The 57671-nt window shown below is 50.3% G+C and carries 49 protein-coding genes (1 of these 49 only partly in view); 38 read left to right on the top strand and 11 right to left on the bottom strand.

Annotated features, from left to right (window positions below; genetic code table 11):
* Positions 1-29: 29 nt before the first annotated feature.
* Positions 30-758 (top strand): DUF421 domain-containing protein, encoded by a 729-nt coding sequence (locus tag JSQ97_RS00510; RefSeq protein ID WP_205074225.1) that lies wholly within the window; start codon positions 30-32, stop codon positions 756-758.
* A gap of 100 nt (positions 759-858) precedes the next feature.
* Here JSQ97_RS00510 and JSQ97_RS00505 read toward each other — a convergent pair whose 3' ends face one another.
* Positions 859-1794 (bottom strand): alpha/beta hydrolase, encoded by a 936-nt coding sequence (locus JSQ97_RS00505; RefSeq protein WP_205074224.1) that lies wholly within the window; start codon positions 1792-1794, stop codon positions 859-861.
* Positions 1795-2037: 243 nt separating this feature from the next.
* Here JSQ97_RS00505 and JSQ97_RS00500 point away from each other — a divergent pair, with 243 nt between their 5' ends.
* The 5 genes from JSQ97_RS00500 to JSQ97_RS00480 all read left to right on the top strand — a co-directional run bounded on the left by JSQ97_RS00500 (position 2038) and on the right by JSQ97_RS00480 (position 8235).
* On the top strand, positions 2038-2607 hold the full coding sequence (locus JSQ97_RS00500; protein WP_205074223.1) for a TetR/AcrR family transcriptional regulator: 570 nt from the start codon (positions 2038-2040) through the stop codon (positions 2605-2607).
* Positions 2608-2705: 98 nt separating this feature from the next.
* On the top strand, positions 2706-4517 hold the full coding sequence (locus JSQ97_RS00495; protein WP_486389574.1) for an ABC transporter ATP-binding protein: 1812 nt from the start codon (positions 2706-2708) through the stop codon (positions 4515-4517).
* Positions 4514-6238 (top strand): ABC transporter ATP-binding protein, encoded by a 1725-nt coding sequence (locus JSQ97_RS00490; RefSeq protein ID WP_205074222.1) that lies wholly within the window; start codon positions 4514-4516, stop codon positions 6236-6238. Before JSQ97_RS00495 ends, JSQ97_RS00490 begins: the two co-directional genes overlap by 4 nt.
* Before the next feature lie 557 nt (positions 6239-6795).
* Positions 6796-7515 (top strand): flagellar filament outer layer protein FlaA, encoded by a 720-nt coding sequence (locus JSQ97_RS00485; protein WP_205074221.1) that lies wholly within the window; start codon positions 6796-6798, stop codon positions 7513-7515.
* Positions 7516-8235 (top strand): flagellar filament outer layer protein FlaA, encoded by a 720-nt coding sequence (locus JSQ97_RS00480; protein ID WP_187384586.1) that lies wholly within the window; start codon positions 7516-7518, stop codon positions 8233-8235.
* A gap of 447 nt (positions 8236-8682) precedes the next feature.
* Here the strand turns inward: JSQ97_RS00480 and JSQ97_RS00475 are convergent, their stop codons facing one another.
* A complete protein-coding gene (locus JSQ97_RS00475; protein WP_205074220.1) occupies positions 8683-9402 on the bottom strand; it encodes a DUF8091 domain-containing protein in 720 nt (239 codons plus the stop codon).
* Positions 9403-9556: 154 nt separating this feature from the next.
* Here JSQ97_RS00475 and mraZ point away from each other — a divergent pair, with 154 nt between their 5' ends.
* The 18 genes from mraZ to fliE all read left to right on the top strand — a co-directional run bounded on the left by mraZ (position 9557) and on the right by fliE (position 27559).
* The gene (mraZ, locus tag JSQ97_RS00470; RefSeq protein WP_205074219.1) at positions 9557-10000 is read left to right on the top strand and encodes a division/cell wall cluster transcriptional repressor MraZ; all 444 of its coding nucleotides are present in this window, start codon (positions 9557-9559) and stop codon (positions 9998-10000) included.
* Positions 10001-10018: 18 nt separating this feature from the next.
* Positions 10019-10990: a 16S rRNA (cytosine(1402)-N(4))-methyltransferase RsmH gene (gene rsmH / locus JSQ97_RS00465; protein ID WP_205074218.1), complete on the top strand. Its 972-nt coding sequence runs from the start codon at positions 10019-10021 to the stop codon at positions 10988-10990.
* A 91-nt stretch (positions 10991-11081) separates the two neighbouring features.
* On the top strand, positions 11082-11405 hold the full coding sequence (locus tag JSQ97_RS00460) for an FtsB family cell division protein (protein ID WP_187384583.1): 324 nt from the start codon (positions 11082-11084) through the stop codon (positions 11403-11405).
* Entirely contained in the window at positions 11392-12834 is a 1443-nt protein-coding gene (locus JSQ97_RS00455) for a UDP-N-acetylmuramoyl-tripeptide--D-alanyl-D-alanine ligase (protein ID WP_205074217.1), read from the top strand. The genes JSQ97_RS00460 and JSQ97_RS00455 overlap by 14 nt, the downstream gene beginning before the upstream one ends.
* Positions 12827-14008: an FtsW/RodA/SpoVE family cell cycle protein gene (locus JSQ97_RS00450; protein ID WP_205074216.1), complete on the top strand. Its 1182-nt coding sequence runs from the start codon at positions 12827-12829 to the stop codon at positions 14006-14008. Before JSQ97_RS00455 ends, JSQ97_RS00450 begins: the two co-directional genes overlap by 8 nt.
* Positions 14001-14804 carry a cell division protein FtsQ/DivIB gene (locus JSQ97_RS00445; RefSeq protein WP_205074215.1) on the top strand — a complete coding sequence of 268 codons (804 nt, stop codon included), beginning with the start codon at positions 14001-14003 and terminating at the stop codon, positions 14802-14804. The genes JSQ97_RS00450 and JSQ97_RS00445 overlap by 8 nt, the downstream gene beginning before the upstream one ends.
* Before the next feature lie 17 nt (positions 14805-14821).
* The gene (ftsA, locus tag JSQ97_RS00440) at positions 14822-16063 is read left to right on the top strand and encodes a cell division protein FtsA (protein WP_187384579.1); all 1242 of its coding nucleotides are present in this window, start codon (positions 14822-14824) and stop codon (positions 16061-16063) included.
* 25 nt (positions 16064-16088) lie between these two features.
* Positions 16089-17468, top strand: coding sequence for a cell division protein FtsZ (gene ftsZ, locus JSQ97_RS00435; protein WP_205074214.1), 1380 nt, complete (start codon positions 16089-16091; stop codon positions 17466-17468).
* A gap of 12 nt (positions 17469-17480) precedes the next feature.
* Positions 17481-18404, top strand: coding sequence for a tyrosine recombinase (locus JSQ97_RS00430; RefSeq protein WP_205074213.1), 924 nt, complete (start codon positions 17481-17483; stop codon positions 18402-18404).
* A gap of 147 nt (positions 18405-18551) precedes the next feature.
* Complete coding sequence (locus JSQ97_RS00425; RefSeq protein WP_205074212.1) at positions 18552-19280, top strand: tetratricopeptide repeat protein; 729 nt, start codon at positions 18552-18554, stop codon at positions 19278-19280.
* The gene (dprA, locus tag JSQ97_RS00420) at positions 19270-20298 is read left to right on the top strand and encodes a DNA-processing protein DprA (protein ID WP_205074211.1); all 1029 of its coding nucleotides are present in this window, start codon (positions 19270-19272) and stop codon (positions 20296-20298) included. The genes JSQ97_RS00425 and dprA overlap by 11 nt, the downstream gene beginning before the upstream one ends.
* Positions 20299-20458: 160 nt before the next feature.
* Entirely contained in the window at positions 20459-22618 is a 2160-nt protein-coding gene (gene topA / locus JSQ97_RS00415) for a type I DNA topoisomerase (protein ID WP_205074210.1), read from the top strand.
* Positions 22619-22632: 14 nt separating this feature from the next.
* On the top strand, positions 22633-23538 hold the full coding sequence (locus tag JSQ97_RS00410; protein WP_205074209.1) for a tyrosine-type recombinase/integrase: 906 nt from the start codon (positions 22633-22635) through the stop codon (positions 23536-23538).
* A gap of 134 nt (positions 23539-23672) precedes the next feature.
* Positions 23673-24212, top strand: a complete 540-nt coding sequence (hslV, locus tag JSQ97_RS00405) for an ATP-dependent protease subunit HslV (protein ID WP_021331371.1) — start codon at positions 23673-23675, stop codon at positions 24210-24212.
* A 4-nt stretch (positions 24213-24216) separates the two neighbouring features.
* Positions 24217-25803: an ATP-dependent protease ATPase subunit HslU gene (gene hslU, locus JSQ97_RS00400; protein ID WP_205074208.1), complete on the top strand. Its 1587-nt coding sequence runs from the start codon at positions 24217-24219 to the stop codon at positions 25801-25803.
* A gap of 118 nt (positions 25804-25921) precedes the next feature.
* A complete protein-coding gene (flgB, locus tag JSQ97_RS00395; protein ID WP_016520259.1) occupies positions 25922-26341 on the top strand; it encodes a flagellar basal body rod protein FlgB in 420 nt (139 codons plus the stop codon).
* A 338-nt stretch (positions 26342-26679) separates the two neighbouring features.
* Positions 26680-27141: a flagellar basal body rod protein FlgC gene (flgC, locus tag JSQ97_RS00390; protein WP_021331366.1), complete on the top strand. Its 462-nt coding sequence runs from the start codon at positions 26680-26682 to the stop codon at positions 27139-27141.
* Positions 27142-27199: 58 nt separating this feature from the next.
* The gene (gene fliE, locus JSQ97_RS00385) at positions 27200-27559 is read left to right on the top strand and encodes a flagellar hook-basal body complex protein FliE (protein WP_180486475.1); all 360 of its coding nucleotides are present in this window, start codon (positions 27200-27202) and stop codon (positions 27557-27559) included.
* A 12-nt stretch (positions 27560-27571) separates the two neighbouring features.
* Here fliE and JSQ97_RS00380 read toward each other — a convergent pair whose 3' ends face one another.
* Genes JSQ97_RS00380 through JSQ97_RS00370 form a run of 3 tightly spaced genes read right to left on the bottom strand, consistent with a single transcriptional unit; the run spans position 27572 to position 29415 of the window.
* The gene (locus tag JSQ97_RS00380) at positions 27572-28009 is read right to left on the bottom strand and encodes a DUF2141 domain-containing protein (protein ID WP_205074207.1); all 438 of its coding nucleotides are present in this window, start codon (positions 28007-28009) and stop codon (positions 27572-27574) included.
* Positions 28010-28020: 11 nt separating this feature from the next.
* Positions 28021-28785: an EFR1 family ferrodoxin gene (locus JSQ97_RS00375; protein WP_205074206.1), complete on the bottom strand. Its 765-nt coding sequence runs from the start codon at positions 28783-28785 to the stop codon at positions 28021-28023.
* Positions 28786-28812: 27 nt separating this feature from the next.
* Positions 28813-29415, bottom strand: a complete 603-nt coding sequence (locus tag JSQ97_RS00370; RefSeq protein ID WP_205074205.1) for a TetR/AcrR family transcriptional regulator — start codon at positions 29413-29415, stop codon at positions 28813-28815.
* A 126-nt stretch (positions 29416-29541) separates the two neighbouring features.
* On the opposite strand from JSQ97_RS00370, the gene JSQ97_RS00365 reads away from it, so the two are divergent.
* The 4 genes from JSQ97_RS00365 to JSQ97_RS00350 all read left to right on the top strand — a co-directional run bounded on the left by JSQ97_RS00365 (position 29542) and on the right by JSQ97_RS00350 (position 37650).
* Entirely contained in the window at positions 29542-31227 is a 1686-nt protein-coding gene (locus JSQ97_RS00365) for a formate--tetrahydrofolate ligase (RefSeq protein ID WP_205074204.1), read from the top strand.
* Between the two features lie 698 nt (positions 31228-31925).
* Positions 31926-32339, top strand: a complete 414-nt coding sequence (locus JSQ97_RS00360) for a hypothetical protein (RefSeq protein ID WP_205074203.1) — start codon at positions 31926-31928, stop codon at positions 32337-32339.
* A gap of 141 nt (positions 32340-32480) precedes the next feature.
* On the top strand, positions 32481-33164 hold the full coding sequence (locus tag JSQ97_RS00355; protein ID WP_205074202.1) for an HAD family hydrolase: 684 nt from the start codon (positions 32481-32483) through the stop codon (positions 33162-33164).
* 49 nt (positions 33165-33213) lie between these two features.
* Positions 33214-37650 (top strand): SpiroCoCo family coiled-coil protein, encoded by a 4437-nt coding sequence (locus JSQ97_RS00350; protein ID WP_205074201.1) that lies wholly within the window; start codon positions 33214-33216, stop codon positions 37648-37650.
* A 91-nt stretch (positions 37651-37741) separates the two neighbouring features.
* Here the strand turns inward: JSQ97_RS00350 and ispD are convergent, their stop codons facing one another.
* Together ispD and JSQ97_RS13095 are read right to left on the bottom strand one after the other, a co-directional pair.
* Entirely contained in the window at positions 37742-38920 is a 1179-nt protein-coding gene (ispD, locus tag JSQ97_RS00345) for a 2-C-methyl-D-erythritol 4-phosphate cytidylyltransferase (RefSeq protein ID WP_205074200.1), read from the bottom strand.
* A gap of 105 nt (positions 38921-39025) precedes the next feature.
* The gene (locus tag JSQ97_RS13095; RefSeq protein ID WP_205074199.1) at positions 39026-40072 is read right to left on the bottom strand and encodes a CarD family transcriptional regulator; all 1047 of its coding nucleotides are present in this window, start codon (positions 40070-40072) and stop codon (positions 39026-39028) included.
* A gap of 103 nt (positions 40073-40175) precedes the next feature.
* Here JSQ97_RS13095 and JSQ97_RS00335 point away from each other — a divergent pair, with 103 nt between their 5' ends.
* The 5 genes from JSQ97_RS00335 to flgE all read left to right on the top strand — a co-directional run bounded on the left by JSQ97_RS00335 (position 40176) and on the right by flgE (position 45714).
* The gene (locus JSQ97_RS00335; RefSeq protein ID WP_205074198.1) at positions 40176-41471 is read left to right on the top strand and encodes a hexokinase family protein; all 1296 of its coding nucleotides are present in this window, start codon (positions 40176-40178) and stop codon (positions 41469-41471) included.
* A 72-nt stretch (positions 41472-41543) separates the two neighbouring features.
* Positions 41544-42167, top strand: coding sequence for a periplasmic-type flagellar collar protein FlbB (locus JSQ97_RS00330; protein WP_205074197.1), 624 nt, complete (start codon positions 41544-41546; stop codon positions 42165-42167).
* 44 nt (positions 42168-42211) lie between these two features.
* Positions 42212-43810, top strand: a complete 1599-nt coding sequence (locus JSQ97_RS00325) for a flagellar hook-length control protein FliK (protein ID WP_205074196.1) — start codon at positions 42212-42214, stop codon at positions 43808-43810.
* 54 nt (positions 43811-43864) lie between these two features.
* Entirely contained in the window at positions 43865-44308 is a 444-nt protein-coding gene (gene flgD / locus JSQ97_RS00320; protein ID WP_038080615.1) for a flagellar hook assembly protein FlgD, read from the top strand.
* 14 nt (positions 44309-44322) lie between these two features.
* A complete protein-coding gene (gene flgE / locus JSQ97_RS00315) occupies positions 44323-45714 on the top strand; it encodes a flagellar hook protein FlgE (RefSeq protein ID WP_187384558.1) in 1392 nt (463 codons plus the stop codon).
* A gap of 148 nt (positions 45715-45862) precedes the next feature.
* On the opposite strand, the gene priA is transcribed toward flgE, so the two are convergent.
* Entirely contained in the window at positions 45863-47857 is a 1995-nt protein-coding gene (priA, locus tag JSQ97_RS00310; RefSeq protein WP_205074195.1) for a replication restart helicase PriA, read from the bottom strand.
* A complete protein-coding gene (locus tag JSQ97_RS00305) occupies positions 47854-48678 on the bottom strand; it encodes a uracil-DNA glycosylase (protein ID WP_205074255.1) in 825 nt (274 codons plus the stop codon). The genes priA and JSQ97_RS00305 overlap by 4 nt, the downstream gene beginning before the upstream one ends.
* 63 nt (positions 48679-48741) lie before the next feature.
* Here JSQ97_RS00305 and JSQ97_RS00300 point away from each other — a divergent pair, with 63 nt between their 5' ends.
* The gene (locus tag JSQ97_RS00300) at positions 48742-50418 is read left to right on the top strand and encodes a hypothetical protein (RefSeq protein ID WP_205074194.1); all 1677 of its coding nucleotides are present in this window, start codon (positions 48742-48744) and stop codon (positions 50416-50418) included.
* A 10-nt stretch (positions 50419-50428) separates the two neighbouring features.
* Positions 50429-51562 carry an MGDG synthase family glycosyltransferase gene (locus tag JSQ97_RS00295; RefSeq protein ID WP_205074193.1) on the top strand — a complete coding sequence of 378 codons (1134 nt, stop codon included), beginning with the start codon at positions 50429-50431 and terminating at the stop codon, positions 51560-51562.
* 101 nt (positions 51563-51663) lie between these two features.
* Here the strand turns inward: JSQ97_RS00295 and thiI are convergent, their stop codons facing one another.
* Positions 51664-52812, bottom strand: coding sequence for a tRNA uracil 4-sulfurtransferase ThiI (gene thiI / locus JSQ97_RS00290; RefSeq protein WP_239446790.1), 1149 nt, complete (start codon positions 52810-52812; stop codon positions 51664-51666).
* A gap of 909 nt (positions 52813-53721) precedes the next feature.
* Here thiI and JSQ97_RS00285 point away from each other — a divergent pair.
* Entirely contained in the window at positions 53722-54564 is an 843-nt protein-coding gene (locus JSQ97_RS00285) for an Rpn family recombination-promoting nuclease/putative transposase (RefSeq protein WP_205074192.1), read from the top strand.
* Here JSQ97_RS00285 and JSQ97_RS13090 read toward each other — a convergent pair.
* On the bottom strand, positions 54487-54762 hold the full coding sequence (locus JSQ97_RS13090; protein WP_304941080.1) for a type II toxin-antitoxin system RelE/ParE family toxin: 276 nt from the start codon (positions 54760-54762) through the stop codon (positions 54487-54489). The two genes, JSQ97_RS00285 and JSQ97_RS13090, sit on opposite strands and share 78 nt — an antisense overlap.
* Before the next feature lie 198 nt (positions 54763-54960).
* Here JSQ97_RS13090 and JSQ97_RS00275 point away from each other — a divergent pair, with 198 nt between their 5' ends.
* Both JSQ97_RS00275 and JSQ97_RS00270 read left to right on the top strand, forming a co-directional pair.
* Entirely contained in the window at positions 54961-57453 is a 2493-nt protein-coding gene (locus tag JSQ97_RS00275) for a hypothetical protein (RefSeq protein ID WP_205074191.1), read from the top strand.
* Between the two features lie 8 nt (positions 57454-57461).
* A protein-coding gene (locus tag JSQ97_RS00270) for a glycosyltransferase family 2 protein (protein ID WP_205074190.1) crosses the window boundary here: on the top strand, positions 57462-57671 show its 5' end (the start). 828 nt of this gene lie beyond the right edge of the window; 210 of the gene's 1038 nt are visible here — the first part of the coding sequence; the start codon lies at positions 57462-57464; its stop codon lies beyond the right edge, outside the window.

Below are 57671 nucleotides of genomic sequence, written 5' to 3'. Positions count from 1 at the left end.
GAGAAAAATACGGATACCGCGGGGAAATTATGAACGGATTTGTTTTAGTGGCAATAAAATTATTAATCGGTTTTTTTGCTTTGATAATGATAATAAATATTTCGGGAAAGGGAAATTTGGCACCTTCATCTGCCAGTGATCAAGTGCAGAATTACGTGCTCGGCGGTATTATCGGCGGCGTGATTTATAATAATAATATTCGATTATTGGATTATATAGGCGTTTTATGTATTTGGTGTGTGCTTATATTGACTTTGAAATGGATCAAAACGCATAATGTAAAAGCGAAACAGGTCATAGACGGGAAAGCATTAATAATTATCGATGACGGTAAAATCAATATTGAAAATTGTGAAAAGGCGGGTTTATCCGCTCATGATATTTCTTTTAAGCTGCGAACAAAAAATGTTTATTCGACAAAAGACGTAAAAAGAGCTTTTGTGGAGCAAAACGGTCAATTGATCGTTATACATCACGGAGAAGCCAACCCGAAGTTCCCGCTGATAACAGACGGGCAGCTGCAAGAGGATATTCTGGACGTGATAGGCAAGGATGAAGAATGGCTGATTGAAGAAATTAAAAAACAGGGATTGGAAAAATACAGCGATGTGTTTTTGGGAGAATATGTGAACGGCAATCTCATACTGACGGCATATCCGCCTGAGCATGACAAATTACAGAAGTATAAAAAACCGTTGAATCAAGCCCGCGATTCCGCATCTCATCGCTTTTTTTCGTTTATAAAACCGCGGAACTGAAGGGCAGGGCGAAAGCTTTGCCCGCACCAAATCCGCAGCCGCACGATTTGCGTAAACGGTGATATCGCAAGCGAGTTGGAAAAGCTCGGGCAAATATGATTCAGTTTTCTTTTACATAAGAATAGATGATCTTGCGCGCTTCTTTCGCTTCGGGAAGCCAGGGCGCGGCAGCCCACGTGTGCATCATGCCTTTTCCGATATGGGTTTCGAGTGCAACGCCGTCCGCTTCGCATTTTTGCTTAAAGGCGTCGAGTTCGGCATAATAGATTTCGTCCGTTCCGTAAAACGCCGCTATGCGCGGAAATCCTCTCCAGCTGTATGCGACGGAATTCCCTAAAAAACCGAGCGCGCCGCAGAGCGACATCATCTTTGATGCGGCCTCAACATATTCTGCAGTAAACATCGCATCTTTTTTTGCGATGCGCTTCATATCGTCAAGCTGCGCACTTGTCGGCGGCATTTGGATCGTAGCCGAAAACGGAATGAGTTTGCCCGGAAGCGGAAGGGCGATTTTTTGCTCGGTAATGTACGCGCAAATGTCGAGGCACAAAGAGCCGCCGGACGACAGACCGAAAAAGGCGATGTCCTTGGCCTCGTATAAGCCGAGCGCTTCTTTATAAACGCCGATAATCGATTCGATAAGCTCTTTGCCCGTCGTTTCGGGGAAAAGTTTGTACCATACGATCCACACGTCGGCTCCCGTTTGATCGGCCATATCCTGCGCAAAATCGAAATCGCCGGCATCGCCTGACATGACAAAGCCGCCGCCGAAAAAGTACAGCACGAGCTTTTTTTGCGCGCCGGTACCGCAGCAATTTTTATCGCGGCTGTGTACGGCGTAATACGGGATTCCGCCTGCCGTCTTTTCATCGAAGTCGTATTTTTTGTGAAGATCCGAAAGCGCGAGTTTCTTTTTTTGCCGTGCTTTATACTGTTCTTGAAGAAATTTTTCAGGGTCGGCGGCGGCTTTTTTCATCATCGGGCGCACAAGACTCTTAAATAAAAATTTTGTAAGTTTATATTGAATGCTTGCCATATCGAATGCTCCTTGCCGGACTGTGCCGTTAATCAGCATCGTCTGTCGTATTGTACCGCGCTGCGGCTTTTCGTTCAAGAATTTTGCGACGGTTTTATTAGGGTAAAGGACATCTCGAAGAACTATCTTTAGCGATTTTCATACTGAAGCTGTGAATTCTATGCGATAAGCTCTTGACAGTATCTGGAAAAAAGTGTAATTTAATACTGAATATTAATTCTGTTTTGAACGGAGCGCTTTACAATGCCGCAAGTTCTAAAAGAAGAAATCTACGACCGCATTTTTCACGCCGGAATTGAAGTTTTCTACGAAAAAGACTTCCGCAGCGCAAAAATGCAGGACATTGCGGAAAAAGCGGACATCCCTGTGGGCCTTATTTATACTTATTTTAAAAATAAAAAAGAGTTGTTTGAAAAAATCGCCGCATCCGTTCCTGTCGATTTTCAGCGGATCATTAAGGAAGAAGAAGCGGCAAGGGGTTTACCCTCCGAACGATATGAAAATATTGCCGAGGGCTATCTGCTGGAGCTGTTGAAACACCACAAGGTTTTTGTCATCTTGATGGATAAAAGCTGCGGGACAAAATACGAAAACGCAAAAGGGGAAATGATTGCTTCCCTCGGCGCCCATATAAAGCGTGAGCTTTCCAAAAAAACGAAGCGTGTTTATCATAATATGCTCATTCATATTCTTGCGTCCAATTTTACCGAGAGTCTTTTGGAAGTTGCGCGCCATTACAAAACGCAGGAAAGAGCAAAAGAACTGCTGCGCCTCGTAACGCAATGCTATTATGAAGGGGTAAACTCGCTCTGAAAAACGGTATTTTTTTTAACCGTTTTTTTATTTTGTTTAAAACTGAATATATATTCGGTATTTAAAATACAATGAATGAAAAATTATGGAGGATGAATATGTTGGAGCAAAAAAAACTTGTCCGTCAAGTAAAAGCAAAAAACAGGATTTCCAATATTGCGCTCTGTTTTAAAATTGCGCTCGATCTTATTCCGCAGGCGCTGATTATTCATTTGATCGCTTCGGCGTTTTCGGAACGGCTTTCGCTTTTGCTTATTGCGTTCGATGCGGGTGCAATGCTGGCATGTTTTGTTTTAAAAGCTGCATGCGGATATCTTGCTGTATGGAAGGCGCACGAGGCCGCATACAATGCGCTGACGGATTTGCGGATGCGGATTATCGAACACTTGAAAAAGCTGCCCTTGGGATTTTTTCAAGAGCGCAAAACCGGCGACCTTACAAATATCGTTGAACACGATGTAGAGCAGGTAGAAGTGTATCTGGCGCACGGCTTACCGGAAATTACGGCGGCGCTGCTGCTGCCTGCACTGATTTTTGCCGTTATGCTTTTTATCGAATGGCGCCTTGCGCTTTTAATGATTGCGGGCATTCCTCTTATGGGATTTGTGCAACTCGTGTCCGCTCCGTTGTGGAAAAAAAACTTTAAAATTTTTGCGCAAAGCACAAAGGAAATGCAGGAAAACCTCATGGAATATGTTTCGAATATTTCCGTGATAAAGGCGTTCGGCAAAGAGGAGCGCAAAACCGAAAAAACAATCCGCTCGGCGAAAGACTATGTGTATTGGGTAAAAAAATCGATGACGGGGATAAGCGTACCGATGGGGTTGATAGATCTTTTTATGGAATCCGGCGTTGTCCTCGTCATAATTTTCGGAATATGGCTGTCGGCTTCAGGTTCACTGTCTGCTGCGCGTTTTATTCTCTGCGTTATTTTTGGGGCAGCCTTTACTTCTTCCGTTGCAAAAACGGCAACCTTCCAGCACTACGGCGTGGTATTTAATCAGGCAATGGCGGGGATCGGCTCTATCCTCAATGTCGCTCCTCTCGAAAAAAAATCCGCATCGGATGCGCACGTAAAGTTTCCGGCAGCAGAGAAAAAAAATCCGGCAGCATCCGAGTCGAATACCGTTTCCGATGCAAGTGTGCCAAACGGCGATATAGAAATAAATGCGGTAGATTTTTCATACAAGGGCACACAAAAAACTTTAAAGCACATCTGTCTGACGTTCAAAAAAGGAAGTAAAAATGCGCTGGTCGGTTCTTCGGGCTGCGGCAAAACGACGCTTGCAAATCTTTTGATGGGCTTTTGGCAGCCGGACAGCGGGAGCATTCGAATCGGCGGGACGGATATGCAAAGCCTTTCGGACAAACAGGTCAATTCGCTTTTTTCTATCGTGCAGCAAGAAACGTTTTTGTTCAATTTGAACATAGAAGAAAATATTCGCATCGGAAAACCGTGCGCATCGAAAGATGAAATTATCGAAGCTGCAAAAAAAGCGCGCATTCACGATTTTATCGTGTCGTTGCCGAAAGGCTACGATACGGCTGCAGGGGAAGCGGGCGTAAAGTTTTCCGGCGGAGAAAAACAGCGCATTTCGATTGCCCGGATGATTTTGAAGGATGCACCGATCATCATTTTGGACGAAGCGACAGCCGCCGTTGATGCCGAAAATGAAGCGGCAATACAGGACGCGATTGAAACATTAAGCCGCGATAAAACCGTCATTACAATTGCACATCATTTGAATACGATTCAAAATGCGGATCAAATTATCGTAATGGACGCGGGCGCGGTCATCGACAGCGGAACGCACAGAGAATTGATGCGTCGCTGCGCGCTCTATCAAAAAATGGTGAGCGAGCAAAATAGAGTGGATCACTGGAATATAAAAGAAGGGGTACCGCTATGATCAAAGAAATATGGAATACGCTTACCGGCAAGGGGAAGCGCTCACTTTTGTTCAGCATTGTATGTTTTACCGTGTATGCGTTGTCGGGGACGGCGATGATGCTTTTAACGCTGCGTGCGATGGAAGCGATTTTTACGGGAAATGCAAGATTGTACGGCTATTGGCTGCTGCTTACGCTGTGTCTTTTCATTAAGGGAGGCAGCAATATGATTGCGGATATGCAAAAACATTTTGCGGGCTTTGACCTTGTGTACGAAATCAGGACGAAAATCATTTACCGCTTAAAAACGTTTTCGCTCGGTTTTTATACGAACGAACGGCTCGGAGAAATCGGTACGATTATCCATAGGGATGTAGACAATATGGAAATGATTGTCGCGCATGTATGGACACGGATGTGCGCCGATTTTATTGTGTCACTGCTTTTGCTTGTCTTTCTTTTTTCCGTAAATGCGGCTATGACGCTGATTATGCTCGGCATTCTTCCGTTTGCGCTTTTGTTTCTTTCACATGCATTAAAAAAAGCCGATATGCTTGAAGAAAAAACAGGCAACAGTCTTGCCGATATGGTGAGCCTCTTTGTAGAATATGTAAAGGGTATTCCGCTTTTAAAAGCCTTTTCCGAAAGCAAGCAATTCGATGAAAGACTTGCCGCGGCAACGAAGGACTTCGGCGCGCACAGCAAAAATGCTTCTAAAAACAAGGCGGCTGTGTTGTCCGTATACGGCTTTTTTATCGATTTTGCTTTTTGGCTCACGGCTTTGGCAGGCATTATCTTTACTGTACGCAAATCGTTGTCGATAGCGGAATATTTGATTTTTATCGTTTTAAGCAGAGAATTTTATAAGCCTTTTGTCGCAATGGAAATGCACTGGGCGAATTACTTAAAAGCGGCGGACAGCTTTCGGCGTATCAAAAAAATCACGGAAGCGCCTGCGGTAATCGAAATTGCCGAGCCTGAAAAACCGGACGGATTTTCCGTTACCTTTGATAAGGTCGGCTTTGCATACGAAGCGGACGGCTTTGCACTGAAAGATATTTCTTTTCATACGCCGGAACATACGCTCACCGCGCTGGTAGGAGAATCCGGTTCGGGGAAAACAACGGTAACCAATCTGCTGCTTCGTTTTTGGGATGCAGCTACGGGTACCGTCAAAATCGGAAATACCGATATTCGCAATATGAGCTATGACGAACTGCTTTCTTCCGTCAGTATTGTGATGCAAAACACACAGCTTTTTGCGGACACTATCGAAGGAAATATCCGGCTCGGAAAGGCCGATGCAACGGAAGCGGAGGTTGTTGCGGCGGCAAAAAAAGCGCGCATTCACGATTTTATCATGTCGCTGAGCGACGGTTATAGGACGCGTATCGGCGAAAGCGGCGCAGGTCTTTCGGGCGGACAAAAACAGCGGATTTCCATCGCACGCGCTTTTCTAAAGGACAGTCCCATTTTGCTCCTCGATGAAATGACGAGCAATGTCGATCCTGTCAACGAAGCGCTGATACAGGAAGCGATTTCAGAACTTGCCGCACACAGAACGGTGCTCGTTATTGCACATCATTTAAGCACGATACGCTCCGCCGATCGGATATTGGTATTTAAAAACGGTGAGATCATACAAGCGGGTACACACGATGCGCTGCTTGCCGACACAAACGGCAGTTACTATCGGCTGTGGAGTCAAGGAACACATCATCGGACTGTAAGCTTACCGTGATGGAAAAGTAGAACGCAGTTGCATTGAGTTCCCTTTTATCTACGAGGTAAGCGACTGCGGAAAAACTTCAATTGTCCATGACGGTTGTCCGCAACGCTTGCCCGCGAGCGATTTGACAAAGCGCGTATCTCAAAATATAATATCTTTCGGTATAATCAAATTTACAAAATCGTCCGATAATAGAGTATGGTAGTCTGTAAAATCAGACAATTTTCGATGGGATGAGTTGTTACGAAACGCCGGCTGAAATAGCGCCGTCGTTTCGTATTTCGAGTTTGCGTTGCAAACTCGTTTATCTAACGTGTGCGCTCCGCTCGAAACTTCGCGCTGACGCGCTTGTTGCGAGTACGCGCACGACTAAAAACTTTTTCGAAAGCTGATGCTTTCTGCAAAAGTTTTTATAGGAGTTGTTACGAAGCGCCGGCTGAAATAGCGCCGTCGTTTCGTATTTCGAGTTTGCGTTGCAAACTCGTTTATATAACTGTGCGCTCTCGCGCACGACTAAAAACTTTTTCGAAAGCCGATGCTTTCTGCAAAAGTTTTTATAGGAGTTTTGCATGAAAAAGGGCTTGGTAGTCTTTATGTGTTTCGGACTGCTTTTAGTGTTTGCGTCTCCGGCTTTCAGCCAAGATACGTTGCAGACACAAAAAAGCACCGAATCGTTTATGATCGACAACTTCAACAGCGAAGGTGAAAACGGATGGACGTGGGACGTCAGTGCGAGCCGCTATGTCGCCGACGGTTATCCGAAAAAGGGGTACTTCGACGGTATCCCGAATTCGCTCAAATACTTGCTGAAAGACGGCAAGGACAATCAAAAAGTGCTCGGCGTGCAGATCGCGTTTAAGCGAAAAGGCGACAACTGGTTTGAAGTATATCCGGTAAAAGACGGAAAAGCGTATGAAATCCCCTTTGTCGGATCGGTGACGCAGATCGATTTTTGGGTGTGGGGAGCGCATTATATGTATTTCCTCGATGTCATTGTCAGAGATGCCGACGGACGCGTTCACGTACTCCCTGCGGGCAATCTCGCATTCGACGGATGGAGAAACGTCGTCGTGTCGGTGCCGGGCTGGATACGCCAGCATTCGCGGTCGAGCAGCGGTCGGGATGCGATGTCGTTTATCGGTTTTAGGATCCGCACGAGTCCCGAAGAGTTCGTCGATTCGTATACGATTTTCTTCGATCAGATGAAATACGTTACGAGGGCGCTCGCTAATATCTTTGACGGTTACGAACTGAAAGAAGCGGACTTCGGCAATTCGGAGGGTAAATAAATGAAGAAAATTATACTGACGATTTGTGTCGTACTTGCAGGCAGTTTTGTTTTTGCCCAGAATTCGAGCCTCTTGGAACCGACTCCCGAAACGATCGGAGCCGATTCCGCCGCGATGGCGCTCCGCGAAATAAACGTCGATAAATTTGAACGCGAAGGTTCGTGGGACGTCAAGATTTCTTCGGATTACGGTTTTATCACGTCGCGTCTTTTTGACGGAAATCCCGCGATGAAAGATACGCTTGAAGAGGATAAGGGCAAAGAAGACGAAGACTCTTTCGTTTTCGGCGTAAAAGTCGAATTTTTCCGCCGAGGCGTCAATTCCTTTTACATCACGTCGGTGCGCCCGTTGCCGGTCGAAGGCATTGCAAAGACGATCAGCGTGTGGGTGTGCGGTCGAAATCAGGATCATAATCTGTGGGTACTCGTACAGGATATGTTCGGCCGTAATTATGAGTTGTACATGGGTACGCTCGGTTTCGGCGGCTGGAAAAAGATGACGGCGGTCGTTCCGCCTTCTCCGGACGGGGAGCACGGCATCGTACAGCAGAGCGCGTTTTACAACAGCCGCCCGGGCTTACGCATCGTCGGTTTCAGAATCGACTGCAATCCGGTGCTTGCGCGCGGTTCGTACTATGTGTACTTCGATGCGCTCCGTGTCGTCACCGACTTGTACGATTTGCAGTACCGCGACGAAGACGATATGTCCGATAACTGGTAAGCGCTTTCGCGTGCAATAATTCCGATTTTTATACGGCGGCATCTTGCGGGGTGCCGCTTTTTTTATTAGGTTGAATATCGAGTTTGGAAAGTATCAGCTAATCAAGCTGTGCTTCCGGCGAGAATGACCGACGTACAACCTTTGTAGACGTAGCGGCTCTCACAGCGGAAGCGGCACGTAAAACGAACAACCGTTCCGTAGACACCGCGAGTTTGCGTCGCAAACTCGTCAGTGAGGCGAAGCCGAACGCCCTTCCGCAAGCTGAACGCACAAAGTCGCACGCGTGTCTCCCGCTGCTACGCCGCATCGCGCACACGTCAAGCGGTTTCGAAACGCGGTCGGAATCTCGCCGTGAGCATAATTTTATTTACTTTCCAAACTCACCCTTCAATCGATGCACGAAACGGTTGGAAGATTTCGAGTTTTGAAAACTCGAAATCTATTTATTTATCTGATCCTATAATATCTTGGGCGGGAAAAGTCGTTTTCGGCTTCGATGAGGTTCATGTGTGAAAGCACCCACAGCATGAGATTTGCTTGCGCTTTTGCGGAAGCGGGAAGAGCCTTGTTTTCGGCGAGGGAAGATGCGATGTCTCGGGCGCAAAAACGAGGCAGGCATGATTCGGGGATGAGCGAAAGGTAGTCGGCCGCTTTTGTAAACCTGTGCGTTTCGAATATCGTTTCGAGCCGCTTATCGGTTTTGTTCCAATTTTTTAAAAAGCGACGCCGGCCGTTCGGCGACTGTACCGGCGTTTCGCTTTGCGTGCGGATTTCGCTCATCGCGATTTCGACTACGTCGAGCGAAAATCGTCTTTTTAAAAGCACGGGATAGAGTCCGGTGAGTTCGCGAAATACGCTGTAGATCGAAGCGCGGACGGGACTTTTTCGCTTCGAAAGAAGTACTCCTTTTTGGTCATAAACTTCGATGTATTTGGCTCTCGCGACGGGATAGACGATCTTGACGTATCTCCCGCTTTTCAACGCGCCGAGCGTTTTTACGAGCAACGACGAAAGATTCCGTGTCTGTATTTCGGTGATATTTCCGTGAGCGTCGACGACGTCGTAAATTTTTCCTGCGATATTGACTTCCGTCATGCATCCTTTTTCGAGCGCATAGAGCGATTTTAAAGAGCGGTGGAGAGAGCTTTCGTTGAGCGTATTTATCATTGTTTTTCGAATTCCACGATACAATTATATAGATAATCGGAGTATATTGCAAATTTCTTTGGCGAAAAGGCCGTTTTATCCGTTGACATTCGGTATTTTTATTATAAAATAGTTGCTAAGTGGGAATTACTGGGGAAAAGTGGTAGGCAGTGGCATGAGTATGCTGACAGGAGAATTTCGGAATACGCTTGACGAAAAGGGGAGGATCCTCTTTCCCGCCAAACTGCGTTCCGAACTTGCCGGAAATGTGCTCATCGTGACGCAGGCTCTTGACCGCTGCCTATGGCTTTTTACTCCGGAAGAATGGAAAACCGTTTCTTCGAAACTCATGGAAGCCGCGTCTCCGTTCAGCGAAAAAAACCGCCTCGTGCTCAGGAGGTTTATCGCGCCGGCGCAGGAACTTGAGTTCGATAAATCGGGGCGGCTTTCGATCCCCCAAAGTCTGCGCGAATATGCCGCGCTTTCCAAAGACTGCGTTTTGCTCGGCGTCAGCAAATACATCGAGCTGTGGGACGCGGAAAGTTATCGGCACTATATCGAGGAAAGCGAAGCGTCGTTCCGCGGAGCTGCGGAAGAGCTCGGCTCGATCTTTTTTTAGCGCAGGGGAGGAAAGCGCATGGAAGCGATTCATACGCCTGTTTTACTGCAGGAATGTCTTGAACTGCTTGCCCCGTGCGGCGCCGAAGCGGTCATGTGCGACTCGACGCTCGGCGAAGGCGGTCATTCGTTTGCATTTCTTTCACGATTCCCGAATATCAGTGTGATCGGCATCGACGCCGATGCGGGCATTTTAGCGCGTGCAAAAGAGCGGCTCGAATGCTTTGCCGAACGGACGATGTTTTACAACGGTTGGTTCGACGATTTTTACGCGTCCTACCCTGCGGATTTTCCGAAGCCCGATATCATACTGTTCGATTTGGGCATATCGATGTACCACTACGAACTGTCGGGCAGGGGATTTTCGTTTCGACACGACGAAGCGCTCGATATGCGCCTTGCGCCGTCGGGAGGAAAAAGCGCCGCCGATATCGTAAACGGTACGGAAGAAGGAGCGCTTGCCGATTTGATATACCGCTGGGGTGAAGAAAAACTGAGCCGCAGTATAGCGAGGGCTATCGTGAAGGCGAGGGCGAGCGGAGAAATCCGTTCGTCGAAAGCGCTCGCCGATATCATTTACGATGCAGTGCCTTCGCAGTACCGGCACGGAGCGATACACCCCGCGACACGTACGTTTCAAGCGCTGCGCATCGCGGTAAACGGAGAGCTTGCGCGGCTTCCGCGCTCGCTGCACGATGCGTTCAACGATTTGAATGCGGGCGGAAAGATGGGCGTGATCACGTTCCATTCGCTTGAAGACCGCATCGTAAAAAATTATTTCCGAAACCTCGGAAAGTCCTGCATTTGTCCGCCCGAGGTTCCGGCTTGCCGCTGCGGAGGGAGGGCGTGTGCCGAAGTGCTTACGAAAAAGCCCGTAAGTCCCTCGGCGGAAGAGGTTTCCGGCAATTCGCCGTCGCGGAGCGCGAAGCTTCGCGTCGTGCGCAAACTGTGCGATGCCGAAGATGCACGGCGCTTAAGCATCGCAGTATGATCGGGAGCCGTTGAATATGTGCGCACTTGCGCACGATGCGAAAACTTTTTCGGAAATTCCAATTTTCTGCAAAAGTTTTATGGGAGTGGGTATGAAACGAAAATACGCTCGCGTGCGCGAAACGCTTGTCGTCTGCATTATCGCTCTTTCGATTCCGCTTTTGCTGATCGCGGGCGGCATACAGTCAAGAAAATACGAAGATCTGTCGGACGAAGTCGCGGCTCTTGAAAAAAAACAGGAAGCGCTCGTCGAAGAAAATAAAAATCTCGTTACGGATATCAGTCTTTTGGCGAGTACGGAGCGCATCGAAAAGATTGCGGAAAACGAACTCGGCATGCATAAGGCGCAGACGGACGATATCGTCCGCGTCGAAATGAAGGGGAAGGGCAGTGCAAAGTCTGATGGAGCGAAATGAGCTCGTCGCTGCCGTCCGCGGTAAAGGTGTCGGACACAGTGCAGCCGAAAACCGATTTTGTTTTTCTTCAGTTACGACCGACAGCCGCTTCGTCGTTCCGGGCAGCCTCTTCGTACCGCTCGTCGGCACCGTGCAAAACGGCCACGCCTATATTCCCGAAGCCCTTGAAAAGGGAGCGTCATGCGTTTTTGTCAACGAAAGCGAATATTCAGGCGATGAGAGAGCGTATTCGCTTTTGGCGAAAAAATATCCTCTCGCCTTTTTCGTGATCGTCTCCGATACGCTGTACGCGCTGCAGGATGCGGCCGCCGCCTACGTCGCAAAATTTCCGCGCTTAAAAAAAATCGGTATCACGGGGTCGAGCGGAAAGACGACGACAAAGGAACTCGTCGCTGCGGTTTTAAAACAAAAATATAGAGTCGTTTCGAGCGACGGCAATTTCAATTCCGAAACCGGGCTGCCGCTTTCCGTTTTTAAAATCAGGGATACGGATGAAATCGGCGTATTCGAAATGGGCATGAATCGGCCGAACGAAATCGGGGAAATCGCCGGCGTTTTAAAACCCGAATACGCCCTCATTACGAATATCGGAAGCGCTCACGTCGGCATACTCGGCAGCAAAAAAAATATCGCCGCCGAAAAGCGGAAAATATTCGATTATATTCCCGAAAGCGGTGCGGCCTTTGTTCCCGCGTCGGACGCCTTCGCACCGTTTTTAATCGAAAAATGCAAAGGACAAATCGTCTATTTCGGAAACGATGTCGCCCCAAAAAGCGGCGTCTCTCTCTTGTCCGACGACGGTCTTGCAGGGACGGTTTTTTCTATCGGCGATGAGCGCGTACGTTTTACGCTTCCGGGTATGTACAATTATGAAAACGCGCTCGCAGCCGTCGCCGTCGGAAAGTATTTCGGTATAAGCGATGCGGAAATCAAAACGGCTCTTTCGGCTTTCGGCGGCGTTTCGGGAAGGAGCGAAAGCGGACATATCGCATTGAAAAACGGCAAGCGCGTCACGCTCGTAAAAGACTGCTACAACGCGAACGCCGAATCGACTGCGAGCGTTCTCTCGTTTTGCGCGTCCGCAAAAGACGTCGAGCGGAGGATATACGTACTCGGCGATATGCTCGAACTCGGAGAAGCATCCCGGGGCGTGCACGAAACAGCGGGCAAACAAGCGTGCAAAGCGAACGCGTATAAAATCGTATTTATCGGTACGGAGATGAAATACGCTTACGATGCCGCCCTCGCTTCGGGCTTTACGGGCGCGCTGTATATACCGGGCGCTTCTGTGGAAGCGATGAGCTGCGCGGCGGACTTCATCCTTGCAAACGCTTCCGACGGGGATTTGCTTCTTTTGAAAGGTTCCCGCGGTATGGCGCTCGAGCGTATCGTTCCGCTCATTGAGGCGAAGGAGGGGCGCGATGCGTGATTACCTTTTCCTCGCCGACAAGCCCGTCTCGTCGTATCGAAAAAGCGATTCGGCTTTTATCGCGTGCGTCATCCTTCTGTGCGGACTCGGTATCTTTGCGCTTTTTGTGTGTTCGCAAAATTACGCCGAACGCATGTTCGGCAATCCGTTTTATTTTGTAAAGCGCCAGCTCGTGAGCATCGCCGTCTCTCTCGTCGGATTTTTTTTGTTTGCGAGCGTACGTATAAAAATTATTAAAAATATTTTGCCGATCTTCGTGCTCGGTGTGATCGTACTCTGTCTTTTGACCTTTGTTCCCGGCATCGCCGTTGAAAGGAACGGTGCGCATCGCTGGATACGTATGCCCTTTGCGTTTACGCTGCAGCCGTCCGAATTCGCAAAATTTGCGATCATCCTCTTTCTCGCGAATTTTTTCGACAAGCAGGCACGCATCGAAAATCCCGAGGATAAATCGGTGCTGCCGGCCGTCATCGGTTTGACTTCGGTTTCACTCCTCGTTTTTTTTCAGCGCGATTTTTCCACGAGCGTTTTTATTTTTTGCGTCGGCCTTCTCATGTTTTTTGCGTCGGGCGCAAAGCTTACGTGGCTTCCGCCTGCGCTCCTGCTCATCATTCCGGCTCTCGTCTTTATGATTTTGCAGGAGCCGTATCGGATCGAACGCATCATCGGATTTTTGCGGCCGGAAGAACACGTGCGCACGTACAATTATCAAAGCATTGCGGCAAAGCGCGCGATCAGTTCCGGCGGTTTTTGGGGCAGCGGCATCGGGAGCGGTCTCGTGTGGATAAACAGTATTCCCGAAGTGCAGGCTGACTACATATTTGCCGGCTGGGCGGAAGCGATGGGATTTTTCGGCGTGCTTTTGTACTTGGTCATGCTCGCAGCTTTCGCATGGCGCGGATTGAGGTCGTCGTTCGTCTGCAAAAACCGTTTCGCCGCCTATGCGTCCTTCGGCTGTGTCGCCGCAGTAACGCTGCAGTCGCTGATGAACTGCGCCGTCGTCTGCGGGGCGCTTCCGGCAACCGGCATACCGCTGCCGTTTTTTTCGCTCGGCGGTTCGTCGATAATCGTAACGCTTTGTATGTGCGGCTTTATCGTCAACGCGTCGCGTTGTACGGTGGAAGAAGACGAAAACGAATTTGAAGATGCCGTCTATGAGGGAAAGGATGAGTGATGTAAGCATGGCTGGCTTTGCCGCCGAAAAAAAAGAAACGAAAAGCGATGTAAAGACGAAAATAGTCGTCGCTCTCTTTTTTGTTTTTTGCGCAATTTTTTTGATCGAAATCGCCGTCTATAAATTCGCCCTTCCGAGCATGCACGCTCCGAAGATCGTCATCGGCGGAGAACGCTCTCTTTCCGACGAACAAGTGCTTTCTCTTTTGCAGCCGATGCACGGTGCGAACTGGTTTTCATTCAACGCCGAAGAAGCCGTTTCGATTTTGTCGTCGGTACCGGCGATCGATTCGGTTACCGTGACGAAACGCTTTCCCGACAAAATATTCGTGCGCATTGCCGAACGCGAAAGCGTTGCGATGACTTTCGTTTCATCTGCGGGAAGGAGCATTCCCGTGTGCATCGATAAAAACGGCGTGCTCTTCGACGATGCGGCAGTCGACAGAAAAAGCGGCGCCGTTCCGATCATCTCAGGGCTTCCGATAGAACACTTGTCTGAAGGCATGCGAATTCCTGCAAAGTACCGCACGCTCATCGAACAGATTTCGGAAATTCAAAATCGCGACAGACGCTATTTCGCCGCTCTCGCGGAAATCTGCGTCGTTCCGAAAGAATACGGAAACTACGAACTTGCGCTTATCCCTGCGCACACGAGGATGCGCGTGCTGACCGACCGCGCATTGAACGAAGACGCGTTACAGTATATGATGGTCGTGCTCGACGTCGTCAATTCGATCGAGCCTGACGTATCGGAAATCGATCTGCGTTACGGCTCCGTTTCTTACCGGACGCGCTGAAGCGAGGATGAGCAGGTATGATTGTCGGTCTTGATATCGGTACGAACCATATACGCGTCGCGATCGGAGAACTGAACGATTCGGGCGGCATAGAAATCGCAGGAACGGCTTCAAGAAAGTCGGCGGGGCTCCGAAACGGAGTTATCGTCAATATCGAAGATGCCGCCGCCGCGATCAGAGAAGCGGTCGAAAGCGCCGAACAAAATGCCGGAGCCGAAGTGACCAAGTGTGCGATCGGCATCGGAGGCACGCAGATCGAAGGTTTGAATCAGAGAGGCATAACGCCTGTGACCGAACCGGGGCGTCCGCCGAGGGAAGTGACGAGGGGCGACATAGAGCGGGCGATCGACAACGCGCGCGCGGTTTTTATTCCGCAAGACAGAGAATTGCTGCACGTCGTCGCGCAGACTTTTACCGTCGACGGTTTGAAAAATATTAAAGACCCGACGAATATGATGTGCGCCCGTCTCGAAGCGGATGTCCACGTGATCACCGCGTCGAAGACGACGATACAAAATATCAAACGCTGCGTGAGCCGCGCGGGCTACGAATCGTCGGGCATTATGTTGAAAACGCTTGCAGCGACGCAGGCGGTCGTCCACGACGACGAAATGGATCTCGGTTCGATCCTCATCGATATGGGTGCGGGAACGACCGACGTGCTCGTGCTTTTGGGAGGGGCGCCCGTGTGTACGGTGTCCATCCCCGTCGGCGGCAACCTCGTCACAAACGATATCGCGATCGTAAAAGGCATACCGGTATCGGCTGCGGAAAAGATCAAAATCGAATCGGGATGCTGCTTTATCGACAATATCGAAATCGACCGCGAAGTGATAATACCGGGCGTCGGCGGAAGGGATCCCGAGCTTACGACGCAGACGGAATTGTGCGGCATCATTCAGCCGCGTGTCGAAGAAATTTTTTCGATGGTGCGGAGCGCCGTCATCAGCAATTCGAATATCCGCCGTCTTTCGGGCAATATCATCCTGACCGGAGGAGGCGCGCAGATGGAAGGCGTGGTCGAATGCGCGCAGGCGGTTTTCGGAACGAGCGCGGTGCGGATCGGCACGCCTGAAAAACTCGGAGGCGCGGAAGCCGAATACCGACGCCCCGAATTCGCTACGGTGATAGGGCTTGTGATTGCGAATAAAAACGCTGTTCAAGAAAAGAACGGCCGTAAAAATAAAAAACCGTTTTCGTCGGAAGAGAGCGGAAAAAAAGAGAATCTGTTGACAAGGTTGAAAAAATCGTTTTTCTGAGGGGAAAAAAGGTTGGGAGGAAAACATGATGGATTTTTCGGTGATCAATGAAAGCGGTACCGCCCTCGATGCGGTGAGCCCCGCGGTTATCAAAGTCATCGGCTGCGGCGGCGGCGGATCGAATGCGGTAAACCGCATGATCGATGCGGATATCGCGAACGTCGATTTTATCGTGCTGAATACCGATGTGCAGGATTTGAACCGATCGAAAGCCGAGACGCGGCTGGCTATCGGACGAAAGATTGCAAAGGGACTCGGTGCCGGAGGCAATCCGAAAGTCGGAGAAGAAGCCGCCGAAGAAGATAAAGAGGCGATCGCCAATTTGCTCGAAGGCACCGACATGGTCTTTATCACGGCCGGTATGGGAGGAGGCACGGGTACGGGATCGGCTCCCGTCGTCGCTCGCATCGCGCGCAGTCTCGGCGTACTCACCGTCGGCGTCGTTACGACTCCCTTCGAATTCGAAGGACCGGTACGCATGCGCCAAGCGCGCGAAGGCATCAACCGTTTGCATGAAAACGTCGATTCTCTCATCGTCATTCCGAATCAGCAGCTTTTAAAAGTCGTCGATAAAAATATGCCCATACGCCAAGCTTTCCTCGTTGCGGATGACGTTTTGCGGCAGGGCGTCGAAGGCATTTCGAATATCATTACAAAGCCGGGCGACGTGAACCGCGATTTTACCGATGTTAAAAATACGATGCTCGGACAGGGAGAAGCGATCCTCGGCGTCGGTCATGCCAGCGGCGAAAACCGCGCCGTCGACGCTGCGACAAAGGCGATTAAAAATCCGCTGCTCGAAGACACGAGTATAGACGGAGCGAAGAGCGTTCTCATAAATATCTGCTCGAGCGGCGACATATCCATGCTCGAAGTGTCGGAAATCATGAAAGTAGTCAGAGCTTCGATCGATCCCGACGCGAATATTTTGTGGGGTCAAGCCATCGATCCTTCTCTCGGCGAAAGCGTCAGCGTTACCGTCATCGCGACGGGATTTCATGCAAGCTTTGAAAGAGGAGCTTCGGAAGATGCGCTTTCGGCTGCTTCCGCCGTACACGATTCCTCCGTCGTCACGAGCGACGAATTTTCGGACATACTCGGCGGGCGCGGTTTCGAGAGTATGCGGCAAAAGCTTTCATCCGCCGCTGAAACGAGCCTTTTCGATTCCGTCGACTCGGATGCCGAAAAAGTTCCCGTTGCGGTCGGCGCTCCGTCCGTCCGCGAACAGGTAAATCAAAAAATCGGTTCGCTCGGAAAAGCGCTTTCGGCTTCCGTCCCCCGCTATTCGGCGAGCGGCATAAAACCGCCTGCGGGATTTACCGGAGGCAACGACATCTCTCAGCCGGCGTGCTGGCGGGCGAGCGGACGCGGAGAATTGTCGCGGACGATCAGACTGCAGGATTAGCGCGGGATCCGTATGGCTGAAAAGTTGACGATTCCGGTCATACTCTCCCGCTTTTACACGGACATCGTGCTTGTTTTGCGGCGCTCGCAGAAAACGGCGGAAACTTATCGGCTTTCTGCGGGTGAGTTTTTGTCGTGGTGCGTCGAAAAAAAAATAAAGCTGCACGATGTCGCTTCCCGCGAACTCACGTATTATCTCGTGTGGAAAAAGACTAAAGGCGATACGGAGCTGACGATCGCAAAAGATATTTCGGCGCTGCGTGCTTTCGGATCTTATCTCACGAGGATCGGTATATGGAGCGAGAATTTTGCCCTCTCTCTCGACCGGCCGAAAGCCGCCCGTCCGCTGCCGCGCGTCCTTTCCGTTTCGCAGATAGAATCTTTTCTTTCGTCCATCGATACGTCGGAGCCTTTGGGGCTTCGCGATGCGGCGCTGTTCGAACTTATCTATTCGTGCGGGCTTCGCGCGAGCGAAGCGGCTTCTCTTCTCATGCAAAACGTGCATTTGAACGAACGCATAATCCTCGTGCGCGGCAAGGGCGATAAAGAGCGCATCGTGCCCTTCGGAGATGCGGCGAAAGAAAAACTTTCCGCATACCTTTCCGAGTCTCGGCCGCGCCTTGTCGGGAAAAAAACGGTCGCCGAGGTTTTCGTCAATTATCGCGGCGATCCTCTTTCGCGAAAAGGTTTATGGAAGCGATTTTGCGGATACGAAGTGAAAAGCGGTGTTCACGCGAAAGTGCATACGCTGCGCCATTCGTTTGCGACGCACTTGCTTGCAGGAGGGGCCGATCTGCGTTCCGTTCAGGAATTGCTCGGTCACGCGGATCTTTCGACGACACAGATTTATACGCACGTCGATGACGAGCAGCTTCGGAAAAATCACGAAAAATATTTTCCGGGCCATGCGGTAAAAGGCGACGTATCCGCGCACTAATGTGCTGCCGTCGGGAGTGCAGGCGTTCGGTAAAATAAAACGTATCCGTGCGAGATGTGCGTCGTCTTTGCCCTTCGATTGCCTTGTTCTTGCAATTTTAGTATATATTGATATAGTAAACGGAAGAATTCGAAAATAGAGGTCGCTATGAAAAAAATACATATAACAGCAAGTTTATTATTATTAATTTTAATGTTCGCTTCATGCGGATCGTCGAATGCAGCCGTCAAACGTCTGCAGCAGACGGAAGAAGGCGTTTCGTCTCCGACGACGATCGACGAATACAAAGAAGCGATTGCAAAATACGAAAAGCGCGTCGCGGATATAACGCTTGCGAACGAACAAATCGGCATTTGGTATAAGATACTCGGTTCGCGCTATATCGATTTGAAGATGTGGGGTGAAGCGCTTTCGTGTTATCAAAAGGCTATCGAGTATTATCCGACAAATCAAAACCTCTATTACTATGTCGGCGTGTGCGCGGGTTATATGGCGCATTCGGCGCTCGATTACGATGCGACGGGCAGTACGGCAAAAAAATATAATTATTTGAAATTGTCGGAGTCGGCATATCTCCGCGCGATCGCGATCGAAAGCCGCTATGTCCGCGCGCTCTACGGACTCGGCGTGCTTTACGTATTCGAACTCGACGAAAGCGAAAAAGCGATTCCCTATCTTAAAACGCTTTTGACTATCGACACGGGACACACCGATGCGAAATCCGTGCTTGCGAACGCGTATTTCCGTACCGGAGATTTTCAAGCATCGGCGGCCATGTACGATTCCATTATTAAAACGACGAAAGATAAAGAAAAAAAGGCGCTCGCGGAAGCAAATAAAAAAATCGCTTTGGATGCGGCGGCCTATGGGCGTTGAAAAGGAAAAATATTTTCTTTCTCTGTGTCTCGCGGGCGTATCGTTTTTGACGCTGCGTGAAAAAAATATTTTACTCGAGAACCTTGACAGCGCCGCCGCCCTTGCGCTACTGTCTATAGACGATATCGCAATGCTTGTCGGAAGAACTTTCCGATCCGCCGTATGGAACGGTCCTTCGTGCGTGCGCGAAGCGGAAAAGGCCGAAAGGATTATTAAAGCGTTCGGCATCGAAACGATTTTAAACGGGGAAGCCTTGTATCCCTCCCTTCTTTCGGAAGCGGAAAATGCGCCCTTTATGCTTTTTTGCCGCGGGAACGCATCCTGTCTTTCAGGCGAAACGGTTTCCGTCGTCGGAACGCGGCGCATGACGAGAGAAGGAAAAGAAGCGGCTTTTTCGTTTGCGCACGATGCCGCCCGAAACGGTGTTACGGTCGTGTCGGGTCTCGCGTACGGAATCGACGCTTCGGCTCACGCGGGAGCCGTCGATGCCTGTTTCGATGCGATGGAAGCGGGGACTGAAAAAAACTGCGGAAAGACTTGCGCGATTCTTCCGTGCGGAGCGGATATGATCGTTCCGTCTTCGCATAAAAGGCTTGCGGAAAAAATTATTAAAACGGGCGGGGTTCTCGTAAGCGAATATCTTCCGGGAGTCCCTGCCGAAGCGTGGAGATTCGTGCACAGGAACCGCATCATCGCGGCTCTGTCGCCTGCGACCGTCGTCGTCGAATCGCCCCCGGGAAGCGGCGCGCTCATTACGGCGCAGTACGCCCTCGATTATAACCGCGACGTGATGATTCACGAAGCGGCGTTTTCCGCTCCTGCAAAGGCGGTTTCGCGGCAAGCGAAGTGCGAGCTCGAAAAAAAGATCGAGAGGGGAGAAGCCGCAAAAGGAAAGTCCGAGCGGACGGCGGAAAAATACGTCGCCGACGGCGCTCCGGTTATAAAAGATTATGCCGATTACCGCCGCTGCCGCTCGGAATCCCCCGGTGCGCGAAGCGGCGAGCCCTCTCTTTTTTAAGAGGGGCGAAAATTTTGAAAAATCGCCGAGGGCAAATTTTTTACGATGCCCTTATACGCGGCTGTCGAAAAAGTAACCGACTTTTGAGACAGCCCCTTATACAAGTGCGGTGCGGTAAGGAACGCCGTGCCGTCGCGTTAAAGTTTTATGGGAGAAAGCTATGGCTGATGCAGCAAAAAAACGTGCTTCAAAAACAAAAGAATCGACGCTCGTGATTGTCGAATCTCCGGCAAAAGCGCATACGATCGAAAAATATCTCGGACCGGGCTATACGGTAAAAGCGTCCATGGGACACTTGATCGATTTACCGAAATCGCGCCTCGCGATCGATGTCGATCACGATTTTCAGCCCGAATACATCACCGTGCGAGGCAGGGCGAAATTATTAAAAGAACTGCAAAAGGATGCGAAAAAATCGACGTCCGTCCTGCTCGCAAGCGATAACGACCGCGAAGGAGAAGCGATCGCATGGCATTTGAATAAGGCGCTGAAAGAAAAGACGAGCGCTCCGATCAGCCGCATCGTGTTCAACGAAATCACGCCGATTGCGATCAAAGAAGCGGTCAAGCATCCCGACGAAATCGTCGAAAGCAAAGTGAACGCACAAAAAGCGCGGCGCGTGCTCGACCGTCTCGTCGGCTACAATTTAAGTCCGCTTTTATGGAGTAAAGTGAAAAACGGTCTTTCGGCCGGCCGCGTGCAGTCGGTTGCACTTCGTCTCATCTGCGAGCGCGAAGAAGAAGTGGAAAATTTTCTGCCCGAAGAATATTGGACGCTCGATGCGGATTTTGTAAAAGGCAAAACGACGTTTACCGCTCAGCTCGTTTCGTACAAGGGTGAAAAGGCTGAATTGAAAAACGAAGCCGAAGTCAATAAAATCATCGACTTGATAAAAAATTCCGACTGCACGGTCGTAAGCGTAAAGACGACCGATAAGACGGTAAAACCGAAAGCGCCGTTTACGACGTCGAAATTGCAGCAGGCGGCCGCAAACCGCCTCGGCTACACGTCGAGGAAAACCATGCAGATCGCGCAGCAGCTCTACGAAGGCGTCAACGTCGGTGAAAGCCGCGTAGGTCTCATCACGTATATGCGTACCGATTCCGTGCGCATTTCGCAAACCGCCCTCGACGAAGTGCGTTCGTGGCTTTCAAAAAATTATCCCGACGACTTGCCTGCCGAACCTGTAAAGTATGAAGTCGGAAAAGCGGCTCAGGACGCGCACGAAGGCATCCGCCCGACCTACGTGTCGTATACGCCCGATTCGATAAAAGAATATTTGACGCGCGATCAGCTTCGCCTCTATTCGATCATTTGGGAGCGTTTCGTTTCGAGTCAGATGAACAACGCGAAGACGCGGACGACGAGCGTCGAAATCGCTTCGGGCGATGCGATTTTCCGCGCATCCGCAAGCAAAATAGTCGACAAGGGTTTTTATCATGTCATCAAACTCCTTTCGTCGAAAGAGGATAAAACCGGAAATCTCCCGTCGCTGAAAGAAGGCGAAAAGATCGCGTGCGAAAAATTTTATCCCGAACAGCACTTTACTCAAGGGCCCGCGCGCTACACCGATGCGTCCATCGTTCGAACGCTCGAAGAAAAGGGGATAGGCAGACCTTCGACTTATGCGCCGATCATTTCGGTTTTGCTCGACCGCTATTATGTAACAAGGACGAATCGTCAGCTCGTGCCGACTGTCCTCGGCCGCATGATATGCAAAATCCTCGTCGAATCATTTCCGAACGTCATCAACGAACATTTTACCGCGGAAGTCGAAAACGATCTCGACAAAGTGGAGCAGGGCGCTCTCGTGTGGAACGGGATGATAAAAGATTTTTACGGCCCGTTCAAAAAACGCGTCGACGACGTGATGGAAACGCAGGAAAGCGTCAAAGGCTTTCTCGATGAAAAAACCGATATCGTGTGCGAAAAATGCGGAAAGCCCATGGTCAAAAAACTCGGCCGCTTCGGATACTTTCTCGCCTGTTCGGGATTTCCCGAATGCCGCAACACGCGTTCGATCCCGCTTGCGAAGTGCCCGATGCCCGGCTGCGACGGAGAGATCGTCGCACGGAAAACGAAGGGAAGAGGCAAAGAATTCTACGGCTGTACGAATTACCCGAAGTGCAATTTTATTTCGCATTTCAAACCGATCGATCAGTATTGTCCGAAGTGCGGATGGTTCCTCGTCGAAAAATACGACAAAAAGAACGGCACGTATAAATCGTGCATCAATCCCGACTGCACCTTTTTGCATTCCGCCGACGATGCTGCGGCTTTTGAAAAAGAGTCGGAAAGCGCTCCCGAGTCTCGGCAATAGCGCAGGGTAAACCGATGCGCCTTTCGGATGCGATAGACGAATTTTTGCTCTACCTCGAAGCCGTGCGCGGACTTTCGCTCAATTCCGTTTGTGCGTACCGAAACGATTTGCGCCGCCTTTCGGCTTTTTGGGGCGCGGAAAAAGACGTGAAGGAAGCGTCCGCCGAAGATATCAGAAGCTGCATCGGAGTTCTTTCAAAAGAAAAAAAATCAAGCGCAACCGTAAACCGCTTTATCGCCGCGTGTAGAACTTTTTTTGCCTATTGCAAAAAATTTGAGTATATTAATACAGATCCCGCAGAGGAAATCAAAACGGTAAAGATGCCGCACCACGTGCCGCGCTTTTTAACCGGCGCGGAAGTCGACGAGCTGTGCGCCGTACCGAAAGAAAAAGAAATCCTGTGGGCATCCCGCGACAGCGCTATTTTGGAAATGCTCTATTCGTCGGGATGCCGCGTTTCGGAGCTCGCTTCAGTTCGCTTAAGCGATATGTCGGAAGATTTTTCTTCCGCTCTCGTCACCGGAAAGGGCAGTAAAGACCGCCGCGTGTATTTCGGAGAAGATGCGCAAAAAGCGTTCAAAGCGTATCTTGCCGACAGGAAAAAGTTTTTTGCAAAAAAGCGCATGACGGACAACGTGAACGAAATATTCGTCAACAGGAGAGGCACCGCTCTCGGTGCGCACGGCATCCGCTGGATACTGTCGCGCTATTCGGGTGCGGAAGGAACGGCTCGCCATATTTCGCCGCACGCGATGCGCCACACCTTTGCGACCGCGATGATTTCACAAGGTGCGGACGTGCGCGTCGTGCAGGAGCTTTTGGGACACGCGAGCATTTCGACGACGCAGCGTTATACGCATATCACGACGGAGCGCCTTATCGAATTGTATGAAAAAGCGCATCCGCACGGAAAAGGATGAGATAATTAATAATTGGTAATGTGTAATTGATAATTGTTAATTGTGTGTGGGATCGAATCGATTGTGAAGCGGCGGTAAATGCGCCGGTGTAAAACGGCCGCGCCGTTTATTTTTTTGTTTTTGTTGGAGTGTATATGGCTGCGAGAAAAATTCACAGTACGACGGTTATCGCCGTCCGCCGGAACGGAAAGGTTGCGATGGCGGGTGACGGACAGGTGACTGCGGGCAATACGGTCGTAAAAGGCAACGCGCGCAAAGTGCGCAAAATATACGACGGCAAAGTGCTGACGGGATTCGCAGGTTCGGTTGCGGACGCGTTTACGCTGTTCGATAAATTCGAAGAAAAATTGAAAGAGTATTCGGGCGACATCATGCGCAGCGCCGTCGCGCTTGCCAAAATGTGGCGTACCGAGCGTTCTCTGCAAAAGCTCGAAGCCGAGCTTCTCGTCGCCGACGGAACGAAGATACTGCTCATTTCAGGCGACGGCAACGTCATCGAACCGGAAAACGACGTGTGCGCGATCGGAAGCGGCGGAAACTATGCGTATTCGGCGGCTCTCGCGTATCTCGAAAGCTCCGATATGAGCGCTTCGGAAATTGCGGAAAAGAGTCTTGAAATTGCGGGCAAAATCTGCATCTATACGAACGGTAATTTGACGGTAGAGGAGGCATAAACGCATGAGCGACGTACCGGCAGAAGTACATACGGATTTGACGCCGAAGGAAATAGTCCTCAGGCTCGATCAATATATCATCGGACAGGAAAAGGCGAAGCGCGCGGTCGCCGTTGCACTGCGTAACCGCTACCGCCGTTTGAAACTCCCCGAAGATATCCGCGACGAAGTTGCGCCGAAAAATATTCTCATGATAGGACCGACCGGCGTCGGTAAAACGGAAATCGCGCGGCGGCTTGCAAAGCTGTGTTCGGCGCCCTTTTTAAAAGTCGAAGCGACGAAGTACACCGAAGTCGGCTATGTCGGGCGCGACGTCGAATCGATGATACGCGATTTGATGGCGGTCGGTTTCAACGACGTCAAAGCGGAGATGGAAGAACGTTTGCGTGAAAAAAGCGTGCCCCTCGTCGAAGACCGGCTGCTCGATCTCCTGCTCCCCGGTTCCGCCGAAAAAGACAGGGCTGCAAAAGCGAACGAAAAAAAAGATGCGGCTGTCCTCGGAAATATCTTTACGTTTATAAACGGAAGCGGAGCGGGCGGCGCGGAATCGAAAGCGTCATCTCTTCCCGATCGGTCGGGCGGCGCTTCGGAAAAAGATGCTGCACGGAATGCGTCATCGGAAGGGGAAACTGCATCCGATGCGGTATCGGAAGCGGCCGCCTCATCCGATGCGGAAGCGCAGAGTGAAAGCCGGCAAAAAGAAAGCTCGACGCGGGAAAAGTTCCGCACGATGCTGCGCGAAGGAAAGCTCGAAGAGCGGGAAGTGGAGCTTACGGTGCATCCTCAGTTTCAAATGCCGAGCATGGAAATCATCGCCGGCGGCAATATGGAAGATCTCGAAAACAGTATGCAGAGCATCGCCGGTATGTTTTCGGGCGGAAACAAAGCGAAGCGGAGGACCGTGACGATCCACGAAGCGCGGAAAATCATAAGCGGGGAAGTGCTCGACACGATGATCGACCGCGATAAAGTCGCATCCGAAGCGAAAAAACGGGTCGAACAAAACGGTATCATCTTTATCGACGAAATCGATAAGATCGCGACGAAAAACGGAGAATCGCGCGGGCAGGACGTTTCCCGCGAAGGCGTGCAGCGCGACATCCTTCCGATCATCGAAGGCAGCAATGTAAATACGAAGTACGGTGTCGTCGATACCTCTCATATTTTGTTTATTGCGGCCGGAGCGTTCAGCGTTTCGGCGCCGAGCGATTTGATCCCCGAACTGCAGGGACGCTTTCCGCTGCGCGTGGAACTCGACGCGCTCAAAAAAGACGATTTCAAAAAAATTCTCACCGAGCCGAAAAACGCGCTCACAAAACAATACGTTGCGCTCCTCGAAACGGAAGGAGTGACGGTGCGTTTTGCCGAGGATGCGATCGACCGTATGAGCTTTCTCGCCGAAGACGTAAACGCAAAGAGCGAAAACATCGGCGCGAGGCGGCTCCACACGATCATGGAAAAAGTGCTCGACGATATTTCGTTTACTGCGGATGAACATGCAGGTGAAACGATCGATATCGATGCGGTATACGTCGACGATAAGCTCAAAGATATCGTCACCGACGGCGATATGTCGCGCTATATACTGTAAGGCTGTACGGCGAGTTTTCCGCCGGAATATCTTTTCGGCGGAAATCCGCTTTTATAAGCTCCGCCGATCCCCCGCATTTCCGCTAAACCCCTTTCCGCTATCTGCCGAAATTTGTAGTATGAGTACCTTTACGAGGGCGGTCGATCTACTGCACCGCGGCATGGATGTCAATACGCTGCGCTATCAAGTGTCGGCGAACAATATGGCCGCAAGCGGCGTGCCGAATTTCAAACGCAGCGTCGTCAATTTTGAAAGCGAACTCAAACGCGCGTTCGAATCGGAAGAAAAGGCGAAAAACGGTTTTCAGCTGACGCGAACCGACGAGAGGCATTTTGCGCTCAACGAGCCCTATGATTACCGCGATGTCGAACCGAGGCGCGTCCTCGATTATACGACGACTGCGAAGCCGAACGGCAACAACGTCGATGCGGAAACCGAAGCGATGATCGTTTTGCAGTCGCAGATGCAGTATCGCATGATGGCTTCTCTTATCAATTTCGAATTTTCGCAAGTGAACACTGCGATGCAAAAAGGCTGATAGGCACTTCTGAACTATAGCTTAACCGCGCCTAAAAAGCGCGCATTTTACGGGAGTATGATAAAAAGTGACGTCTAAAATATCGCCGTCACTTTTTATCTCGAGTTTGCGTGAATGTTTGCAAAAGACTTGTATGTATACTATTCCAATAAAAACCGGATGAATACGATACACGTTATTTTGCAAACTCGACTATCTGATATGTGCGCTTTCGCGCACGGCTAAAAACTTTTTCGAAAGTTGATTCGAAGTCCGCGAAAGCGGACACGTAGAATCAGTTCTTTGCAGAACGAGCCGAAGGCTCTAACTTCCTGCAAAAGTTTTTATGGGGTGATTGTATGGGACTTTTTTCAAGTATAAACGTAGCCGCAACGGGGATGGCAGCCGAACGCCTTCGAAGCGATGTCATCGCAAACAATATCGCGAACGCTTCTACGACGAGGACGCAGGAAGGAGGCCCCTTTAAACGCTCGCGCGTCATACTCCAGGCGATCGGCGAAAAATCGGTGCAGTGGCGTATGCCGTTTTGTCCCGAAGACTTGGACGAGGGTCCGGGAAAGGGCGTACGCGTTTTACAGATCGTAAAAGATACCGATACCGAAGGCCGCCTCGTCTACGATCCGACGCATCCCGACGCGATACAGTCGGGACCGAACAAGGGATACGTCGAATATCCGAACGTCAACATCGTAAACGAAATGGTCGACTTGATCGCAGCTTCGCGCGCCTATGAAGCCAATTCGACGGTCATCGAAGGCGCAAAAGATATGTTTGCTTCCGCACTGGAAATAGGACGGTAAAAGCGCTATAATGACGGCGGGTAAAAGCGCTCGGACGATTTGAGCGCAGGGGAAAATTATGAAAATACCGGAATTCGGCACATTGCAAATGAACCGCACGCTCTCCGCTCACACGGGCCGCGTAAATCTTTCGGATATAGCCGGCGCTCCGCTGAACGGCATTCCGTCCGCTGCAAAAAACGCGCTCGAAAAAAAGCGAATCGATTTCGAATCCTATCTCATCGATGCGGTAAAATCGATGAACGCCGACCAGCTCGACGTCAACGCGCTCGAACAAAAGATTCTCACCGAACCCGAATCGGTCGATCCTCAGGACGTGACGATCGCGATGGCGAAGGCGCGGATGTCTCTCAGTCTTGCGCAAAACGTGATCGATCGTATCGTTTCCGGTTGGAACGAAATCACGACGACGCGGTAAAACGGCGCGGTGTTAATTCATTTTTACTAGGGGGATATTTACCGTCGCTGCTCCGTCTATAAAAACTTTGTGTTTTTTGAAATTACCGGGCGGTCCCTTGCCGTCGTAGTTGCTGAAGCCGAACGGCTCTTTGGGAATGCCGATCGCATTCGTATTTAATTTTCCATCGCCGTTGACGTCGTGGTAAACGCAAAAAGCGTACTCCCCGGCTTTGAGCCGTATATGATACACGGCTTTTTCTCCCGCCGCCGCCAATTCGACGTTTCGATACGGAATGTGTTTGCGAAAACTTTCAGCCGAATCATGGATGCTTATAACAATCGTTCCCGAATTTTTTTTTATGCCGGCAACGACGATTTCCGTGTCGCAGAGCACTTCACCGTTCGCCGTTTGGGAATACGACGAACCGAAAATCATCATACAGAAAAATAGGGTAAGTATTTTTTTCATATTGCCTCCCGTTATTGCGTTACATAATTTTCAAAACGGCACTGCTCGAATACGTCCGTACCGATAAGCGTAATCGCCTTTGCGGGGCAATTGTTTATGCAGCGGTAGCATATCGTGCAGTTTCCGGGGTAAAACACTGCTTTATTATTTTCGATATATAATGATTTTGAAGGGCAATGTGCCGCGCATAGACCGCAGCCGATGCAGCGTTCCGTTCTGATTTTAAGCTGTTTGCTCAATTTTTTTGCATGCGTTTTGAACCACAGGCGCTGTCCGAACAATCCCGCAATTCGATGTAAAAAAGATAAGCCGTCTTTCGGATAGGTTCCGCGTTTTATGCTTTCCGCAGTTTGCGCGATCTTTTTTTGCGCCGCCGATATGAGCGCCCCGTTTTCTTCCGGCGTTTTTTTCAAGAGTTTTACATCGGCGATACAGTCCGGCATACGAAGATGTAAGCCTCCCGTAACGACGGCTCCGCATTTTCGAAGCAGCCGGGATGCAAGCCCCGCGCCGTCTCCGCTGAAAAGCCCCATCGTCGCGATAATAAAAACACGTTTTCCGCAAAACATATCGGCGTGTTCCGTAATGAACGCTTTGACGATACGCGGGATGTCGCTGAAATAAATCGGGTAGCCGATCGCGATTTCATCCGACGCGCGTAAAACTTCAAGCGCTTCGCCCGATTCCATGCTGTAAGCTCTGCCGCCGGTCGCTTGTGCCAGCGCTTCCGTGCAGTATTTTGTGTTTCCCGTTCCGCTGAAATAAATTCCGTTCATATATATACCGTGATAGCCCGCGAACCGTTATTTTAAAAACGACGGCTCGAGCAAATTCATAAAATCGCCGATTTTTTCTTTCCAATTTTTATCGTAGCGAACGTTTTTCATCGTTGCCAATGCCGTAAGCCCGTGAATAAAAGCCCATATCGTTATTAAAATATCGTTTTGTTTTCGTTTCGAAAGTTTGTTGTGCTTGAGCAATGAAAGAACGCTGTTTTTATACAGAACAAAGGGTGTATAATTTTCCTCGTCCGGCACGGATAAAGTTAAATCGACCTGTATGTCCGATTTGGAATACAAAAATTGAAAATACGCGGGATTATCAATAAAAAAAGCAACATAGGCTATACCCAATTTTTTTAACAATGCGGCGGGCTTTTTATTTTCGGCGACAGCCGTTTCGAGCGTTTTCGAAAAACGTTCGGTGATGTGCAGCTGCATCGCGTTCAGCAATTCTTCTTTGTTGTGAAAATGACTGTACGGGGCCGCATGGCTGACTTTGCAAGCTGCCGCGGCTTTTCTCAGTGAAAAAGACTGCACGCCGTCGGTATTGACGATTTCGATGCCTTTTTCGATTAGGAGATTTTTTAATCCCTCGCGGTGATACGGCAACTTCGATTTTTGCATAAACGGCTCCTTTTTTCTTGTAATCTTTACAGTGTCCAGATTATAGCGAGTTATCTTTACATTGTCAAGTTTGAAGCGACGTGCAAGCGATTTACAAAAGCCCGCGTTCACGCGTATAATTATGCCATGTTGTCGGATATCGAAATAGCGCAAAAGAACAGAATGCTTCCGATCGCGGACATCGCACAGCGGATCGGCATTGATGAAGACGGAATCGAACCGTTCGGAAAGTACAAAGCGAAACTTACCGCAAAAACGCTTCGGCTTTTGCAAAAACGCGTTCCGGATGAAACTTCGCGCGCACGCCTTATCCTCGTCACTGCCGTAACGCCGACGAGCGCGGGGGAGGGCAAGTCGACCGTTTCGATAGGGCTTGCCGATGCGCTCAACCGTATCGGAAAAAAAACGGTGCTCGCGCTCCGCGAACCGTCTTTGGGTCCCTGTTTCGGTATAAAAGGCGGAGCCTGCGGAGGCGGATACGCGCAGATCGTTCCGATGGAAGAAATCAATTTGCACTTTACGGGCGACATCCACGCGATTTCCTCTGCAAATAATTTGATTGCGGCTCTCATAGACAATCACATTCACCAGGGCAACGAACTGGGGATAGATCCCCGCACGATTTCGTGGAAGCGGTGCGTCGATCTCAATGACCGCGAACTGCGCAACATCGTCGTCGGACTCGGTGGCAGAGTGAACGGAGTGCCGCGCGAAGACCGCTTTTGCATTTCCGTTGCGAGCGAAATCATGGCGATCGTCTGCCTCTCCCGAACGATTTCGGAATTGAAAGAGCGCATTTCGAATATCGTCATCGGGGAAAATTACGACAGAGAAATCGTTAAATTCGGAGAACTCGGATGTACCGGCGCGATCGCCGCATTGCTCAAAGATGTACTTAGGCCGAACCTCGTACAAACCCTCGAAAAAACGCCCGCTTTTGTGCACGGCGGTCCCTTTGCGAACATCGCGCACGGCTGTAACAGCATCAACGCGACGCTCGCCGCTCTCGCTTCGGGAAACTATGTCGTAACCGAAGCGGGATTCGCCGCCGATTTGGGCGCGGAAAAATTTATGGATATCAAGTGCCGCGCGGCGGGCATCGCTCCGTCCTGTGCCGTCATCGTCGCAACGGTGAGAGCTCTTAAAATGCACGGAGGTGCGGAAAAACAGGATCTTTCCAGTCCCGACCTCAAAGCGCTTTCGGCGGGATTTTCAAATCTCAAAACGCATATCGAAAACATCCGCAAATTCGGCGTAAGCGCGATCGTCGCGATCAACAAGTTCGCATCGGACACGAGCGAAGAACTCGAACTCCTCGCTGAACTCATTGCGGAAACGGGTACGGAAAGCGCCGTCTGCGAAAGCTGGGAAAAGGGAGGAGCGGGGGCGGAGGCGCTTGCGGAAAAAACGAGCGCGCTCTGCGATGCGGGAAAAGCGGATTTTCATCCGCTCTACGATTCCGATATGCCTCTTTCGAAAAAGATAGAACGCATTGCACGGGAAATCTATCGCGCAGGTGCGGTTTCGTTTGAAAGTGTTGCTTTGAAAAAACTTTCGGCTTTCGAAAAGGCGGGTTACGGAGCGCTTCCCGTATGTATCGCAAAGACGCAGAATTCGCTGAGTCACGATCCGAAACTGCTCGCTTCTCCGAGCGGCTATACCTTTCCGATCCGCGACGCGCAGCTTTACGCGGGCGCGGGCTTTGTCGTCGCGCTTTCGGGCGACATCACGGTGATGCCGGGTCTGCCGAAAAAACCCGCCGCGCTCAATATCGACGTGGATGACGACGGCGTCATTTCGGGATTGTTTTAAGCAAAAAGATGAAGCATATATTGACGTTTCTATTTTTCGGGGGGATCTTTTTAATACTGTTTCGCGTATTTTTGCAAATACGATTTATTGTTTTATTAATAAAATATAAAGATATTTTTGCGATATTCGGCAGCGATAGGTGGCTTTTTTTGGCCCCTGAATTTATTCCCGTAAAATATTTAAAAAACCGTATTACGGAAACGCATAAAACGATAGAAAAAAGTGTAGCATTTTTTTTATTGCTGGTACGGGGGTATAAAATATACATCGTTATGTATCTTATTCTGTTTATCCTAATTTTTCTGATAAAGTGAAGCCGGGAGGAAAGAGATGCTTTTAGGTTTTATGATCATAATCGGGTTTTGCGTGTATTGCGGTTGTTTCTTTGTACGGGATATTTTAATCGGAACAAAAAAATTAAAAAATCCTATGTACGATACCGACGAGAAAAAAGATTATGCATTACGACGAGGAATTATAGGGTTGTGTATTAGCGGTATAGGTATAGTATTTTTCGGTATAAATTGTATTCTCTGTTTGATACTGTAAGAAATCTGCAGCTTGGACGATTTGGCAGCTATGCCTTGCGGGTATTTTGCAAAAAAAGTAAATAAAACGACGGATTATTTTACGCATAAGCGATATATGATCAATCGTATCGGAGAATAAGAGCGTAACCGTTTTAGGGGTTTTGAAATATGGAATTGATAAGTATTATCGTAATTCAAATCGTTTTTTACGTGCTTACCGGTTGTATTAAAGTTAAAAATCCTTCAAAAAACAATAAGCGCAATGTGCTCTTCGGATTGCTGCAAGCTCTTGTATTGTACATATCGATTTTGATGATCGTAAAGATAATCGATATACGGTTGGAACAAAAATTAAATTCGTTTGATTTGGACGGCGACGGAATGTTCGGAGGCGCCGAAATAACTCCGGAACAGGAAAAAGCGATGTTCGATTATATAAACGATACGGGGAGAAATTTTGCGCCGATCACGGGAGGAATTTTTGCCTGTGTGTATATACCCCTTGCGATCGGCACGGAATATATTATCGATTTAATAATTAATAAAATCGGCGGATCAAAAAAGATGCGGGAAAAGCCGTGATTGTTGTCTGTGATTTTGCGATGCGTATAAAACGATCGTGGCCGTGTTTCCGTTGCAGATTTTTATCGTGCGGCCGCTGCGTTTTCATCCGCTATTGTTAATCGTCGAATTTTACGGTAAGCTCTGGAAAAGAGGTGCGGAGTGTTTACGGCGAACATGGGAGACATACGGGCGGTCGCATTCGATATCGACGGCACATTGTATAAGCCGCGCGATCTTCATGCGCGCATGATGTTTCACTTTTTCAGATTCAATCAATTTTTTTTGCAGTACGGGATCGTGCGTTCCAAAATTCACGATATGGGCGTGCTCGACGATTTTTATGCGACGCAGGCCGAAATGCTTGCAAAGCGCATCGGGTGCAGCGTCGAAACGGCCGAAGAGCGGCTCGAGCGGATCGTATACAAGGGGCTCTCCCCGTTTTTCGAATCTGTCCCGCTGTGCGCGTATGTCGAAGAAGCGTTTCAGGCCTTTCACGCTGCGGGCTTAAAAATCGCGCTTATGTCGGATTTTCCTCCCGAACAAAAAGGCAATCTCTGGGGGCTTCGAAAATACTGCGACGTTTTGCTCGGCACGGAAACTACCGGCGCGCTGAAACCGTCGACGCATCCGTTTCGCGTACTCGCGGAAAAACTCGGCATCGCACCGAAATATATTTTATACGTCGGAAACAGCGTCAAATACGATGTCGTCGGAGCGAAAAACGCGGGTATGAAAGCGGCGCACTTCGAACCCCGCTGGCGCAATCTTCTCCGCATGTCTTCCCGAAAAGCCGATATTTTTTTTTGCGACTATCGCCAATTGCGTAAAATTGTGCTACAATAAAAGGTGTAATATAATCGATAGAGCGGTTTAAACCGCACGGGTGGGAACAGTGGATATCGTCACAATCTTGATAGCGGCTGCCGTTGCCGCGGTAATCGTCGTTGTATTCAGAAAATTCGACAGAGACAATAATTCCATGGAAAAGGTCAAACGATATGCCGATAAACGGCTCGAAGGTTTTGACGACTATTTTAAAAAACAGGATGCGAATCTGGCGAGTGCGGGAGCGGAACTCGAAACGAAATACCTTCAGGCGGCTGCCGGCATCAAGCGCCTGCAAAAAGAGCGCGACGATTTTATAGCGGGCGCGGATGAACTACAAAAGTATAAACAGGCGATCGCGGCCGCCGAAGCGAAGATCAACGGCTACGATAAATCGCTTGTCTCTCTTGCCGAGATGACGGCGAACGTCGAAGAAAATTTAACAAGGCTGAAAAAAGAGGCGCTCATCGTCGAAAAACTCGACGCGCGCATCGATACGCAAAAAAAGACGATCGACGAAATCGAAAAGCGGATTCCGCATATTGCAGGAGAGTTTTCGCAGAAAAACGGCGAACAGCTGAAACTGCTCGGCGCAAAGCTGTTGCAGGAATACGATGCGCGCTCGAAAGCACTTGGTGAACATATCGCATCTCTCGGAAAACAGGCTGACGATGCGCTCGCCCGCTTTCAATCGGAGGTAGATGGCGTATACGATTCGGCTGCGAGAAAAGCGGACGCACTCGAAGATACGGCGTTCCGCCATTTGAGCGAACAGGCGCAGGCGAGAAGCGACGCGTACGTGCGGACGATCGAAGACAAGATCGCCGAGATCGAAGCCCTTGTCGACGAGCGCATCGCAGAAGCTGAGAGCCGCGTCAACGACCGAGCCGACGAAGCGCTTGAAGCGGCTGCAGGAGTCGAATCCGATATCGAAGAAAAGTATCAAGAACGTTATCAAAATCTTTCCGACAAATATGAAAAAGCAATGACGGCGCTCACCGCCCGTCTCGACTCGGGTATTGCTCAGGCGCAAAAAGAAATCGCGGACAAAACGCTTTCGATCGACGGCGCCATCGGCAGCCGTACCGCCGAGATGATAAAAAAATACGATGCCCAATATGCGCAGTTTACCGATGCGTATAAAAAACGATTGGAAGATTACGGCGCAAAGCTCGATCAACAGTATGCGTTCCTTTCCGAAAAGCATACGCAAAAATCGAACGAAACCGACGCGGCTATAACGGCGCAGTACGGAGCGCTGGCGGAAAAATACAAAGAGCTTGCGGCGAAGACGAATGCGGCACTCGCTTCTCAATACGGGGCGTTGGCGGAAACGTATAAAAAGAAAGCCGCCGAAATCGACGGAGCGCTGACGCAAAAAACTTCGGAAGCGGTCGCGGCTTTTAAAGATTCGACGGGCAACATCGTTGCGAACATAAAAAAACAGCTTTCGTCGCTCGACGAAAAATACAAAAATCATATCGATGAATTCGGAAAACGCTACGACGAAAAAATCGATTCGCTGCAGGGAAAGTATGCCAAGCAGCTCGAATCGATCGACGGAAAAAACGACGGCCGCATCGCCTCTCTCGATGCGAAATTCGATACGCTCTATTCGAAACTGAGCGGCGCCTACGAAGAAAAAGCTTCGTCGCTTGAAAAACAGGCGGCGTCGATTGCGGCGATGTACGACGAAAAAGAGGGTGCCGTTGCCGCAGATATAAACGAGCGCATCGATTCTCTCTCCTCCGAATACGGTGCACGGATTGAAAAGCTGAAATCCGATCTTGCATCATCGCTTTCGGAGGCGAAAGCGACGTCGGATTTTATTTCGCAAAACGTTTCAGGAAATGCAAAGAGCCTTGAAGGGCTGCGTGCGATGCTCGAATCGGAAGTGAAGAACATCGAGTCGCGGTACAACAATCTCTTTGCGAACGCCGTTTCCGCCGCCGACGAAAAGGAAAAGGCGGCTTTCGAAAAATTCTCCGCCGCTTCGGGCGAACGTCTGGAAAAATATCAGGTGCAAGTGCAAAATAAAATCGACGCGTTTAAAACATCGCTTTCCGAAACGCTTGTCGAAATCTCCCGTCGCACGAACGATTCGGTACACGATGCCGAAAGTGCGATCAAAGAGCTCCGCGCAGCCTGTGACGAAGCGCAGCACAGGGCGGACGGCGCGGGACCCCTGCTTGAAGAAAAGATACGGACGATCGACGAGCAGATCGAAAAATTCCGCGTCCAGTCCGAAGCGAAACTCGCAGACCTCGACAAATCGCTTACCGAATCGATTTACAAAACGGCGAAACAGTGCGAACAGCAGCAGTCCGATGCGCTCAATGCGATCGATGCTCAATTCGGTTCGTATAAAAAAGATTTGGCATATCAATTTTCACGGCTCGAAACGTCGGGTAAAGACATCGATTCGCTCGAAGCGAATCTTCGAAAAGCTATGGACGAAATACGCCGGCGCGTGCTCTCCGATTTCGATTCGTTTACCGAAGCGCAGCAAAAAAAGCACAAAGAATTTTCCGATTCCCTGCAGGCGGATTCCGATGCGATCCGATCGCAGCTGCATGCGATCGATCAAACAGTCGATGCGTTGAAGCAGTCGGCGATCGGAAACGTAAAAGCGAAGCTGAAAGATTTTGAAGACGGCATCGACGACGATTTGAAAACGCGCGGCGGAAAGATCGCCGAAGATTTGGCGGTGTGGAAGAATTCGTTTGACGGAAAACTTGCTTTGTTTACCGAAGACTATGAAAGCGGTCGCCGTTCGCTCGAAATAAAATACGGTGAAGATTTAAAAGCGAAGCTCGACGCGCTGCAGGAAAAAAACGACGAACAGCTTAGCCGCATCGCATCCGGCGTCAAAGAAGCGAACGGCGAGATACGTGAACAGATCGACGGCATCGCAAAGATGGTGGACGATTTTGCTGAAGCGACGAGAGAGCGCGTAAACAAAACGCAGGCGATTTCGGACGAGTATTTGAAAACGGTTGCCGGTCAATACGAAGCGAAGATGAACGACGAGCTCGAAAGGGTAAAGGCGGAATTGAGCGACGGTTTGAAAAAATTCGAAGATGCCGTGCTGAACCGGCAGGAGACGAGCGCGTCGACGATAGATGCCGCGCTTTCCGAATTCAATACGTGGAAGCAGCATCTCAAACAGCAGCTCGACGAATCGAATGCCGTTTTTAAAGGACAGCTCGATACGTTGAAATCGTCTTCGCAAAATAAAATCGACGAAGCGCGCGAATCGCTCCTCGCGGATTTCCAAACCTACTCCGCCGATATGAAAGAAAAGCAGGCTTCTCTTTCGGCTTCGGTCAGCGAATTGCAGTCGAAAGCCGACGAATCGCTCGATATGTATGAATCGCGTTCCGAAGAAATACTCGAACGTTTGAAGTCCATGTACGAAGAAATGCTCAAAGATACCGAAGGGCGCCTGAGCAGGCAGAGCGCCGATTCGGCAAAGACGCTCAGCGATCTGCGCGGAAAAATCAATTCGCTTGAAGCGCAATCGAGCGAAAACCAGGCGAAGTTCGTGCTTAAAATGCAAAGTGATCAGGACGAAATGCAGAGCCGCATGGGAGAGCTGAACCGCGAACTGCAAAACGTTCGCTCTCAGATGCAGCAATATGAAAAAGCGGAAGCGATGAAAAAAGCCCTTGACGAACGGATCGCTGCCCTCGACGATGATTTCACAAGGCTCGCTTCGTATAACGAAACGGCGCTTTCGCTTGCCGACAGTTATAAAGCTCTGCACAAAATGTACGACGATATAAACGGCCGCTTAAAAGAATTCGATGCGCAAAAAGCGCGTGTCGATTCGATCGGACAAAAATACGACAAGATGATCAACCTTTCGACTGCGATGGACGAAAAGATAAGCGGACTGCAGACGTCCTACGACGAACTGCAAACCTTCGAAGTCGCGGTGCGCGATTTTCAGGAAAAGCTCCATTCGCTTTCAGGCTCCTACGACAGGCTCGAACAAAAGCAGACGGTGATCGAGCGCGTAAACGAAGACGTCAACAGATCCTTCGATGCGCTCAAAACGCTTGAAGACAAATTGAAGCAGTGCGCCCGTCAAACGGAATCGCTGCCGCAGGAAATCAAAGACGTGCAAAAAGACGTCGACAAGCTTTTGAAAAGCGGGCCGAAACTCGCGCAGGCGGTGACGAAGCTCGAGTCGCTCGATGCGATCCTCACCGAAGCCGACAAGCGTATGGATGCGCTTACGTCCGCGCGGCAGGGCATCGGCAGGAGCGAAGCCCGTCTCGAAGAGTTGAAAAACGATATCGAATCGAAGTTTAAGCTGCTCAATCAGCTGACAAAAAAAGATTTGGAAAAGCATCCGACAAAAGAAGACAAGCGTTTATCGCCGCAGGACAGGGACAATATCAAACAGCTCAAGCAGCAGGGTTGGACGGTAAAGGAGATCGCGCGGACGATGAAACGGACGCAGACTGAAATAGAGATGGTGCTCGAGCTGCCCGAATAAAACCGCATCGTTCGCCGTAAGAGAGGAGGCGCGCCGCAAATGTATGTACGCACCCGAACACGCTGTTTGACTTTCCGCCGTCGGTGTGTGTTCAGTCTTTTGCAAGCAGACAGGTGCACCACGCTTCTACGGCTTCTCCCTTACCGACGTCACCGAGCGCTTCTCCCGTCTTCGCTTTTACGAATATCGAATCGCTTTCGACGCCGAGCGCACGAGCGATCGACTCGATGACTTGCGCGCGGTACGGAAGGAATTTCGGCCGCTCCAGTTTTAGGACGCAGTCCATATTGACAAGTTTCCAGCCGTGTTTTCGTATTTTTTCCCAAACGGTTTTTAATAAAAAAACGGAATCGGCGTCTTTCCACGCATCGTCTTCCGGCGGAAAAAAACTCCCGATATCGCCGAGAGAAGCGGCACCGAGAAGAGCGTCGGTTACGGCGTGAAGGAGTACGTCTCCGTCGGAATGAGCGTCTTCGCCCTTATCGAACGGAATGACGACTCCTCCGATCATCAATTTTCTTCCGGAAATAAGCCGGTGCATATCATAGCCCAAGCCCGTGTGAAATGTCTGCGTATGCATATCTCCTGCGTACGTGATCTTGCGGTTTTCAGGCGAACCTTCCACCGTCATCACGTCTCCTTCGTATTTTGCCCAAATCTCCGTATCGTCCGTATATGCTTTTCCGTCGTTTTCCGCTTTGCGATGGGAGGCGAGAAGACGCATAAAATCGAATGCTTGCGGCGTTTGAACCGCGGCCATGCGTTCTCGTTTGAGATGCTCGACGATAAAGCCTTCGGCGTTGATGATTTTTTGCGTATCCGCCGGAGGGATTGCGGGAACGGCGGCACCGTGCTCGAGCGCGGCTTGTGCGGTGCTGACGATGATTTTTTCGGTGACAAAGGGGCGCGCCGCATCGTGCACTAAAACGATGCCGGGCGGATTGTTTTTTGCCGCCGCTTCAAGCGCGATTTTTACGGAGCTTTGCCGCGTCGCGCCCCCGCGCACAAAGAGCGGCTTTATGTGCAGGAGTTCATCGATTTCCGCATCGGATGCAAGCGCCTCGCGCGCATGACTTTCGTCTTCATCGGAAGGGATCGCGATGACAAGCATTCTGCAGTCGAGCGCTTTTAAAAACGGCTTAATCGATTCCGAAAGAACGGTGCCGCCCCCGAGCGGCCGATACTGCTTTCGCAGGCCTTCACCCATGCGGGAAGAAGCGCCTGCCGCGACGATGACGACTGCGGCGGGGATTTTTCGTTCGTTATCCATTTTTATGATGACTTACTTTCAAAACTTGACATTCATGCTATTAGGTTTAATTTCGAGTTTAATAAAACTCGAAATTTTCCATCCGTTTCGCTCTCCATTCATACATTAAAACGAATCATCGTCGTAGGACGAATCGTCATCCGAAGCGTCTCCGTCATCGGAGTCGTTCGAATTTGTATTCATATCGTCCATGAGGTTGTCGTCTTCATCGTCGTCGATGTTGATAACGTGCTTGACTTTCGGCGCAGCTCCGGGCGGTTCGAGTTTGATGTGAATCAGCGTTTCGACTTCTTTGAGCGATTTTCCCGTCGCAAACGAAATTTCGTCTTCGAGCAGTTTTCGCGCGGAGTCGTAAAGCTTTCGTTCGAGGATCGGAAGCTCTTTCACTTTGCTGCGGTTGTACAGGCAGCGCACGATCGTCGCGATGTCGTTGATGCTCCCTTTTTTGAGCAGATCGAGATTCATCTGATACCGAAGTTTCCAATCCGATGTGATCGGCTCGAAATCGTCGGAAAGCAGATTGAGCGCCGTTTCCGCTTCGGCCGCCGAAACGATGGCGCGGATGCCGAGCTCTTCCGCCCGCTCTACCGGTACCATGACGACCATATCCGACGCTTCGATGTAGATATTGTAATACAGCATCGTTTGTTCGCGGAATATCTGTTCGTTGATGTCGGTGATTTTTCCGACACCCTGACTCGGGTAGACGATCTTTTGATTTATACGGAACCGTGAAGATTTCGATTTTTTCGGTACGGGCTTTACCGCTTCGGTTTTCGACGCTGCTGCTCCGGCCGATTTTTTGGCGGCGGTTTTTGAAGATGTCGAAGCCGATTTTGCAGGTACGGTTTTTGAAGCGTTCTTTGCAGACGCTTTGGTCTGCACGGGCTTTTTGCTTTTTACGGATGAGGTTTTTGACGCTTTTTTTTCGGCGGATTTTACAGTCGATTTTGTGCCGGATTTTGCAGAGCTCTTTGAAGCGTTCTTTGCGCCGGATTTTGCAGTGCTTTTTGCCGCAGGCTTGGCGGTCGATTTTACCGCGGGCTTAGCGGCGGCTTTTGCAGGCTTTGCCGCAGTCTTTTTCGTTTTTACGGGTTGCTTTGCTTTTGCAGCCGATTTTATCGATTTTTTCGGAGTCGTAGTTTTTGCCATATCCGGCACAGTATAACACATAATGGAAAAATAATCAAACTTACGATCGACAACGTGTACGTCGCATTCACATTTTTGCCGCATTGTGTTATACTCAATATATATGAATCGGGCTGTCAGCGCGTTTTTGGCAAAACATAATTTTATCCGTCACGTCGACATCGACTCGGCGATCGATGCGCTTTTATACGATATGAATTGCGGTCTCCGCGGGCAAAAATCCTATCAGGATATGATACGCACGTACAGCAATCCGCCGGAGAGTCCCGCTTCGGGTAAAAGCGTCATCGTCATCGATGCGGGGGGAACGAATTTCCGATCCTGCCTCGTGTCGTTCAACGAGTTCGGAAAAGCGTCGATCGATTTTCTCGAAAAGACGAAGATGCCCGGGGTCGCGAAAACGCTTTCACGTGCGGATTTTTTCGATGAAATCGCATCGAATATCGAACACTTAAAAGACAAAGCCGAATCGATCGGGTTTTGTTTTTCGTATCCGATGGAGATCACCGACGACCGCGACGGTATCCTCATCAGGTTTACGAAAGAAGTGAACGCGCCCGAAGTCGTCGGCTGCCGCATCGGAGCGACGCTCAAAAAAACGCTTGAAGCGCGCGGATGGAAAAAGATACGGCGCATCACGCTCTTAAACGATACGGTGGCGGCGCTTCTTGCGGGAGCTGCGACGCCGGATGCCGGAAAAAAATATTCGTCGTACATCGGACTTATACTCGGCACGGGATTGAATGCCGCATATATTCAGCCTGAGATGGCGGGCGTAAAAGATTTTGCAAAACAGATCGTCGTGTGCGAATCGGGAAAATTCGGCGCCGTCGTCTGCTCCGATTTCGACGACGCGCTCGATGCAAAGACGCTGAGTCCCGGAAAATACCGTACGGAAAAACAGTGCTCCGGCGGCTATCTCGGGAACGTGGTATTTGAAGCGCTTAAAAGCGCGGCGGAAGAAGGGCTTTTCGGCGAAGCGTGCGCTAAGCGCATCCTCGCGCTGTCGTCACTTTCGCTCGTCGAAGCCGACGCGTTTTTGCACGCGCCGTACAGCACGAACGCATCCCTCGGTGCTCTTGCCGCCGAAAGCGCTTCCGATGAAGATTACGACCGACTGTTTCAGCTCCTCGATGCCGTTATGGAGCGGTCGGCCCGCTATGCCGCCGCCATCCTCGCTGCCTGCGTCATTCAAAGCGGCGAGGGGAAAAACGCTTCGCGCCCGGTATGCATACTCTGCAACGGCAGCACGTATTTTAAAACGCACATGCTTGCCCGAAGAGTGGACGGCTATCTCGAAGAAGCGCTTACGAAAGAGAGAGGCCTCTATTGGGAGATAATTTCGCGGGAAAACGATATAACGCTCGGTGCCGCGATCGCGGGGCTTATCGACGCATAAATAACGCTCAATATCGGCCGGATTAGCGCCGATGTAGGAAGTAGGTCAAAATATATAAACGGGTGGGTTACGATGGCAAAAGGAAAAAACCTGGGCAAATCGATCGTCCTTCTTTTTCTGATTATCATTCTCTGTCTCGGCGGCTTGTTGTGGTTCGATTATTTGGGGATCATTCATGCAAAGACGCTGTTTACGCCGCTTTACCGTATGCTCGGCAGAGAAGTGCAGACGTCAATGACGGCCGTTCGCCCGCTCAACAACGATATCGATCAGGATCGCATAGACAAACAGCGTGAAGCGCTCAGGCTTTATAAGGAAGAACTCGATCAAAAAGAGAGCGAATTGACCGCGTCGGGCCGGCAAAACGAGCGGATTGCGGCCGAACTTGCCGAACGTGAAAAAACGCTCGAAGAACGCGAAAAAACATTTAACAATTTGCAAAAAAAGTACGATGATAAAGAAGTAAACATAGAACAGATCGCAACGCGTCTGTACAATATGCCGCCCGCCGCGGCCGTTCAGGAACTTGTGGCGATGGACGATCAGCTCGTGATCGACGTTTTGCGCAAAGAAGAAGAAATGGCGACGGTGAAAAAGCAGTATTCGATGACATCGTACTGGCTTTCGCTCATGCCGGCGGAGCGGGCTGCGGCAGTCCAACGGAAGATGGTGAGTAAGCCGAAAGCGCTTGACTGAACTTCCCTGCGGTCATTCTTTGTTTGCACAAATGGAGGATGCCGATGCAGGGAATTCCTGTTGCAAAAGTCAACGCAGTTCCGAAAGTAGACGCAATCGACAATATAGACGCTCTCTCAGCACCGCTTTCAAAAAACATTTTTGCATCTCATACGAAAAGCGAAGAACATTCGTTTGCAAAATTGCTCGCACGTGCGCAGGGCAAAAAAATCGACGCTCAAGTCTCCGATGCATTTTCGGGTGCGGGGCTTCTCTCGCGCGGAAAATCAAAGTCTCTTTCGCCGCACGGCGGAAAAAGTGCGGATAGAGGTGTTTCCGATGCGGCGCATACGGGGAACGTCGGACGGTCTTCGGCGCGGCATGCGAAAGCGGATATGCTTTCAGGCGTGCATACGCTCCATGAAAACAAACGCGCTTTTTCGGATCCCGTACGAGAGGATGCGGTGAAGTTCCGGCGGAACGATGACGCCGATGCGGTAAAGGAAAGTAAAGCGGACGGTGCGAAAGATTCCGCAAAAAAAGAGACAATCGACGCAGTAAAAGATGCCGCAAAAAAACAACAGGACGATACTTCTTCGGATATCAATCAAAAAAAATCTCTCAAATCCGCTGAGAACGAAAGCGGCGGACGGCCGACTGATGCCGAAGCGCTTGACGCAGCGGAACCGTCCGATACGGATGACGGGGCGCGCGCCGCGCTCCTGCAGGATTTCGCATACCTCGTCGACCGCTCTCGCAATCCCGAAACTGTCAACGCGGGAAGCGCTCAAAATGTCGAAAGCGGCGCGGGCGATTTTTTTGCCGAAGGCGCCGCCGCACCGGAAGATACCGCTGCGTTTCAAATGGGCGCTCTTCCCGTATACGCGGAAAAAACGTCGGAAGGCGGAACCGCAAGCGGCGAATTTTCGGACGATGCTTTTTCCGCAGAATCGGTATTTGGTTTTGAAACAAAAGATGAGACGGCCGCTGCAAAACGCGAGCGCATATTCGATACTGACGGCAGGATCATTGTCACCGATCTTCGAACGGAGATAAGCGAAAGTGTTTCCGAAATAAAACCCGAATCGGAAAAGTTGATAAAACTCGATGCGTCGGGCGGCGCTTCGTCCGAACTGACGATGTTCGTTTCGGACGGCATCCGGCAAAATGTCTCCCCTGCAAACGGTCAAAGCGCACAGACGGCAAGCGCGAATTTCCAAGCGATGCTCGCGAATCAAATACGGCAAAACGCATCCGACTTCGTAAGAGCGGGTTCGATCGTTTTACGCGACAACAACGCGGGTACGATCAACCTCGTGCTGCGTCCCGAATCGCTCGGAAATGTAAAGATCAGCTTGCAGCTTTCCGATAAGGTAGTGAGCGGTCAAATCACGGTGCATTCCGAAGAAGCGTACAACGCGTTTAAGGAAAGCGCCGACGCGCTCAAGAACGCATTCGCGCAAAGCGGTTTTGAAGCGGGCGGTTTTACCGTAGCCTATTCGTCGGCCGGAACGGGCGGAAGCTTTTCGGGAAGCGGGTCGGGCGGCGGCTTTGCCGATGCTCAGCACGCAGGGCGATATGAAAGCGCTTTCGTGTCGGAAGTAAGCGCCGCTTCTGGCGGAAGCTATATCGGAAGCGAACACGCGGTAAACGTCGTTGTGTAAATTATTAATCGTTTTGAAATTATTAATTATTAATCAGCGGAATAGAGGTAGATGATGGACGGGATAAACACCACCATGAGTGCAGCCGACAGAGCGGCGGTCGATTTTGCCGTAAGCGGTTACAACAAAGAACTTGGCGTAAAAGGACGTACGGTCAATCATTCGTTGGGCAAGGATGACTTTTTAAAACTTTTGATAGCGCAGCTGTCGAATCAGGATCCGACAAGTCCGATCGAAAACACCGAGTTTATCGCTCAGATGGCACAGTTTTCATCGCTTGAACAGATGACGAACATGAGCGCGGAGTTTACAAAGCTCGCGGGCGTGTTCAGAGTTTCCGAAGCGTCTTCGATGCTCGGAAAGACGGTTGAGCTCAACGTCGGAGATACCACTACGACGGGCGTCGTGCAGGCTGCAACGCGCGAAGAAAAGCCGCGCGTCATGGTAGGCGGCAGATACTACACGATGGATCAGATCAGCGCGATTTACGGAAATTAAACGGGGGCAGCTCTATGATGAGATCACTGTATTCGGGCGTTTCGGGATTGCAAAATCACCAGACGCGCATGGACGTCATCGGCAATAACATCGCGAACGTAAATACGTTCGGTTTCAAACGTGCCCGCGTCAATTTTCAAGATATGATTTCGCAGCAGCTTTCGGGACCGGCTCGTCCGAACGACGAGCTCGGCGGCGTCAATCCGAAAGAAGTCGGACTCGGCATGATGGTCGCATCCGTCGACAATATCTTTACGCAGGGCAATTTACAGACGACCGGAGTGACGACCGACATCGCGATCGAAGGCAACGGCTTTTTTATCTTAAAGGACGGCGAGCAGTCCTATTATACGCGGAACGGAGATTTTTCGCTCGACCGTGACGGCACCTTTGTGAACCCTGCAAACGGTATGCGCGTGCAGGGCTGGATGGCGCAGGAAGTGAACGGACGTGAAATCGTTTCGACGGCCGCCACTCCGACGGATATCGTTATCCCCGTCGGATCGAAGGATCCGGCGCGCGCGACGCAAAACGTTTTGTTCCGTTGCAACCTCGATAAAAATACGCCGCTCATTCCCGAACAGGCGAACGCGGAAGACATCATCCGCGGCACGTGGGGAACGGAACAGGAAATCTACGACAGCTTCGGCAACAAGCACCTTTTGTCGGTATCGTTTGCGAGGGTTCCCGGAGCGGTCAATCAATGGCAGGCGACGGTAAACGTCGATGCCGATAACGCGGACTTTACGCAGACGAGAGTCGGACTCAATACGACCGACGGCATGGGAAATACGTTTATCGTATCTTTCGACAATATGGGGCGCCTGCTTTCCGTCGAAGATTCTGCCGGCGTCGCGTCAAACGAAAACGGACAGATTTTGCTGCAGACATCGTTTACCGTTCCCGAATCGAATCCCGACGCGGACGGTAATCCGTATCGGCAAACGCTCAACATCAACATCGGTACGATCGGCAGCATGACCGACACGATCACGCAGGACGCATCCCGCTCGACGACAAAAGCGTTTTCGCAGGACGGCTATGCGCTCGGTTACCTCGACAATTTCAAAATCGATTCGAGCGGCGTCATAACGGGTGTCTATTCGAACGGCAGCGTGCGCACGCTCGGACAGATTGCGATGGCTTCTTTTACGAACGACCGCGGTCTTGAAAAGGCGGGTGACAATACGTACACCGAATCGAACAATTCGGGACAGGCGATGATCGGCGAAAGCGGAGTGGCGGGAAAGGGTAAACTGCTTTCCGGCGCGCTCGAAATGTCGAACGTCGATTTGGCCGAACAGCTTACCGATATGATCGTTACGCAGCGCGGTTTCGAATCGAACGCAAAGACGATTCAAACGACCGACTCGATGCTTGAAACGATTTTATCGCTCAAGCGCTGATGATTGACGGGCGCAGTTCCCGCCGATAAAAAAGGCACGGCCGAAACGGCTGTGCCTTTTTTTATAATTAATAATTATTAAAAATCGATGAGGGCGAGTTTTTGGAGGTAAGTTTTGAAATACTGTTTTCAAGAGCTTGGCGCTTGCCTTATAAAAGCGAAACGGGATCGACGTCGCATTCGATGTACACCGACTGCGGATGGCTGTAGCCGAAGATGAGTGTTCTTGCGGCTTTTTGCAGCGGGCTGATATCGCTTCCTCGAAGCAGCAGGTGATAGCGGTAATTTTGCGATATTTTTAAAATCGGGCATTCGGCGGGTCCGAGTATTTCGACGGCGTTTTCGAAATGCATTTTTTTTACTTCGTCGGAGAGGAGTTTTGCGCCCGCCGCTGCGGTTTCTTCGGCGGCATTTTTATCGGCGGAACGGAAGACGAGGCGGATGAGGCGGCTGAAAGGCGGAAAGCCGAGAAGCTTTCGCTGTCCGAGTTCGTACGCGTAAAATTTTTCCGTATCGTGGGTGCACGCGAACGCGACGGGCTCTCTCGACGGGTTGTACGTTTGCACGAGCACTTTTCCGTCGGGGAAAAAACGTCCCGCGCGGCCTGCGACCTGCGTGATAAGCGAAAAAGTACGCTCGGAAGCGCGGAAGTCCGGTATGTGCAGTCCCGTGTCGGCAAGCACGATGCCGACGAGGCGCAGGTTCCGAAAATTGAGTCCCTTGGCGACCATCTGCGTGCCGAGCATGATGTCGTATTCTCCGCGTCCGAACGCCGCAAGTTTTTCTTCGAGTTCGCCTCTCTTCGTTAAAGCGTCGGTATCGATCCTGACGATCTTCGCGTTCGGAAATTTCGCTTTCGTTTCCGCTTCGATGTATTCGGTACCGAATCCCGAATAGCCGATATTGAGAGAACCGCAGGCGGGACACGATTCGGGCGGTTCGACCGACCATCCGCAGTAATGGCAGCGAAGACGCCGCTCGCTTTTGTGGTAGGTCATCGGTACGGAGCAGTTTTTGCACGTCATCTCGTAGCCGCAGTCGCCGCATCTGAAAAAGTGGGTAAAGCCTCTCCGATTCAAAAAAAGTATCGTCTGCTTTTTGAGATTGAGAGTCGTCCTGATTTCGTTTGCAAGCGAACGCGAAAGGCAGCCGTCGGTCTTTTCCTTTGTCAAATCGATGCGTACGATTTCGGGCATCGCGCCTCCTGCAAGACGCTTTGTGAGCGTATGACGGACGAGGCTTCCTTCGTTCATGAGGTACCACGATTCGACCGACGGCGTCGCGCTTCCCATGACGAGCGGGATCGCATTGCGCGATGCGCGGTACATCGCTACTTGGCGTGCATGGTAGCGGGGTGTCGTTCCGCTTTTGTAGGAAGCGTCGTGTTCTTCGTCGATGATGATAAGTCCCAAGTCCGGCACCGGAGCGAACACTGCGCTCCGCGCTCCGACGACGACGCGCGCTTCTTTTCGGAGGATACGCTTCCACTCGGAAAATTTTCGGCTTTGCGTGAGACCTGAATGGAGAACTGCGGCGGTGTTTCCGAAACGGGAGCGCACCGCGCGTATCACTTGGGGCGTAAGACCGATTTCAGGGACGAGGTAGATGACACCTTTGTTTTGAGCGAGCACGTCTTCGGCGACGCGCAAAAACACTTCCGTTTTGCCGCTTCCCGTAGATCCGTACACGTAGTGGAATCGTGCGTGTTTTGTCTTTGCTGACAGGATATCCGAAACCGCTTGCCTCTGTTCGTCTGAAAGATCGTGCGCTTCGCCTGAAGGGATGTCGTCGGTGAATGAAAATCCTCCGGCGCCCGCTTCACGCCTTCCGGACGGAATCATCGCCGAAACGATTTCGCCGAGCGGGCAGAGGTAGTAATCGGCCATCCATTTTGCGAGCGTAAAAAGTTCGGCGGTCAAAATCGGCTCATCGTCTACGATGCGCCGCACGGCGCGGATTTTTTCTTTCGGCACATCATCGGGCGCCGTATCTTCTATACCCGTGATAAAGCCCGTAAGCTTTCTGTTTCCGAAGGGTACTTCGACTCTTTTTCCGATTTCGGCTTTTGTTTTTTCATCGGGTGTATACGAATACGTAAACGATCGGTTTACCGGCACGTTTAAAACGACGTCGAGATATATCATTTTTTAATAAAATCTTTTGCGTAATCCGGGACGAGACGCGAAAGCTCCGCGCGGAAAAGTTTCAAATCCTCCCACGCCGGCCGCTTCAGCGACACATCCCGAAGCAGGGCGCTCGGATGATAGGTGACGAGGAGCGGTATGCCCTCGTAATCGCGGAAAGTGCCGCGAAGTCGTCCGAGCGCTTCCGTCGTTTTTAATAAATTTTGAGCAGCCGTTCTGCCCGCTGCGAGGATGAGCTTGGGCTTGAGTATGTGGATCTGCGCTTCGAGAAAGGAAATACACGCATCCGCTTCTTCGGGGAGCGGCGTCCTGTTGTTCGGCGGACGGCATTTTACGATATTCGCGATGTAGCAGTTCACATCGCGCGAAAGGGAAATCGCTTCGAGCATTTTGTCGAGGAGCTTTCCCGCAGGCCCGACGAAGGGAAGTCCCTGAGCGTCTTCTTCCGCTCCCGGCCCTTCGCCGACGACGAGAACGGCAGGATTGGGAACGCCCATACCCGGCACGGTGTGCGTCCTCTTTTTCGAAAGCGCGCATCGCGAACACGAGGCGACTTTTTGTGCGACGTCTTCGAGCGTGATGCCGCTCCGTCCCTGTCCGGCGCTCGCACGATCGGCCGGTTCCGCGTCTGCATAGTCGCCGGCGCGTCCGCCCGATACGGAAGCGTAGTCCGTCCGATCGGAGGCTTCCGCGTTTGTCGCCGGTTCGGCATCGTCGGAAAAAGAGGGCGTTTCCGAAAACGCGCGCGGTACGTAAGCGTACAGCGACGACGATGCCGTTTTGAGGAGATTCCACACAGCTTGTTTTTCTGCGGCGAGCATATACTTAAGCATAACACATTGCTTGTACTTTACGCAAGAATAAGGTATAGTAAAAACGATTTTATGAAAATAAAAAAATTATCGATAGTATTGTTTTCGGCGGCAGCATTTTTTTCAGCCGCATATACTCAAGTAAGCGTCGATCCCGCGGACGAGTTTTATGAAGCAGCTCTCCGTTGGCATATCCGCGGCGTCGTTTCCGAACTGCCGCAGCTCAAACCCTATCCGCAGGAAACCGTACGCCGTATCCTGCTCGCGGTTATGGAAAGAGGCGACCGCGAAGAAGCGTCCGACGCCCGCGAATATTACGATCGGATATTCGGCAAAGCGTGGCACATATCGGCGGAAGCGAAGGGAGCGACTCTCATTGCACGGAACGGAACGGCGAACGAGCGCGATATCGACGGCCGGCTCTTTTTTTCGCTGCACGGCGGCGGAGATGTGCTGTTTGCAAACGGCTTCGGCGCGGGGTACCGCGGGGGTCTTTCGGCTAAATTCCTCGATACGTCATCAGGCGTGTTCAAAGATGCGTGGGCGTCTTCCGCTTACGACACGTTTATCGATACGATTGAAACGGGGGCGGCTGCGATCGAGTTCGATGCCGACGCGATCGCTTCCTATGCAAACGAAAAAATCAGCCTCAGCGCGGGGTACAACCGTACGGGTTATACGAATTATATCGACGGCGGCAATGTTTTGAGTCCCGCGTCGTTCAACGCACCGCAGTTTTCGTTCGCTTATGACGGCCGCCGTTTGGATTTTGTGCAGCATTTTGCAGCTCTCCGTGCGTCCGATATGCTCGGGAAAAACGGTCCCTACGGAAAATTCCTTTCGTTCCATGCGCTGCGTTTTACGCCGAACCGGAAGATCCGCCTTTCGTATTACGATTCGGTCGTCTACGGTAAACGCTTCGATCCGTCGTATTTGATTCCGCTTCCTGCCGGACTCATAGCTTCCGCAAACGGATACGACGATAACGTGATCGCAGGTCTTTTGTTCGAATATAATTTTTTCTCAGGCGTTTCGTGGCTTACCGATTTGAGCATCAATAAGCTCGACATACCGCAGATGGCTCGCCTGCGCTTCAATGCCGATAACCGCTTGGCGTTTAAAACGGGACTGTCCTATACGCCGAATGATTCACCGTGCAAGCTCCTTACGTTCAGCTATACGATCATCTCGCCGTACACGTACACATCCGAAGAGACGAACGGCGAATCATATAATTATCATTCATATACGAATTGGGGACGGAGCATCGGACAAAGTCTCCCGCCGAATTCGGATCATATTTCGTTGAAAATCAAACTCGAACCCGTAAAGCGTTTTACCGTTTCGACCTTTGCTTCAATTACGCGTCATGCGAACGTGTATCAGTCGTATTCCAATGATGAACTGCGGGAGATGCTTTCCGAAGGTAAACGCGCGACGGACGGCAGCATCAATTCGCAGCATTACGCTTCGACTCAGTTTTTATCGGAATCGTACGTCATGTATATTGCGCGAGGAGGAGTTGAAGCTTCGTATCGTTTTCCGCGCGTAAAAGCGGGCGTCTTCGAACTGAACGGCATCTTTTCGTACACCTATGTCAATAACGCGGGCATGGACACTCCGATGTTTCCCGGCGCAACAGGGGCAACTACGGATGCGCAATTCAACGATATGCGTACCGCTTGGGAAAATCAACTGCACGATGAATACGATATATTTTTTTCGCTGGGTGTAAAATGGACATACTAGCGGAGGCGCGATGAAACGGAAATTTCTTTTTTTGTACCTCAATACCGGCGCGGGTCATATTTCCGCAGCAAAGGTGCTCGCAGCGGCTTTGAAAGAAAAAGATCCCGACGTCGAAATCGAAATGCTCAACGGCTTCGATAAGTATAATTTTTTCGGGCACTTTATGTTCGAAAAGGGATACAATTACGCGACGAATTACGTTCACGGCGCCTTTCCGCTCATCTACGACATGGCGCAGCACCGCTGGGGTCAGACGATGTTCGTGCTTCCGCTGCGCTTTCACACGACGCGCTATCTCCGCCGCGTCATCCGCGAAAAGCAGCCGACCGATATCGTATCGTTTCACTTTGCGCTCACGCCCTTTGTTAAATCGGCATTGCGGCAAATATCGCGAAAGATCAATTTTACGGTGATGGTTACCGATCCGTTTACGCTGCCGAACGCATGGTTTTACGAAAACGATCAAAAGTTTTTTGTGTTTTCCGAACAGGCAAAACGTCAGGCCGTCGAAGTCTGCGGCGTGCCCGAGCAAAACGTTACGGTCGTTCCGTTTTTGATGAACGAAAAATATCTCGTGCCGCTGCCGTCGAAAGACGAAATCGAAGCGATGAAAGCGAAGCACGGTTTTACGGCCGACAAAAAAATCGTGCTGCTCGTCGGAGGAGGAGAAGGACTTCCCGGCGCGGTCGAAATTATTAAAGAATGCGTGCTGCACCGCGCACCTTTTGCTGTCGCCGTCGTGTGCGGCCGCGACAGGGCATTTAAAGACGCGCTCGAACTTCTTAGGCGTACATATCCCAAGCTCGATCTGCACGTATTCGGCTTTATCGATTACCTCGACGAACTTATTAAAATATGCGACTGCGCCGTCATCAAAGCGGGGCCGGCGACGCTCATGGAAGTGATTTCATGCAGAAAGCCCGTCGTCATCATCAAATACATTCACAATCAGGAACTCGGCAATATGCGCTTTGCAGTCGATCACAAAGTCGGCTGGTTTATCAGAAAGCCGCGCGACGTGTACCGGAAAATCAACGAACTGCTCGTCGATAAAAATTTTGACGAGGAGATGAAAAAGAATTTCGACAGCGTGCACCTCGACACCGACGCGGGAAAAGTCGCACAGCTTTTGCTCGAAAAATAACGATTGTCCCGGGACGGCTGACCCGCGTTTCGCCTTTTTTATTTGGCAGTATATTTATTTTTTATGTATGCATTTCCGGCGCATTTATTCTCTCCGCGCGTTCAAACCGAAAAGCGTTTTATCTCCCGTTTTTCGAATGCTTCTTGTATCAATGCATCGGCGTCGAGGGACGCGTAAATCGCCTCGGCTTCTTCGGTTGATGCGCGGAGCACCGGATGCTTCGGCGAAAAGAGCACGCAGCAGTCTTCGTAGGGGAGGATCGACGTTTCGTATGTGCCGATCTCTTTTGCCGTGTCGATGATCTCTTCTTTGTCGAGACCGACGAGGGGACGCAAAAGCGGAAGAGCGGCGAAGTGTTCGGTAACGTTCAAATTGGCGATCGTCTGGCTTGCAACCTGACCGAGACTTTCTCCGGTGATGATGCAGTCCGCGTGCGTCCGCTCTGCGATGAGGTTTGCCGTTTTCATCATACACACGCGGAGCATGAGCGTCGTCCACGCTTGGGGCGCTTTTTCTTTGATGCGCATCTGCACGTCGGTAAAGGGAACGATGTTCAAATACGTATCGAGTCCGTAATTTCCCAGAGATGCGGCGAGAGTTTCAACTTTTTTTTGCGCTTCTTCCGACGTGTACGGATACGAGTGAAAATAAGCGCAGTCGATTTTCATGCCGCGCCGCATCATGCGGTAGCCCGCGACGGGCGAATCGATACCGCCTGAAAGAAGGAGGAGACCTTTGCCGCTCGATCCGACGGGAAGGCCGCGCCGTCCTTTTTCCGCATCGGAAAAGACAAAGCAGCGGTCTCGCACTTCGACATAGATGCGCACGTCGGGGGAGTGCACGTCGACTGCGAGTATGCCTTCGCGCGATGCGCGGTCGGCCGCCCTGCAGCAGATTTCATAGGAAGTGAACGGAAAGTCTTTATCCTGCCGCCGCGCTTCGACTTTAAACGATTTTGCACCTTTTTCCTTTGCGCGCACGGCTTCTTCGTAGACTGCGAGATTTATGGAATCGATGTTTTTTTCGACGACCGCCGTTTTCGCCCAGCCCGTGATCCCGATGAGGTGCTCGAGCGCGAATCGCGCCGCCCCTTCGTCATCACAGTCGATATAGAGCCGTCCCGCATTTCCGCTCACTTTCGCGTTTGCGCTTTTGAGAAGACGCCGCGCATTTGAAGCGAGACGATTTTTAAATTCTTCGATATTCGAACCTTTGAGCGAAAGCTCTCCGACCTTTGCAAGATACGTCATACGCACCAGTATAAATAATCATTGTGCGCTACACAAGAGCGAGCAAATCCGAGCAGTGCGCAGGATTTGCGAGCGTGTCCTATGAAAGAAAAACGGCTTGTCCGTTTTTCTTCTCTCGACTTAAAAAGAGCAAATCCGAGCAGTGGCCGTTCGCGGCTTTCCAAAAACTTCAGTTTTTGGAAAGGTTCCTTGATTTACACTATGCGATGTTTAAAATTAAGTCATTGCGATATAAAGACTTAATTTTAAACTCGACAGGCTGTCGAAAAAGTAACCGACTTTTGAGACAGCCCGCTCACTACCGTATTTTTACTTCGTAAAAATACGCAGCCATTTTGCAACATATCGACACGGCGTCCGTGCCGCGTATTGCAACGAGCGCGTTAGCGCGAAGTTCCCCGCGCCACCTTGCAACGAGCGCGAAGCACGAAGTTCCCCGCGCAACTTGCAACGAGCACGGAGTGCGAAGTTCCCCGCGCAACTTGCAACAAGCACGGAGTGCGAAGTTCCCCGCGCAGGAAACGATGGTTCCGTTTATTTCCACAAAAAAGCGCGTAATTTATCATTTTGTAAACGATATATAGGTCGAAAGTCGAGTTTCGAAAGTATTTCTAAATAAAGCTATGCTTTCGGCGAGAACTTCGTTCGCTGCGCTCACTACCGAGTTTGCTCTGCAAACTCGCCGTGTATGCCGCGGTCGAGCTTTTAGGGTAGGCTTCCGCAAGCCTAACGCTCGAAACGGTACGCAGCCGGAACCTCGCCTCCGCATCATTTTATTCACTTTCGAAACTCGCCGTTCAGTTGGTGAACGAAACAGTTGGAAAATTTCGAGTTTTAGAAAACTCGAAATTAAACCATATAGGTCAGCGGCTTCCTTGCCGCGTTATCTCAATAACCGAAGGTGCAGCTATGGAATATACCCATAAACCCGTCGAAGAACTTTCCTTTACCGATGACTTTATGTTCGGCACGGTCATGAAAAACAAAATGATCTGCAAGGGTGTCATCGAGCGTCTTTTGCATATCAAAGTCGGTAAAATCGAATACCCCTCCCTGCAAAAAACGATAGCGCCCTTTTACGAAAGCAAGGGCATACGCCTCGACGTCTATGTCTCAGACCCCGAGCGCATCTTCGATATCGAAATACAAACGTCGATCCCGCCCTCTCTTCCCAAGCGCACACGCTATTACCAAAGCCTCATGGATGTCGATAACCTCTTGAGAGGACAAAGCTACGCTGAACTGAAAGAGAGCTATGTCATTTTTATCTGTACGCAGGATCCCTTCGGCAAAGGCTTGCCTGTCTACGAGTTTCGTAATATCTGTACCGCCGACGATATGCTTTTTCTTGATGACAAAAGCGTTAAGGTGTTTTATAATGTGGGTGCCTACGGTAAAGAGGATGAGCCTGAATTGAGCGCTTTGTTGGAGTATCTTTGCGAGAGACGGGCGACGAGCGGTTTTACACAGCACATCGATGAGCTTGTCGAAAAAGCGAAACGGAACGAAAAGTTCAGGAGCCGGTATATGTCGTTGAATATTTGGAAAGATGATTTACTAAGAGAGGGTTCACAGTTGGGTGAAAAGATCGGCTTTGAACGGGGAATACGCAAAGGTCGACGCGACGGTATCGCCGCGGGATCATATCAAAAAGCACGAGAAACGGCAAAAATTTTATCGGATATGCAGATGAGTCTTGAAGTGATAACGAAAGCGACCGGTCTTTCGGAAGCGGAAATCCAAAAGCTGTAATGGTATTTGCTCCAAAACTTGACATCCGGCCTTTTGCCAGACGATAAGCGGAAATATCCAAAGTCCTGCAAGATTTCCAATCAGCTGTTCAAGATCATTGCCGGGCGGGATTCTTAAATCTTTAACTTCTTTTGCAGCTGCAATCATTCGGAGTTTTCGTCTTGCAACATTATGAATAGTCGGTGGCAGTATTGTCAAGGATAAAACGAGTTCTCTTCCGTGTATACCTCTCCATACGTTATCAGGTCGAATGTCTGCACACAATAAACCGATAATTGTTATTTTTTGCGATTTATGTTATAATATATTGAAAATCGGAGAAATCTTTTAAAATTGCGATTTTAGGAGTTTTCTTACAGATATAGTGCAATCATCGCAGTTTCATGGGGGAGGCTTATGAAAAAGACAGGTTTTAAACTGTTTGCCGTTTCGCTCGCGTTGTGCTTTTTTTTCGGCGCGTGTAACTTCAACATAAACGGAGGCAGAGAACTTGCCGAAGTGCGCGTCGGCGGAGGGGGAGGGCGAGCTGCAAACCCCGAGACGGGCTTACCGATATTCGACGGCAGCAATACGACGATCACGATCAGCGACGCTTCGGGGCGCTTGATCGCCGAGGGTCCGCTCCCTCTTTCTGCGGAAGTCGTCGTCGGCGTCGAGATCGTCGTAAAGGCGACCGTTCAAACCGCATCGGGTACGTGGAGCAGGACGAAAACGCACACCGTAAAAGCCGGCATAAACGATATCGATTTGGAACTGTCGAAAACGCCGAACGTTATCGGAAATTTCTTTTTCGATGTTATAGAAACGATACCCTTAAGCGGGGTTAAGCTTCGCCTGAAATTCCGAAACGGCAAAACTTTCCCCGATACCATTCGTATGGGCGGAAACTATCCCAAACCGGTTACCGCGCGCGACAGTTTGGGCAGGTTATATCTTTTATACCATGACGACAGCGTAAAAAAGTTTACGCGTTTCGACGTTGACGGCAATGAAGATACGGGTTTTCAAACGGCCGTTGCCGCTCAGCTGCCTTCTTCTTCTCTTCCTAATGGGATCAGCGATATTGATAATATAGCGATTGATCAGGACGATAACTATATCTTTTTGTTTAACGGCGTAAATGTCTATTGTCTGAAAGAAAACGCGTACAATCATTTTACCTGTTCAAACAGAAGCAGTCTGAGTACGCTTGACCCTTCGATAAGCACTGTTTCTGCCGTTGCGGCATATAACGGTACTTTGTTTTTTACCGTCCCGCTCAGCGCTTCCCTTCCTCAGGTGAATAAGCTGTTTGCCTGTAAGGTCGAACTGTCGGGTTCTATATTAACGCTGTCAAATAAAATCGAAAAACAGCTCCCTAAAGTTCGTCAAGATAATGCTTTCGACAATAATCACACCGAGTGTACCGGCCTTTTTGCCGACGAGGACGGCGTGTATTGCTTGCTGAACGAGCAAAAACTGGATAGCGGAATGCTGTATGCGCTGGGGCAGCTTGTACGTTATACATATACCGGCAGTGCCTTTATCCATGAGACCAAGATAGGACTCAATCCTGCTGCTTCAACCGCAGACCCCATCGCCTTTAATGCACAGTATTTTTCCAATCCCATCGGTTTTATCGGCTACGACGAAGATAATATCTACATTGCGGACGACGGAGTGGGTATCGCAAACGGTAAAGAAGGCTGGCGGGTGACGGGCGAAAAAAATCGTATCGCCGCATTCAACCGCAAAACGGGTACTTTGACTTTTACCGATACGGATGCCACGTGGTACGCATACCATGCCGCATATCCGTCTAAAAAGACTCCCGCCTTGCTGTGGGAAAAGAGCACCTATGGTATGCACTATTGGACAAGTACGAACGGAACGGGAGCGTTTTCCGAAGCAAACAAGCTTTTTGCAGACACTTCTTCCGAACGACCTACCGATGTGTTCTGTTACGACCAGGACGGCAATCTGTACATAGTATACAGAGATAATCCGAATCCCTGTTTTGTCAGGCGCTTTATCTTGGGTGTAAACGGATATGTCAAGGACAACGATAAAACTCTGGGGTCGTTGTCCGACATCAGCGCTGTTGCTGTAGATATTTCCGACGGAAAAAAGACTTTGTATTATAGCTATAAGACCGTTAGTAACAATTGGTTTGTAAAGTCTCTGGTGTGGAATACGGATTTCAGCAGTGCTGCGTTTCCGACGCCGCCGTATGAAATACAAACCGCTTTGACTGAGATTACCGCGCTTGCCGCAAACAAGGATGGGGTATTTGTTGCTACAAAAGAGCAAACAGCGCTTACAGCTCCCTATACGATTAAGGTAGCAAAATACAAGAAGGGCAGCTCTCCCGTTCAAGATGGAGTAATAACGGTGGTTTCTGCCTCTCCTGCAGAAAATCCGTCTCCGCATCCCACTACCGGCGATTACGAGCGCTATGAAGAAGCCGTGAGAGACTTGCAGGTAATCGACGGCGTGTTGTACGGTATTTCGTCAAAGACAACCGAATCACGGAAATACGTATCCACTCATCATGAAACCGATGTTTTTAAAAACAGCAGCAAATTGTATAAGATCGGTGCTACAGCCTCGACATTGAGCGGTATCGAAAAAACGATCGGTAAAGATGCAAATGATGCTGCTCAAACCGGTTACGGATTTTGCCGGTTTATCGCCGTAAAATACGACGAAGCCGAACGGATCAGGCTTATCATTGCTTCGGACGGCGTATGGGGTACGGGCGGTACTGCTGAGCCGCACGGTGATCCGAAAAATACCGACAAAGTATTGGAGTACGATTTAGCGGGAAATTTACTGGTCGAAAGGAATTCAGGCGGCAGTTTTTCTCAGAAATTAACGCATATAGTGGGAACCGGTTTTAGCTGGTACTAAACCGTACGATGAGTTTTCTCCAACGCCGCGCCGCGCGCTTCGGATGTGCGGCGCGGCAAAAGCCGCTCGTGAGTCTTTGCGTTCCGGTGTACGGGGCGGAGGGGCAGATCGGGCGGTTTTTTGAAAGCGTGTTACGGCAGGATGCAGCGCCGCTTTTTGAAATTATCGTTGTAAATGACGGCAGCCCCGGCACAAAAGAATTGCAGCGCATTGTTAAA

Origin of the sequence: Treponema sp. Marseille-Q4523, from assembly GCF_016901105.1 — a bacterium.
Taxonomy (GTDB): Bacteria; Spirochaetota; Spirochaetia; order Treponematales; family Treponemataceae; genus Treponema_D.
This window is presented reverse-complemented; position numbering and strand designations above follow the sequence as displayed.

Excerpts from the sequence above, each read along its gene's own strand:
- JSQ97_RS00510 (WP_205074225.1), top strand. The coding sequence starts at position 30 with ATGAACGGATTTGTTTTAGTGGCAATAAAATTATTAATCGGTTTTTTT.
- JSQ97_RS00505 (WP_205074224.1), bottom strand. The coding sequence starts at position 1,794 with ATGGCAAGCATTCAATATAAACTTACAAAATTTTTATTTAAGAGTCTT.
- JSQ97_RS00500 (WP_205074223.1), top strand. The coding sequence starts at position 2,038 with ATGCCGCAAGTTCTAAAAGAAGAAATCTACGACCGCATTTTTCACGCC.
- JSQ97_RS00495 (WP_486389574.1), top strand. The coding sequence starts at position 2,706 with ATGTTGGAGCAAAAAAAACTTGTCCGTCAAGTAAAAGCAAAAAACAGG.
- JSQ97_RS00490 (WP_205074222.1), top strand. The coding sequence starts at position 4,514 with ATGATCAAAGAAATATGGAATACGCTTACCGGCAAGGGGAAGCGCTCA.
- JSQ97_RS00485 (WP_205074221.1), top strand. The coding sequence starts at position 6,796 with ATGAAAAAGGGCTTGGTAGTCTTTATGTGTTTCGGACTGCTTTTAGTG.
- JSQ97_RS00480 (WP_187384586.1), top strand. The coding sequence starts at position 7,516 with ATGAAGAAAATTATACTGACGATTTGTGTCGTACTTGCAGGCAGTTTT.
- JSQ97_RS00475 (WP_205074220.1), bottom strand. The coding sequence starts at position 9,402 with ATGATAAATACGCTCAACGAAAGCTCTCTCCACCGCTCTTTAAAATCG.
- mraZ (WP_205074219.1), top strand. The coding sequence starts at position 9,557 with ATGAGTATGCTGACAGGAGAATTTCGGAATACGCTTGACGAAAAGGGG.
- rsmH (WP_205074218.1), top strand. The coding sequence starts at position 10,019 with ATGGAAGCGATTCATACGCCTGTTTTACTGCAGGAATGTCTTGAACTG.
- JSQ97_RS00460 (WP_187384583.1), top strand. The coding sequence starts at position 11,082 with ATGAAACGAAAATACGCTCGCGTGCGCGAAACGCTTGTCGTCTGCATT.
- JSQ97_RS00455 (WP_205074217.1), top strand. The coding sequence starts at position 11,392 with ATGGAGCGAAATGAGCTCGTCGCTGCCGTCCGCGGTAAAGGTGTCGGA.
- JSQ97_RS00450 (WP_205074216.1), top strand. The coding sequence starts at position 12,827 with ATGCGTGATTACCTTTTCCTCGCCGACAAGCCCGTCTCGTCGTATCGA.
- JSQ97_RS00445 (WP_205074215.1), top strand. The coding sequence starts at position 14,001 with ATGAGTGATGTAAGCATGGCTGGCTTTGCCGCCGAAAAAAAAGAAACG.
- ftsA (WP_187384579.1), top strand. The coding sequence starts at position 14,822 with ATGATTGTCGGTCTTGATATCGGTACGAACCATATACGCGTCGCGATC.
- ftsZ (WP_205074214.1), top strand. The coding sequence starts at position 16,089 with ATGATGGATTTTTCGGTGATCAATGAAAGCGGTACCGCCCTCGATGCG.
- JSQ97_RS00430 (WP_205074213.1), top strand. The coding sequence starts at position 17,481 with ATGGCTGAAAAGTTGACGATTCCGGTCATACTCTCCCGCTTTTACACG.
- JSQ97_RS00425 (WP_205074212.1), top strand. The coding sequence starts at position 18,552 with ATGAAAAAAATACATATAACAGCAAGTTTATTATTATTAATTTTAATG.
- dprA (WP_205074211.1), top strand. The coding sequence starts at position 19,270 with ATGGGCGTTGAAAAGGAAAAATATTTTCTTTCTCTGTGTCTCGCGGGC.
- topA (WP_205074210.1), top strand. The coding sequence starts at position 20,459 with ATGGCTGATGCAGCAAAAAAACGTGCTTCAAAAACAAAAGAATCGACG.
- JSQ97_RS00410 (WP_205074209.1), top strand. The coding sequence starts at position 22,633 with ATGCGCCTTTCGGATGCGATAGACGAATTTTTGCTCTACCTCGAAGCC.
- hslV (WP_021331371.1), top strand. The coding sequence starts at position 23,673 with ATGGCTGCGAGAAAAATTCACAGTACGACGGTTATCGCCGTCCGCCGG.
- hslU (WP_205074208.1), top strand. The coding sequence starts at position 24,217 with ATGAGCGACGTACCGGCAGAAGTACATACGGATTTGACGCCGAAGGAA.
- flgB (WP_016520259.1), top strand. The coding sequence starts at position 25,922 with ATGAGTACCTTTACGAGGGCGGTCGATCTACTGCACCGCGGCATGGAT.
- flgC (WP_021331366.1), top strand. The coding sequence starts at position 26,680 with ATGGGACTTTTTTCAAGTATAAACGTAGCCGCAACGGGGATGGCAGCC.
- fliE (WP_180486475.1), top strand. The coding sequence starts at position 27,200 with ATGAAAATACCGGAATTCGGCACATTGCAAATGAACCGCACGCTCTCC.
- JSQ97_RS00380 (WP_205074207.1), bottom strand. The coding sequence starts at position 28,009 with ATGAAAAAAATACTTACCCTATTTTTCTGTATGATGATTTTCGGTTCG.
- JSQ97_RS00375 (WP_205074206.1), bottom strand. The coding sequence starts at position 28,785 with ATGAACGGAATTTATTTCAGCGGAACGGGAAACACAAAATACTGCACG.
- JSQ97_RS00370 (WP_205074205.1), bottom strand. The coding sequence starts at position 29,415 with ATGCAAAAATCGAAGTTGCCGTATCACCGCGAGGGATTAAAAAATCTC.
- JSQ97_RS00365 (WP_205074204.1), top strand. The coding sequence starts at position 29,542 with ATGTTGTCGGATATCGAAATAGCGCAAAAGAACAGAATGCTTCCGATC.
- JSQ97_RS00360 (WP_205074203.1), top strand. The coding sequence starts at position 31,926 with ATGGAATTGATAAGTATTATCGTAATTCAAATCGTTTTTTACGTGCTT.
- ispD (WP_205074200.1), bottom strand. The coding sequence starts at position 38,920 with ATGGATAACGAACGAAAAATCCCCGCCGCAGTCGTCATCGTCGCGGCA.
- JSQ97_RS13095 (WP_205074199.1), bottom strand. The coding sequence starts at position 40,072 with ATGGCAAAAACTACGACTCCGAAAAAATCGATAAAATCGGCTGCAAAA.
- JSQ97_RS00335 (WP_205074198.1), top strand. The coding sequence starts at position 40,176 with ATGAATCGGGCTGTCAGCGCGTTTTTGGCAAAACATAATTTTATCCGT.
- JSQ97_RS00330 (WP_205074197.1), top strand. The coding sequence starts at position 41,544 with ATGGCAAAAGGAAAAAACCTGGGCAAATCGATCGTCCTTCTTTTTCTG.
- JSQ97_RS00325 (WP_205074196.1), top strand. The coding sequence starts at position 42,212 with ATGCAGGGAATTCCTGTTGCAAAAGTCAACGCAGTTCCGAAAGTAGAC.
- flgD (WP_038080615.1), top strand. The coding sequence starts at position 43,865 with ATGGACGGGATAAACACCACCATGAGTGCAGCCGACAGAGCGGCGGTC.
- flgE (WP_187384558.1), top strand. The coding sequence starts at position 44,323 with ATGATGAGATCACTGTATTCGGGCGTTTCGGGATTGCAAAATCACCAG.
- priA (WP_205074195.1), bottom strand. The coding sequence starts at position 47,857 with ATGATATATCTCGACGTCGTTTTAAACGTGCCGGTAAACCGATCGTTT.
- JSQ97_RS00305 (WP_205074255.1), bottom strand. The coding sequence starts at position 48,678 with ATGCTCGCCGCAGAAAAACAAGCTGTGTGGAATCTCCTCAAAACGGCA.
- JSQ97_RS00300 (WP_205074194.1), top strand. The coding sequence starts at position 48,742 with ATGAAAATAAAAAAATTATCGATAGTATTGTTTTCGGCGGCAGCATTT.
- JSQ97_RS00295 (WP_205074193.1), top strand. The coding sequence starts at position 50,429 with ATGAAACGGAAATTTCTTTTTTTGTACCTCAATACCGGCGCGGGTCAT.
- thiI (WP_239446790.1), bottom strand. The coding sequence starts at position 52,812 with ATGACGTATCTTGCAAAGGTCGGAGAGCTTTCGCTCAAAGGTTCGAAT.
- JSQ97_RS00285 (WP_205074192.1), top strand. The coding sequence starts at position 53,722 with ATGGAATATACCCATAAACCCGTCGAAGAACTTTCCTTTACCGATGAC.
- JSQ97_RS00275 (WP_205074191.1), top strand. The coding sequence starts at position 54,961 with ATGAAAAAGACAGGTTTTAAACTGTTTGCCGTTTCGCTCGCGTTGTGC.